This window comes from Dysgonomonas sp. 37-18 (genome assembly GCF_001899125.1).
Classification (GTDB): Bacteria; Bacteroidota; Bacteroidia; order Bacteroidales; family Dysgonomonadaceae; genus Dysgonomonas.
On sequence record NZ_MKVC01000040.1, the window covers coordinates 230,687 to 288,357 of the forward strand.

Below are 57,671 nucleotides of genomic sequence, written 5' to 3' on the forward strand. Positions count from 1 at the left end.
ATAACCAAACCCTATAACTAACTGTATCTTGCCTTTTACAGTTTCTTTAAACCTTTTATATCGTTCTTCCCTGCTTCAACAATGCTTATCGCATACCCTCCGGCCGGAGCACAGAATTGAGACAGTTTGGACTTATTAGAAATCACTACTTTTCGAATTGTATATGCCTGCGGATTGGTCTTATAATGAGCATCTTTGGCATCGCTATATATTGTAGCAATATATGTTTTTGCCGGATCGAGATAATCAAATGTAATATTTGATGTACGTCCGTTTTCATCACATACACTTCCTATAAACCAATTATTTGAACCTTTTGCCTTACGTGCTATTGTGATATATTCTCCCGGCTCTGCTTCAAGTATCTTACTTTCGTCCCAATCGATAGCTACATCTTTTATAAACTGGAAAGCATCAAGGTGTTGTTTATAATTTTCTATCAAGTCGGCAGCCATTTGCAACGGACTATACATAGTCACATACAGTGCCAATTGATTTGCTAACGTGCTATTCACATGCGAATGATTATCAGGATTAATTTTACTCACATCCATCTGGAAAATACCAGGAGTATAGTCCATCGGTCCACCAATCAAACGGGTAAAAGGTAGTATGGTAACATGATTCGGTTTGCTACCTCCAAATGCCTGATATTCTGTACCACGAGCTGACTCATTACCTATTAGATTTGGATATGTACGACATAACCCTGTAGGACGAACCGCTTCATGAGCATTCAACATTATTTTATAATCGGCTGCTTTTTCCAGTGCATATTGATAATGATTTACCATCCATTGTCCGTAATGATATTCTCCACGAGGGATGATATCTCCTACATATCCGCTTTTTACAGAGTTATAACCATTATCCACCATAAACTTATATGCCTGATCCATATGGCGCTCATAATTACGAACCGAAGCCGATGTTTCGTGATGCATCATCATTTTAACGCCCTTCCTCTTCGCATAATCATGTAATCCTTTTACATCAAAGTCTGGATATGGAGTAACAAAATCAAATACATAATCTTTAGACTTTCCAAACCAATCTTCCCAGCCTACATTCCAGCCTTCAACCAATACAGCATCAAACCCATGTTCTGCTGCAAAATCTATATATTCTTTCACATGAGCGGTATTTGCACCATGCTTACCATTTGGCTTTGTCTTAGAATAGTCTGTCACTCCTAACTGTACGCTGTACACATCATCGGTATAAGCCCATGTGCTTTTACCGGTAATCATCTCCCACCATACACCTACATATTTTACAGGTTTGATCCACGATGTATCTTCAATCTTACACGGATCATTCAAGTTCAGTGTAATATGAGATGCCAATACATCACGTGCATCATCACTTACTATTACAGTACGCCACGGCGTGTTACATGGAGCTTGCATATATCCTTTGTTGCCTTGTGCATCAGGTGTCAACCAAGATTCGAATACCATGTTCTTATCATCCAAATTTAGATGCATACATGCATAGTTTATCAAAGCAGCCTCATGCAGATTGATATACAACCCGTCATTTGTTTTCATCATCAATGCAGTTTGTACCCCTGTTGGAGAAAACGGCGTCTGAGATGAGTTAGGAGTAATAGCCTTACTCATCAACCCTCTTATCTCTGATAACTTCGATGTTGTATAATCATATTCTTGTGTATCATAATCGCCCGGAATCCAGAATGCTTTATGATCGCCGGCCATAGCAAACTGAGTTCGCTCTTCTTTTATAACAAAGTATATAAGATTCTTTTGCTCGGGAAATTCATAGCGAAAACCTAAGCCATCATCAAAGAGGCGAAAACGGATAAGGATATGCCTGTCTGTTGATTTCTGATTTAGCGTCACAGCTAATTCATTATAATGATTGCGTATTTCTTTTACTTCACCCCATACAGGCTGCCATGTTTCATCAAAAGATGAGGTCTTGCTATCTGTAAGCTGAAATCCGTCGAGTAAAGAAACCTTGTCTTCTTTTTGTGAGTCTGTATTTCCTTTTATAGAAAAGTCATTGAAATCGGTATGAGAGTCACTATTGTCTTTCAACTCCAAACCCAGCTTACTAGGCTTAATTACGTCTTTTCCCTTATACGTTAAAGTATAAGTTGGCACACCATTACCTTGCAAATAAAACTTTAATGTAAGATTTCCATTTGGTGATTTGAGTTCTTGCGCTTTCACTGTTCCAAAGATTAAATAAAAGCCAATAAAAATAGAAATACTGATGATTTTTTTCATGATTCTTAAAAAAATATTTTCCTATATACAAAGAAACTACATTTGGAGTTCAATGATAGAATCCTTTTCTCGTAAACCAAACAAAATAATCTGCAAACGTTTGCAGATTATAACAAAAAGAAGAGGTGACCAAATCAGCCACCTCTTCTAATCAGTATTTCTATCAATCTAATTTATTCTATTGTACCTGTACCGGCATTGAAATCAAGAGTAACTTTTTTGCCTGCAGCAACAGAAACTCTATCTTGGTCACCACCTTTACCTCTATATTCTATTTTTCCGTTAAGAATAATAAATTCCATTTTCCACCAATCGCCACCAACTGCAGGATAACCAGCATACATTCTTAATTCACCTGCACCTGTAGTTGTTATAGACATTTTGTTGCCAGATGCGGTAAATGGATATGTAGCAGTACTCCATCCACCAAAACAGTCTCCCATTCCATAGACTTCTGCCGCTTTTATTGTAATCTTTTTATTAGGCATATCCATATAAACAATATAAAAGCCATCGGCAGGAACAAATGCATTGCCTCCATTCGTTGTATATCCTTCCTTAGAATCCAATTCATAAAAGTCTGAACCATCCCACGCTTTAGAAGTATTCCATTTGAAGCCATTTGCTGCTTTAAAATATCGTATCGCCCAGAAAGTCCCGTCAAGTCCCCAAACAGGAGTCATATCTACAATACCTGCATCACTCCAGTTCCATCCGCCAAAATCAGCTCCTATCATATATACATTCTTAGGATATGATAAATAGGTAGTAATTTTAGAGGTTACTACATTTGTATACAAAGGAGTTATAACATCACCAATAGTTGCAGATATACGTATATCATAAGTAGCTTCTGTTCTTGGGGGAATATTATATATAGAATCAAGGCTTAATAACACATTATTCAATTCTTTATGAGTTATAGCAGCTTGAGTCTTTCCTATAAGGGAAGAAATAGTTTTCTTATTAGCAAAATCTTTACCAGCCACATCAACTTCCAATTTATAGATAATAGCAGCGTCATAACCAAATGAAGCTTTCGTCCATTTAAACGTATCGACTACCTCATCAGCCTTTTTATCATCAAGGACATAAGATGATGCAATTGGATTTAAAGCCCCTATTTTTGCATCTTCTTCATGATATGTTACTTTATCCAAATCACTATCGCACGAAGCAAAAGTTATTAGAGAAAGAAAAACAACAGGTATATATTTTAATAGTTTCATATCTATTTTATATTTATAAGACAATTATTACTTAATATCCTGGATTTTGAGTCAGATTTCCATTTACAGAAAGATCTGTTACCGGAATAGGGAAAATGTTACGAGTATTATCTACTCCTACACCTTCCAATACTCCTCCCTTGAATGGCCAGCGATAAGATCCAGATGTATATAATCCATAGCGAATGAGGTCTGTACGTCGAGTTCCTTCCCAATACAATTCACGAGAACGCTCATCCAATATAAAGTCTGTTGTAAGTTCAGTAGATGTAATAGCACCTGAGTCGTCTCCATATCCACGTTTGCGAAGCTCGTTTACATATCCCAGAGCAGTATTTTTATCACCTCCTGCTCCTCCACGAAGAACCGCTTCAGCATACATCAGATATACATCTCCTAAGCGCAACATAGGAAAATCTGTATCAGGGAATTGAGTATCCGAAGCCAAACTTCCATTTGATTTTACATTCTTAAATTTGTATACAGCCCAACCCTCACTGGTAAATGTTCCTAGAGGTGTAGTTTTTATTTCCACAGAACGGCCTTCAGAGTAGAATATGCCTCGCTTATCTATAATATTTGCTGCAGTTTTATTATTACTTGAGAATGCAAACTTATTCACTAAGTTTTGTGTTGAACGAGTTCCATCCCATCCTGAACTAACCCCGTCAGTAGCTAATACATATTCAGCACCACCACGAGAAGAACAAATAAGGAATGTCATACCTCCCCAAGTTTTAGTTGCTGCCCCATCAAAACAAATAGGGAAGATTATTTCATTTTTAGCAACCACGTTATTATCTGCTTTAAATATGTTTGAATAATCTGCAGTCAATGCATATCCGCCGGCAATAACTTTATTACATGCTGTTATACATTCTGTATACATCGCTTTTCCTGTATATACTTCTGCATTCAGGTAGGCACGTGCAAGTAAAGCATTTACAGCACCTTGATCAGCACGCCCATATATACCCTGACGTGCAGCCGGAAGATCTTTTTCTATCTCTGTTAATTCTTTTACTATCCAGCCAAAGAGCTCTTCTCTACTTAATGGGGACGGAGATACTGAATAATTACTCTCTGTGATAAAAGGAGGTCTAGCATATTGATCCATCAACACATAGTAAGCCAATGCTCTACAAAAACGAGCTTCTGCACGCAATTGAGTAGGATTAGCATCCGTTGGGGCATTTCCTACCTGTTTCAGATATTCGTTAGCCAATGCTACAATAAACATACATCTTTGGTAAACGCCTTCTATAGATTCATTCTTAGAATTAGACCAAGTCATGTTGTTGATTTCTGGAACCCATGAGTCGTTTGCCCATGCTACTTTACACTCATCGGTAGACACTTCTTGCAGGTTCCACCATGAACGCAACAACTGAGCATTCCCCGGATCGAGATTTTCAATATCGGAACTTCCTTCACCATCTTGTCCACTAATAGCCCATACTGAATATATTTTCATTAATCCTTTGGTATAACTGGCAGCATCAGAATAAGCTATTTCGCCAGTCACTACATTCTCATCCAACGGCTGTACATCTAAGTCTCCCAAACAAGAGCTTAAAGTCAACGCTAATCCGCTAAATAATGTCAATAAATATTTTGCTTTCATTTTCATGTCAATTAAAAGTTAAGATTTAAACCAAATGTATAGGTTCTTGGACGTGGCCATATATTCCTATCAATGCCAAGATAATCTTTATTATTAGAGCTTTCAGGATCAATTCCACTATAATTGGTGATAGTAAATACATTCTGAACAGAAAAACTTACACGTCCGGATAGTTTATTAAACAATATATTTTTGAAACTATAGCCAAATGTCAGATTATCCAATTTTAGGAACGATGCATTCTCTAGGAAGTAATCAGACAGCTGCTGCTCTGTTCCATTCTTATGAGTAAATCCGGTTTCATACACTCCTGTATAAATATTAGAAAGGAATCCTTGATTGTTGAAAGTCAATGGCGTTGAATTTTGTGCAGCAAAAGCATTATATACATAATTACCTAAATTAGCACGTAAATTAAACCCTAAATCAAAATCTTTATATCTGAATGTTGAGCTAAATCCCATAAATACTTTTGGCATAGGACTCTTTCCTGTCAGGTAACGATCGGCCTCTGTAATTTGTCCATCTTTATTACGATCTACAAATACATTTTGAAGAGGCTTTCCATCTTCCCCATAAACCTGCTGATATAACCAGAAAGTATTAGGAGCATATCCTGTTTGATGTTTTTGTGTGCGAAGTCCTGTTCCATAACCAGGGTCTCCGATTTGTATACCCGGATAATCAGGGTTGTAAGATGCTGTCAACTTAGTAATCTCACTCTTATTCCACGTAATATTATAACCTAGATCCCATGAAAAATCGTTAGTTTCTATAGCTACAGCATTGATATTAAACTCAACTCCATTATTTTTCATTGTACCAACGTTAGCTACAATTACATTAGAGAAGTTAGTTCCTGCAGGAGAATCTATTGTATTAAGCAAATCTTTTGTCTTCTTTTGATAATATTCGATGCTACCATTAATACGATTATTCAAAAATCCAAAATCAATACCAAAGTTTGTCGTAGCAGTTTGCTCCCATTTTAGATTTGGATTATATCCATCAGGTTTCAGTAGACCCGACCCTAAATATGTTCCATTCGGATTTGTTCCAAAAATATAAGATGGGATATAAGCATAATCCTTACCTATATCTTGTTGACCTGTAACTCCATATCCTACACGCAATTTCAAATTAGATAATGCATCAATTTTACCGTGCATAAATGGTTCCTTGGAAATTGTCCAAGCAAATGCTGCAGATGGGAATAAACCCCAACGATTATCTTTACTGAAACGAGAAGAACCATCATCACGCAAAGTTGCTGTCAATAAATAGCGATCCATGAAGTTATAGTTCAACCTACCGAAGAATGATATCAAATAGTTTTCAGAAGGAATTTTTCGACTAGCTGTCCAAACATATTGACTAGTAGATTCATTGTATTCAAATCCATTTATAGTTCCAATAGATTTTGTTGAATTAGAGAACGTTTTATCAAAATCTGATTTATAAAAATGTTGATAAGAATAACCACCCATTATATCAACATTACTCTTTATCGACTCAAAATACTTATTATAGTTCAGATAAAAGTCTAACAATTGATTTCGGCGCAAGTTATCCCAAGATGTATATCTTCCTATATTCGGCAGATCCGAATCTTTCGCTGCTTGGTATGACCCTGCTGAAGGTCCGTTATTACCTGTAGAAGTAGCAATATCATAACCCAGATTTAAATTAGCACGTAGTTCAGGTAAGAAGTGGAATTTATAATCAAGCTGAATATTTCCTAAACTGCGTTTAGTTTTTCCAGAGTTGTCGACATCATATAACAATGCCAATGGATTGACAGGAGCTAACTTGTTCGGTTCAGTTCCTTGCATGTGATTCCAATAGCCATGATATCCATTTTCATCATAAATTGGTTTTGTCGGATCATAAAAAGCTGCAGCACCTACTGCTCCGGAATCTGCATATCTATTATTATTTATTGTTCCTTTAACATTAATATTTACACTCAAATGATCATTAAGAAACTTCGGACTCAAGCTAACACTTCCCGTAAAACGCTCATAATTTGAAGTTTGCAACGTTCCATCTTCATTTGTATAACCCACTGACACCCGGTATGGCAATATTCCTGCTTTTCCGCTAAATCCCAAGTTATGGTCTGTACTAAAGGCTGTACGGAAGATTTCATCTTGCCAGTTTGTCGATTGATCTGGATATTTATTCAACAGTTCTTGAGCATTATCTCCTGCATCTGTTCCTTTAGGATAATAAGTAGAAATTACATCACGGAATTCTTGAGCATTCATCGTTTTAATTTTCTTATAAGGGTCATTAAAACTATATGTGCTACTATAAGAGATTTTCACTCCTTTAGATTGGCTTCCTTTTTTTGTTGTAATAATAATTACACCGTTTGATGCCCTTGAACCAAAGATCGCTGTAGCAGAAGCATCTTTCAACACTGTGAATGATTCAATATCATTCGGATTGATTGTAGCTAAAGCATTTGGAGTTCCCGGAGCAGCATCATTCGATGTAGGAATACCATCAATAACGATCAAAGGATCATTACTTGCACTTAAAGATGCACCACTACGAATACGGATTGTAGAACCCGAACCCGGAGCACCATTCCCCGGCTGCACAAACAAACCGGAAACCTTACCTTGTAGCATTTGCTGCGGTGATGTTATTGCTCCTTTGTTTATCTCTTCTGCCTTGATTGCAACGATTGACCCACTAAGGTCTTCTTTCTTCACACTACCATATCCGATTACTACAACCTCTTTCAACATTTCGGTATCTTCCTCCAATGTGACATTAATTGTAGATTTTCCGGCTACAGAAACTTCTTGTGATTTGAATCCTACATAAGTGAACACTAACGTACCGTTAGAAGGTACATTGATTGCATAATTACCATCAACATCAGTTACAGTACCTATGGTTGTACCCTTAACAACAACACTACCACTAATGATAGGTTCGCCGTTATTGTCCTTCACATTACCCTTAACTGTGATATTTCCGCCTTGCGCAAAAATATTTGATGTTGACACCAATATTCCTAACATAAATAGTAGGAATACATTTAAACATCTGTTCTTAATCTTTCTTTTCATGCGAAATAATATTAAGATTAACATTAATATTGATTAGTTTATTACTTATTTCTATATAATCGGTTTATATATTCTATCGTGCATAACATACTATTCGTATTCAATAAAATTCTGATCAACCCTGAATTTTGAATAGAGGACAGAAGAGACAAATGTTATATTTTGTATATTTTTAAATAAATCTTGGCTTAGATTTAACATTAGAAACACTTGTATTTTCATGACATTTTAGGATTATAGTACAAATATGAGAAGACCTATTTTGTTTTGTATCAAAAGATTTTATAAAAAGCTGCTTTTTGTTATGCAAACGATTGCAATCGGATTGTAACATATATTTTGTTTATCAACCTTTTATAATCTTTAATATAACCATTATACACAATATATTAAATGAATGTGTACATTTGCGATTATATGCTGGACATTTGCAATTAGCAAAACTTATTTCGAAACGAAGACAATTTCTATACGATATATATATACAATTATAGAAGACTCTAAATTGCCGTCCCCTGTACACTAAAAGAAATAATATAAACTCAATATATGTTAAACAAAAAAGCTGAATGGGTTGTTTAAGATTTGACTACAATTAATTATTTATGAATAACATAAGAAGTATTTTATCTATCACCTTACTTAGTACATTACTACTATGCGCCTGTAAAAAAACTCAAGTCGAGGCTCCAATTGTTGAAGTTGAAACTGTAACAACAGATAATTTCGAAATATACGGAGAATACGTAGGTCTTATTAAAGCATCACGCAATGTGGAAATTCATGCACGTGTAGAGGGATTCCTCGAAAAGATGACCTTTAATGAAGGAAAAGGAGTGAAGGCGGGAGAACCTTTATTTTACATTAACGACAGAACTTACAAAGCTAAAGTTGAAAAAGCAAAAGCAAAGCTCAAAAGAGATGAAGCGCAAGCTCTAAAAGCAGAAAGTGATCTCAAAAGGATAGAACCTTTATATAATCAAAATGCTGCCAGCAGGCTAGACCTTGACAATGCAGTAGCTGCACTGAATATGTCAAAAGCTGATGTGGCTATGAGTAAAGCCGATTTGGAACAAGCCGAATTGGAATTAAGTTATACAGTGGTACGGTCTCCCCTATCCGGCTATATTAGTGAGCGGTATGTAGACATAGGCACTTTGGTAGGAAATTCGAAGTCGTTATTGGCTACAGTAGTTAAAAGAGATACCGTATTGGTCGATTTCAAACTTACTTCTCTCGACTATCTAAGAAGTCAACGCAGGAATGTGCATCTTGGGGAACTCGATACAACTCGGTCGTGGCAGCCAACTGTTACTGTTACGCTTGCAGACAACTCTGTATACAGCGAAAAAGGAATTGTAGACTTTGCATCCCCCCTTGTTGACCCTAAAACAGGAACTTTTGGCGTTCGTGCCGTATTGCCTAATCCCAATCAGGTTCTTCTACCGGGACAATTCACGCGTGTAAAACTATTACTAAATGTATTGGAGAATGTTGTTGTTATCCCCCGCAAAGCTATTTCGATAGAAAAAGGAGGAGCTCATATATTCGTTATACGTCCGGACAATATAGTGGAAAAACGCTATGTAGAGACGGGCCCCGAACATGATAATAAGATAGTAGTTATCCGTGGATTGAGCCCGAATGAACACATTGTTGTAGAAGGATATCAAAAGCTTACTCACGGACAAAAGGTTATATCGAGGAGTACTAAAGAGGAAGCAAAAATAGAGGCTCTCGAGAAAGCGGATGAAAAAAAGAAGGAGGATAAAAAATGAAGCCGGGATTATTTATAGACAGGCCTGTACTTTCTACCGTTTTATCCTTACTTATTGTTATTATAGGTATCATTGGGCTGGTACTATTGCCTATCGAACAGTATCCGCAAATAACACCTCCCGTTGTAAAAATAGGAGCTTCTTACCCGGGAGCAAATGCCACAACAGTTTCTCAAGCAGTGGCAACACCCATCGAACAAGAGTTGAACGGTACGCCGGGTATGATATATATGGAATCAAGCAGTTCCAACTCGGGAGGACTATCCATCACCGTTACGTTTGATGTAAACACCAATGCTGACCTCGCCGCTGTAGAGATACAAAACAGGGTAAAGTTAGCCGAAAGTCGTCTACCGGCTGAAGTTCTACAAGGTGGGATTTCTGTTGAAAAGCAAGCACCCGGACAATTGATGACTATTGCTTTGACATCTGACGATCCTAAATATGACGAGATATACTTAAGCAACTATGCAACTATAAATATACTGGACGTTATCAGGCGTATACCCGGAGTGGGACGTGTTTCGAATGTCGGTAGCCGATATTATGGCATGCAAATATGGGTATATCCCGACAGGCTCGCCAGTTTTGGACTAACAATCAAAGATTTGCAAGATGCTCTTAAAGATCAGAATAGAGAATCTGCTGCCGGCGAACTCGGTAAACAACCGATAGTCCACGTAGATGTGACTATGCCTATCACAGCACAAGGACGTTTGTCTACAGTGAGTGAATTCGAAGATATTGTAGTAAAAGCCAACAACGATGGCTCTTTTATCCGTATGAGAGACGTAGCAAGAGTGTCTCTGGAGGCATCATCATATAGTACCGAGAGTGGATTGAACGGTAAATATGCAACCATGTTGAGCATCTATCTCCTTCCTGGTGCTAATGCGATGGAAGTAGCGGATGAAATAAAGGCAGCCATGGGAAATATAAAACAAGATTTTCCCGAAGGCTTAGATTATCTGATCCCGTTCGACATGACAGAATACATCGGAGAATCTATTCATGAAGTTTATAAAACATTGTTCGAAGCTCTGACGCTTGTTATTATAGTAGTATTCCTTTCACTACAAAACTGGCGTGCGGCTATTATCCCGATAGTTGCCGTGCCTATTTCCTTGATCGGCACATTCGGATTTATGCTTATGATGGGATTCTCCCTTAATATGCTAACTCTTCTAGGATTGGTTTTGGCGATCGGTATTGTTGTGGATGATGCGATTGTGGTCGTCGAGAACGTAGAACGTATTATGGAGCAGAAGGGGGTAAACGCACGGGAAGCCACACACAGAGCAATGAAGGAATTGACAGGCGCTTTGATTGCCACATCGTTAGTATTGGCTGCTGTATTCGTTCCGGTAAGCTTCCTTGATGGAATAACAGGAGCACTCTACAGGCAATTTTCTGTAACGATTGTAGTATCGGTACTTATATCTGCAGTAGTAGCCCTAACCCTTAGCCCTGCCATGTGTGCTATAATATTAAAGCCATCGAAAAAGAAAAAGCACTTCATCTTCCGCAAAATAAATATCTGGCTAGGGAATGGCAATAAGAAATATGCCAATATCTTACTAAAGGTTATAAACAACCCTAGACGTACGATGGCAGCATTTGGTATGGTGCTTGTATTTATTTTCGTATTGAATAAAATAGTCCCTACCAGTTTTATTCCCCAAGAAGACCAAGGTTATTTTACCGTAGAGCTTGAAATGCCCGAAGGAACAACACTCGAGCGTATGCGAACAGTTACAGATAGAGCAGTAGCCTATCTTGACAATCACGAAGCGGTAGAATATGTACAAAATGTAACAGGATCAAGCCCTCGTGTAGGAACCAATCAGGGACGCACAACGTTGACGGTTATCCTTAAACCGTGGAAAGAAAGAAGTACGGGTGTGGATCAGGTAATGCGTGATGCACAAAAAGAATTTTATAATTACCCCGAAATAAGAGCATTTGTGAGTCGCCCTCCCGTCATTCCGGGACTCGGATCGGCTGGAGGTGTAGAGATGAAGCTTCAAGCCCGCTCCGATGCTCAGTGGGACGATCTGGTGGCTGCGTCTGATACGTTTATGTATTATGTCAATAAGTCTAAGATCATTTCAAATGTTTCTTCCTCTCTACAATCAGAAATACCTCAACTATATTTTGACGTGGATCGAGACCAGGCAATGCTGCTCGGAGTGCCAATGTCTGATATTTTTTCAACGATGAAAGCCTATCTGGGGTCAGTATATGTAAATGACTTTAATATGTTTAACCGCATATACAAAGTATACATTCAGGCCGATCAATCATACAGGGCAACAGCCAGCGATATTAACCTGTTTTTCGTAAAAACGAAAAGCGGCGACATGGTTCCGCTTACAGCTTTGGGTAAAACAAGCTATACTACAGGACCGGGGAATATCTCACGCTTCAATATGTACACATCGGCATCTATGCAGGTTACCCCTTCGGCAGGACATAGCTCGGGGCAAGCGATGAGCGAAATTGTAAACATCGCAAAAGAACACCTCCCCGCCAATATCGGGGTAGCGTGGAGCGGTCTCTCTTTTCAGGAACAAAAGGCCAGCGGGCAAACAGGTACAGTCTTGGTACTGGTTCTAATATTTGTATTCTTGTTTTTGGCAGCATTATACGAAAGTTGGACTGTACCAATTTCCGTTATATTATCCTTACCTATTGCTGCGTTAGGGGCATTTATCGGTATTTGGATATTAGGACTGGATAATGATGTATATTTTCAGATCGGACTAGTAACCTTAATAGGATTAGCAGCTAAAAATGCTATCCTGATCGTAGAATTTGCCAAAATACAGGTCGATGCAGGTATGCAACCGATATTTGCGGCGATGCAAGCAGCAAAATTACGTTTCCGACCGATATTGATGACATCTTTAGCATTCGTACTCGGTATGCTACCGATGGTAATAGCTTCCGGACCGGGATCAGCCAGTAGGCATTCGATAGGAACAGGTGTATTTTTCGGTATGATTGTAGCTATTACATTAGGAATAATACTTGTCCCATTCTTCTTTGTGATAGTATATAAAGTAAAGGATAAGTTTAAGATTCCGGAACTTAAGTTTCCTAAATTCCAAAAAATAAAGAAACTTATAAAAAGAGATAACAATGAATAAACTTACATATATACTACTCATTTCCACAGTATTATTCTCATCTTGTAAAATAGGTCAGAAATATGAACAGCCGGAAATGAATATACCTCAGGCATTTGATGCAAAAATAACGAATGAGGGAAATGCTTCTGACATCGGATGGAGCGCCCTATATAAGGATTCTGTATTACAAGGACTCATCACAAAAGCTCTCGACCACAACAAAGACATGCTCATAGCGGCTGCCCGTATAAAAGAAATGGCTGCAAACAAACGGATATCATTTGCAAACCTATTCCCTGAAGTAGGGGCTGAAGTCGCAGGACAAAAGGAATATCTGAACTATGGAGGCGATTCGAAGAAATATTCACCTGAGCTTAGAGCCAATCTTAATGTATCGTGGGAGTTGGATATATGGGGCAAACTGAGATGGGCCAACGAAGCCGGAGTTGCTGCATATCTGCAAACGGTAGAAGCGCAAAAAGCTATGCACTTAACCATTGTGGCACAGGTTGCTCAGGCATATTTTGAATTAAAAGCATTAGATAAAGAACTTACAATAGTGAAACAGACTCTGGATGCCAGACGTGAAGGAGTTCGTTTTGCCAAATTGCGCTACGAAGGTGGTTTGACATCTGAAATACCATACAGGCAAAGCCTTGTTGAACTTGCCCGTACCGAAACGCTGATTCCAAATCTCGAAAATGAGATAAAGCTGAAAGAGAATGACCTTTTTGTACTCGTTGGAGAATTTCCCATCGGAAACATTCCCAGAGGGAAAGATGACATTAGCCACCTGCAAGTTCCAGCCAGCCTACCTATCGACTTACCGTCGTCGCTACTGAAACGCCGTCCGGATATGATACAGGCAGAGCAAAAGCTGATAGAGGCTAATGCTAAAGTAGGGATGGCCTACACGGATATGTTTCCTTCGTTAAGACTTACAGGGCGTTTAGGTGGAGAAAATACCGAACTGACAGACTTTCTTAAAAGTCCGACATGGTTTATCTCGGGAGTACTTACCGGCCCTATATTCAATATGGGCAAAAACAAAGCAAGACATAATGCGGCAAAGGCTGCATACGAGCAAGAAGTATATAGCTACGAAAAATCTGTATTGAATGTATTTAAGGAAGTAAACAACTCTATCATTACGTTCAATAAAATGAAAGAGGTATATCTGTCACAAGAAGCTTTATACAATTCAGCTAACTCTTATCACGAGCTGGCTAAGTTACAATATGTAAACGGAGCTGTTAAGTATATCGATGTCCTGGATGCACAACGTCAGTTGTTCGATGCCGAGATAGCTTTGAATAATGCTACGTTAAACGAACTCTATTCGTTAGTTGCTCTCTACAAAGCATTGGGCGGAGGGCTTAATAGGGACTAAAAAAACTGTCTGAAAAGAAGACTCAGAATGACAATAGACAATACAAATCTTCTTTTCAGACAGTTTTAATTATATTATTTATCAGTTACCGGTGCCTTCTACTTTCTTTATTTGTTCTTCGGCTTTATCTCTCAAGTTCTGACCTTGCTTTTTAGCTTCTTCTACAAGCTTCTTTCCTGCCGCCTTAGCTGCGGCTTTTGCAAGAGGATTACTTCCTGCCTTTTCTTCCAAAGCCTGTGATTGTTTCTCAGCCTCAGCCACCAACTTTGTTGCCGTCGCATCCGCTTCCGATCTAATCCTTTCTATTTGTTTCGCTTTTTCTTCAGACACCTTCGCTGAAACATCAGCTCCTTTCTCTCCACCCAAAAGCTCATTTACGGCAGACGAAGCAGCTCCGGCAACCAACGCCTTGGTGTCTATTCCAATTTTGGGATTTGTAAATGTACCGCCTATTGTAATCGGCACAGACGACACGTAATGGTTTGCCAACGATTTAGGAAGCGTAACAGTGCCTTTGTAGTCGATGCTTTGATCAAGACCTGTTGCCCCCTCTAATTTCATAATGCCACCATTGCCAAAGTTTACATTGAAAGGCTTTGTATTCAGTTTTCCATTATTTATAGTAAACGGCAAATTCAAATCTTTTGTGGAGAATGACTTCAAAGCATCAGTCTTCAATGAAGAAGACAAAGCGGTCAAAGCCTCAACACCTTCTATCTTTACATCATTGGTTTGTAATGCACCACTACCAGTAAGACTTGCTAAAGTCTGCATAATTGTCTCACCTAAAGATGTATTAAATTTGAAGTTCATAGAATATGTTCCTCCTAATTTTTCGAATATAGGAGCAAATTTTTGCACTGATTCGACCGACTTGAATGTTTCAGCAAACGATACTTTCGATAAAGCCAGATCAAAGTTAACCTTCGGAGTTTTAGGGCTTGATGTATCATACGTTCCGCTAACCTTACAAGAACCACCCAAAGCATTAGCTCCAACATTATTAAGAGTAAGCACTCCATTTTTAACAGTCATATTGCCAACCATATTTGTAATGTTCATTTTTCCATATACAATTTGGTTGAGAGCGGCGTTCAATACAAAATCTATATTTTTAGGAATAATAATGTCTTCTGTTGTTGATGATGCTGTTTCTTCTGTTCCGGCAGTTTCGCTACTGATAAAATCATTCGCATTCAGATAGTTTGATTTTATATTCAACTGACCTTTCAGTGTTTGATCTTTCAATGCATATGCAATAAAATTCTCGAGACGTCCTGTAGCTGACAGATCATTTTTGCCAATCTTCAGGTTCAGTGACGATAGATTTACATAGCGTGGCGAAAATTCCAATCCGGCATCGTTAATCACCACATCTTGCATGTCTTGAGACTTATAAGTCATATTGCTCAATTTCAAACTGCCTGCTGCCGACACATTCTCATATTGTTCTTTTTCGATTGCAGACATCCGAGCTGCAACATTCAGATTAGCAATCATCTTACCATTTAAAGCTGTTCCTTTTTCTAACGGATATACATCTTTAATCATACCTAAATCAATCGTACCATTTGCCTGAGCTTTCAGATTGGGATCGCTCATCGGAGTGGACACATTCAGGCTTCCCGAGAAAGGATTACCTCCCAAATTGAAACTAAACTTGCTGATATCAATAATCATATTATCTAACGAGCCTCCTTTACTGTTTATCGCCATAGCAACATTTATATTATTGACAGCTTTGGGTAAAGAAGGGTATTGGAACATCGCATCGTTCACTATTATCTTTACATCAAACGCTGGATAACTATCACCATGCATAAGACCTTTGATATATGCCTCCAACTTTGCAGTTCCTGACGTTTTCACATCTTTAAAATCGGCTGTATACATAGCCGGAACAAGAGATAAGATATCTTTAAATTGGGTATCCGGCGCATTCAGCTTAAGATCGAACTCCATATCTTCATAATCCTTGCCCACCATAGCAAAAGTACCGTCAATAGATGCTTTAAGATCATTTAGTTGTAGGTTACTTTCTTTAAAGGAGAATTGCATCTTATCAAGATTAGCATTGATGGTAGCATCGGCCACACCTTGTATTTTATTCAAATATGGAATGCCATCCATAACAAATGTAACTTCGCCGATAGTAGAATTCGTATTTAATGTTGTTTCGCTAGCCGAAAAATCGCCATGCAGGTCTCCATTCCATTTATTAAGTGTCACTTTCATCTTTGTAGAATCGTTCTGATAAACAAAACTACAATCGTTGACCGTAATTTTTTTCAAATTGAGTTTGAACGCAGATTCACTTTCGGTTGAAGCAGATGCAGTAGAGTCAACCTTCATTATATCCCAGTTGGCACGTCCGTCTTCAAGCACTTTTGTATATATAGAAGCCTTATCCAGATTGATTTTGGATATATTATATTCGCTGCCAAAAAGGCTCATCAAGTCGATAGTAACACTTGCCGATTTAGCACTCAATAGTGTATCTTTCTGAAAGTCTCCGACACCTACTACCGAAGCATCGTTTAGGGAGAGTGTTGCATTAGGGAAATTGGAAAACAAGTTTAGTCCAAAATCCTTAATATCCACTGTAGCGTTTAGTTTTTCGTTTGCGGCATTCAATACGGCAGTTTTGATTTTATCTTTAAACAAGAAAGGAATTGCTATCATAGCCACTATAAGTACAACGACAACAACACCCGCAATAGTTAGAGCTTTTTTCATACTTTTCTCTTCGATTTTTATACTATGTATTTGTGTTTGTTTATTTTATTAACGGTTTATTCGCAATTTTGGTATAAGTCATGTTATGAAATATATTATGTTCGTATATAGTTATATCATGAAAGATTATTCTTGAAAGTTATCATATATTATGAGTAAATGTAATAAAAGAAACATCTCAAAAGTTACAAATAAAAACATACGAACAACTGTCACTTTTGTCACCTTTTGTTCACAAAAACCCACATAACACTATATATACAAGCCGCTTACACAAGAAATGCAAATATACAGAAAGTGACACTATTTTCTGATAAAACGGATATAAATACTCAGTGGTAAATTTTTACCGGATTTTTCAGGAACAATCAGTTCTCCGTAGGTGCGATCTTTGACATCTGGAAAATAATCCTTTATAAGGTTATCGGCTATCACAGCCGAAAAGCCCATAGAGTATAGATTTAGTATAAGAAATGAATTGGAATCCTCCAGCAATTGCGAACAAAGAGACATTATTTCGGCTATATTCTCTTCCAATATCCACTTCTCGCCATCAGGACCACGACCATATGCAGGAGGGTCTAGTATTATCCCATTATATTTCTTACCTCTTTTTACTTCGCGGCGACAAAACTTAAGTGCGTCTTCTACAATCCAGCGTATATCATGCAGATCAGAAGCATCCATATTTTCACGTGACCACGTGATTACTTGCTTCACAGAATCTACATGTGTCACATCAGCTCCTGCACTTTTAGCAGCAATTGAAGCCCCACCTGTATATGCAAAAAGATTCAATACTTTTGGTTCAGAAACATTGAGGCTTTGAACTGTATCGTATATGAAATCCCAGTTCTCCGATTGTTCAGGAAACACCCCTACATGCTTGAAAGATGTAAGACCCAAACGAAACCGAAGCTTCATTTCCTTATATTGATAGTTGATGAACCATTGGTCGGGCATTCCATTTTTTTGTACCCAAACTCCTTTGTCGTTGCCATCTTGAGAAGTCTTCCCTTTCTCCTTCTTGAAAGTGGCATCGGCTGCGTCCTCCCACTCTTTATCGGGCAGAGACTTACGCCATACGGCCTGTGGTTCGGGACGTCGGATAATGTATTTACCAAAACGTTCTAATTTTTCATAATCGCCCGAGTCGATCAGTTCATAATCTTTCCAATGCTGCGGTCTGAGTAATTGCATCTTTATTTCCTTTTATTCAGTCTGAATTTGAAAGCGAAATCAATGCTCAACAAATGTTCGTATTTGAAGATTTTATTGTTTTCTGGGTTCAAGACTACAAAGGTAGGACGATAAATTAATCCGACAGTAAATTTTGAAAAAAAATAAACAAAGATTGTATCTATAAAGAAAACAGCCGAATGGTTGATTCCAGTCGACTGTCTTTCTATAATTTACACATATCAGGTTCTATCTTTTCTTTGATGAGCTTTTGAAAAATGCATTCAACATCTGTTTGGCAATAGGGACAAGCACTGTCGTTGCCATTCTACTCCAAAATCGTTTGTTTTCTACAGCATTCTTTTGGTCAATCTTAGCCTGTTCACGCTGTGCCCTTTCGGCTTCTTTCTGAGCTTTTGCCGTTGCTTTATCCTGCACCGCTTGTTCTTTCTCACTTAAAGTACCTTGCAAACGCTCCGTTAAAATTTCGTAAGCTGATTCTCGATCTACTACTTGTGCATAATGGCGATACAATATAGAACCCTGCGTCATCTGATTACGGGCAGTAGTATCCAATGGTCCGATTTGCCCTTCAGGGGGTAGAATAAAAGCTCTTTCGACCATATTTGGACGTCCTTTTTCATCCAAAAGTGAAACTAAGGCCTCTCCCGTAGCCAGTTCCGAGATTGCCTGTTCTGTATCAAATTTAGGATTCGCTCTGAAAGTTTGCGCCGCAACCTTGACGGCTTTCTGATCTTTCGGCGTATAGGCTCTCAAAGCATGTTGCACACGATTCCCTAGCTGACCTAATACAGAGTCGGGAATGTCTGCAGGAGTCTGTGATATAAAATAGACGCCTATCCCTTTAGAACGAATGAGACGAACCACCTGCTCTATCTTTTCCAATAATGCCTTCGGTGCATCACTAAACAGTAAATGAGCTTCATCGAAAAAGAATACCAGTTTCGGTTTGTCCGGATCACCAACTTCGGGCATTACATCAAACAGTTTGATCATCAGCCACATCAAGAAAGTAGTATATACACGTGGAGAATTCATCAGCTTATCTGCTGCCAATATATTTATAACGCCCTTCTCTCCTACTGTTTGTATCAGATCGTCGATATTCAGATTCGGCTCTCCAAAGAATTTATCAGCACCTTCTTGCTCTAACGCAATTAATCCACGCTGTATAGCTCCAACACTTGCGGTAGAGATATTGCCATAACTCGTTGTAAAACGATTGGCATTGTTTCCTACATATTCCAATAGCTTTTGTAAGTCTTTTAAGTCGATGATATCTAAAGACTCATCTTTCGCCAATTTAAATATAATAGTAAGAACTGCCGATTGAGTGTCATTGAGAGATAAAAGCCTGCTTAATAGAAGCGGCCCCATATCTGCAACGGTGGCTCTGATAGGTGCTCCTTGATCTCCAAAGACATCCCAAAACTGAACAGGGAAATCTTGAAATTTAAATCCTTTGTCTGCCAATTTGTATGATTCTACACGTTGGGTAACGCTCTCCTTATTTCCTCCAACGGCGGCTACACCGGATAAATCGCCCTTCACATCTGCAGCAAATACAGGAACTCCCATTTTACTGAATGTCTCAGCTAAGGTCTGTAACGTCACTGTTTTTCCTGTACCTGTGGCTCCGGTGATAAGTCCGTGTCGATTAGCCATTTTAGGAACCATACAGACTTCCTGTTCGGGAGAAATAGCTATAAAAGCTCTTTTTTCATTATCATACATTGGATTATATTTTTTAAGTTTGTTTTCTTATTATATAAAATCAAAAAGGAGTATAAAAAGTTCGCTAATGGTATTACAAAAATAATTATTTATTGCAATACACATCACCAATCGATATAAAGCTTAATTTTATCAAAAAGAATTTATTGAACACATTCGCTAAAATAAGAAAATGGGTAACAGATAATCCGATAAAAAGCATCATTATTGTCGGTACTTTAGTTCGCTTAGTTGTTGCCTTTTTATATCAGTATATAACCCTCTATCCTGATAGTGAAGGGTATGTAGAGTTAGCTAAGAGAATCCTAATCTTTGATTTTTCAGGCTATGAAGGTCAACGTTCTCCGGGATATCCTATTTTACTTGCGTTGAGTAATATCTCTTATTCTACAACAGGTGCACTACAGTTTATTATAGGAATAGTTACTCTTATTTACTTCTACAAAACATGCCTATCGATGAGGCTGGACAAAAAGATATCTTTTTACTTAACGATTATATTAAGTTGCTACTTACCAACTATTTTTTTCGAGGTTACTATTCTTACCGAAACACTAACATTACTAGTTATAATACTTATATTTTATCTGTTTTTTAGAATTCGAAGCGGACAGTCGAATCAATACATAGGACTAAGTATATTGTGTGGATACCTTGTTTTGATAAAGCCTTTTTATATATTCTTACCCGTAATTCTCTTTTTTATATTATTAAATGGAAGTTCATTTAAGTACCTATTAACCAGACTATCCTTTATCTTAATAATTCCTCTTTTTGTTTTTCTAGGTTGGTCTTATGAAAACAAAAAGAACACTGGATATTTCACTTCTACTACTTTCTACGGATTCAATCTTGCTCAGAACTGTGTCAACTTTGCAGAAAAAACAACACCCGAATATGCTACAATAGGCAATATATATGCCAAGTATAGAGACAATAGAATTTCGGACAAGGAAATAGCAATGACTATCTGGGAAGCATACCCTGAATTGAAATCGGAAACAGGCTTATCGTTCCCTGACTTATCCAAGAGGCTCTATGATTATAGTATCGTTACAATTAAAGAGAACCCGATAGCGTATTTGCAGCAGGTTTTTATCTCGTGGCGTGACTTTTGGAAAACATCACTGTATTGGGAATATGATAAATTTGCTATTCCTCATGCCAATGAAATACTATTGTATATATGTTACTTAGAAAGAATTCTGTTACAATTAATAAAGATTGCGTTTATAATCCTCATCCCTTACAATATATTCAGAGGTATAAAGCAAAAGAAGATTACTCCTCAACTTACAATATCTATAATAGTATTCACTGCCTCGATACTACAAGCTTTTGTTACATACGGAACAAATTCACGATTTAGCTTTCCATTCGAAATGCTTATTGTATTATCTGTCATATTAAATGTTTTAGACATAAGATATAAAAAACTCGAAAGATCTGATATACAATTCGAGTCGGAATAGGCTTGAACGCTGAAAATAAAGATCAAAAATAGCCAGATGCAGTAAAATTGACTATTTTTGTACGTTTTATAAACTTAATTGATGTGATTTCAGTAGAAGGACTAACGGTAGAATTTGGAGGTTTCAGCCTCTTTGACGATATATCTTTTGTTATCAACAAGAAGGAGAGAATAGCCCTTGTTGGTAAAAATGGAGCAGGTAAATCAACCATGCTTAAAATATTTGCGGGGCTGCAAGCTCCTACACGAGGAAATCTTTCCGTACCCAAAGACATAACGATCGGTTATCTGCCGCAGCACATGACCCTAAAAGAAGGTAATACTGTTTTTGAAGAGGCTTCTTTAGCATTTTCTCACATACAGAAGATAGAAACCGAATTAGAGTATGTAAATAAGCAGTTGGCTGAAAGAACCGACTATGAGTCGGAAGCCTATCACAACCTGATTGAGAAATCATCTTATCTCAACGAGGAGTTTATGATGTCGGGGGGCGGTAACTTTCAGGCAGAAATAGAAAAAACACTGACTGGTCTCGGCTTTAAACGTACAGACTTTGAACGTCCGACAAGTGAATTTAGTGGAGGATGGCGCATGCGTATCGAATTAGCGAAACTGCTTCTTCAACGTCCAGACGTACTTTTACTCGACGAACCGACTAACCACCTTGATATAGAGTCGATCCAGTGGCTCGAAACATTTCTTTCGACCCGTGCCAATGCCGTCTTACTTGTATCGCATGACCGTGCTTTTCTGGATGCTGTAACCCAACGCACAATAGAAATATCTCTCGGACGTATTTACGATTATAAAGTACCCTATACCAAATATGTGGAACTGAGGCAGGAGCACCGCGAGCATCAAATACGTGCTTTTGAAAATCAGCAAAAGCAAATACAGAAAACCGAAGAGTTTATAGAGCGTTTCCGCTACAAAGCGACAAAATCGGTACAAGTACAATCACGCATAAAGCAATTGGATAAGCTAGAACGGCTGGAGGTAGACGATGAAGATAATGCTATGCTGAATCTTAAATTTCCTCCTGCACCACGCTCAGGTTCTTATCCTGTAATTGTAGAAAATGTAGAAAAAAGCTATGGAGATCATCTGATCTTCAAAGATGTAACATTTACGATACATAGAGGAGATAAAGTAGCTTTTGTTGGGAAGAATGGAGAAGGGAAATCTACCTTAGTGAAATGCATTATGAACGAGATTGACTTCAAAGGCAAACTCGAACTAGGACATAATGTAAAAATAGGCTACTTCGCACAGAATCAAGCACAGTTATTAAACGGGGATCACACCGTGTTCGAAACAATAGACTATGTGGCTGTAGGTGATATACGAACTAAGATCAGAGACATATTGGGAGCCTTTATGTTTGGGGGAGAAGCTTCTGACAAAAAAGTAAAAGTATTGTCCGGTGGAGAACGTAGCCGCTTGGCAATGATACGCTTATTACTCGAACCCGTCAATCTGCTTATTCTCGATGAGCCGACCAATCACCTCGATATGCGTTCGAAGGATGTTTTGAAGAAGGCGATTAAAGAATTTGACGGAACAGTTATCGTAGTATCCCATGATCGAGATTTCTTAAACGGGCTTGTAGAAAAAGTTTATGAATTTGGTAACCAACAAGTAATAGAGCACTTAGGCGGAATCTATGAATTTCTTGAAAAGAAAAAAATGGATAGCCTCAAAGAACTTGAAGTCTCTACATCTCCGCTTAATGAATCAGACAAGACTACAGATCAAGAATCTGTAAATAAGTTATCTTACGAAGAGCGAAAAGAATTAGCTCGTCAAATAAAAAGAGTAGAAAAACAAATTTCGGATATAGAAAAAAGTATAGAAAGTAAAGAGAACGAAATAGCCGAAATAGAACTTAAACTAACAACACCGGAAGGTGCGGCCGACGCTTCTCTATTCGAAAGACATGGACTATTATCAAAAGAGTTGGAAGACGATATGCTCAAATGGGAAGAATTGACTGTTGAACTTCAAAATATTTCGAAAGACTAAATTTGCATTCTATGAGAACTATATTGTCTATTTTAATGTTATTTTGTACTATGATTTTATCGGCACAAGAAATACAAGAAAATATCCTTGAAAATAAAACCTATCTCGAAAGAATGGCTTACTTCAAGGCAACCCCTCTGACTAATGGGCAAATAATATTTTTAGGGAATAGTTTGACACAAGGCGGTAAATGGAATGAATACTTCCCTACTCAAAAACCTGTAAACAGAGGCATAGCGGGTGACAATACATTGGGGATGCTCAATCGGTTAAACGAAATTATAATTGCTAAGCCAAAGAAAGTATTCCTCATGGCAGGAATCAATGATATATCTCTCAGCAGATCGAATGAGAAAATAATGATAGGCATCAAGTCTATCATCTACCAAATAGAAACAGGCTCGCCTTATACAAAAATCTATGTTCAAAGTCTATTGCCAATCAACAACAATAGAAATGTATATCAACGAATGTTGAATAAAGAGTGGCAGATAGAACAGTTGAATAAAGAGTTAAAAGCTTTCTGTGAAAAGGAGAATATAACCTTTATCAATATTTATCCTGCATTTTTGAGCGAAGACAGAACCTTAGATGCCAGATACACAACGGACGGATTGCATCTGAACGATAACGGATACACAGTTTGGGTAGACCAAATACGAAAATATGTAGAGGAGTAACTAATTTAATTTATATGAACAAAATCTATTTCTATTTACCGATTGCCGCTCTCGCTCTAACGCAAGTGAGCTGTAAACAAAAGGCAAGCGCACAGGACTCGGATGCTGATATTATGAATATCGCACAGAAATTTGATACTGCCAATTTGGATATTACAGCTATCCCCGGCAATAACTTTTACCAATACGCTACAGGCGGTTGGGCAAAGGCAAACCCTATGAAAGACGAATATGCACGCTATGGTTCATTCGATCAATTAGCTGAACGAAATCAAGAGCAAGTAAAAGGTCTTATTGAAGAATTGGGTAAAACAAAACATGATCAAGGTTCTATCGCTCAGAAGATTGGAGACCTGTTTGCGTTGGGAATGGATAGTACGAAGCTCAATGCCGACGGAGCAAAACCAATAAAAGCTCAGTTGGATAATATAAACAAAGCTTCTACAACAGCTGATATAGTAAAACTAACGGGAGAACTAAGAAAATATGCGAACTCTCCATTCTTTGGTCTATATGTAGGTGCCGACGACAAGAATAGTTCTATGAATATTGTTCAACTATACCAGGGAGGTCTCGGATTAGGAGAACGCGATTATTACGTAGCACAAGACTCTACATCGGTTGCTATCCGTAAAGGATATCTCAACTTGATAAAGACTCAATTTGTAAATGCGGGCTACAGCGAAGCTGATGCACAAAAATCAGCTGACGTAGTTCTAAAAATAGAAACAGCTTTAGCAAAAGATCACTTCAAAAAAGAAGACACCAGAATTCCAGAATTGAATTATCACAAAATGAATGTTACCGATTTGAATAAATCAGTAGCTAATTTTGACTGGAAAGCCTTCTTCGATGCAGCCGATGCTAAAGATTTTACAGAAATTAATGTAGCTCAGGTAAAACCGATTGCAACAGCCGTAAATTTGATACATACACTGCCTATTGATGAATCGAAAGCTTATCTTTCATGGTGCTTGATCAATTCTGCAGCCGGGTATCTTAGCGACAATTTTGTAAATGCAAACTTTGACTTCTACGGAAGACAACTTAGTGGTCGCAAAGTATTACAACCTCGTTGGAAGCGTGCTGTAGGAGTTGTGGATGGAGCTCTTAGTGAAGCTGTAGGTCAAATGTATGTAGAAAAATACTTCCCAGCTGAAGCTAAAGAAAGAATGCTGAAGTTGGTGAAGAATCTGCAGGTAACATTGGGCGAACGCATCAACAACTTGACATGGATGAGCGATGCAACGAAAGCTAAAGCTCAGGAAAAACTGAACTCTTTTACTGTTAAGATTGGTTATCCGGACAAATGGAAAGACTATTCAACGCTTAATATAAAGAAAGACTCTTATTGGGAAAATGTAGTACGGGCAAGTGAGTTCGATCATAACGAAATGATCAAAAAGATCAACAAGCCTGTAGATAAGAGCGAATGGCATATGCCTCCGCAAATGGTGAATGCATACTATAATCCAACAACGAATGAAATTTGTTTCCCGGCGGGAATTTTACAACCACCATTCTTCTATCTAAACGAAGATGATGCGGTTAACTATGGAGCTATCGGTGTTGTTATCGGTCATGAAATGTCTCACGGATTTGACGATCAAGGATCTAAATATGACAAAGAGGGTAACCTGTCGGACTGGTGGACAAAAGAAGACTCTAAGAAATTTAACGAAAGAGCTCAGGTACTTGTTCAACACTTCAACAAAATAGAGGTTCTTCCGGGTGTATTTGCTAATGGAACATTTACTTTGGGAGAAAACATCGGAGACTTTGGTGGACTTCAAATTTCATACAATGCATTCGAAAAAACAGATGAAGCTAAAAAAGGCGATAAAATAGACGGCTTTACTCCGGCTCAACGTTTCTTCTTATCTTATGCAGGAGTATGGGCAGGTAATATTCGTGATGCAGAAATCCTACGTCGTACAAAAACAGACCCGCATTCTTTAGGTAAATGGCGTGTAAATGGCACATTACCTCATATCGATGCATGGTATAAAGCATTTAATATCACAGAAAAAGATTCTCTATATATTCCAAAAGAAAAGAGAGCTGATATCTGGTAATATAAATAGGTTTTAAAAGAAATGGGTTCGTTTTCTACGAACCCATTTTTATTTTATAGCCTTATTATCAATCTTTCTTTATCAGTTGATCAAATTCCTCTCTAGTTCCAGCAAATGCGTTCAGGTCAACATCCGTTTTTATACCTTCTATTTTCCCTTTATTCGTATATTGCCAAAACAACCATTTACGCCCATCAGGCAGCTTTGGCTTAGAAACTATATCTCTTATCCAAATGGGATTATCAACGAACTGTCCGATCATGTAGTTTTTATAGAACTCATTTGTAGTGTAGATAAGCACCTTCCGTTGATAATGATTTTCCAGAATCTCTATAAACTTGGCAATTTCTGCGATAATATCTTCTTTACGATTTTCCTGCTGACAATTTCCGCCATACTCCAAGTCGATAATAGGCGGAAGGTCTATACTATCTTTAGGTACATAATGAATATAATTTCGGGCCTGTGCATCTCCATCTTTACAAAATGTAAAAAAATGATAAGCACCTACCGGTACATTATGATGAATGGCTAGTCTCCAGTTTTCCTGAAAAAGAGAATCTTTATGATTACCTCCTTCTGTAGCTTTTATAAAAGCAAATTGAACGGATTGCTTGTCTAATTTTCCCCAATCAATTGTTTGTTGATGATGAGAAACATCTATGCCTTGTACCGAATACTCTTCAAAAGAAGGGTAGTTCATTCGTATATACCCTTTGGTATAAGCAAAATACAATCCGGTTATAACAACAGCTATAATCAGTATTGCACCAAGGGAAGAATATATGATGAGTTTCTTTTTCATACAGATATTAAAGTTAACACGATAATATTATTTTTAGTGAAGATAATAATTACTATTTTCTTTTAATATGTAGAAATTATATTTATTTTTGATAAAAATTATTAATCTTAAAAATCAGATAGTTATGTCAGAATTTAATACAGAAAATCAAGATTACCAATCTTCTCCCTATCAGGCTAATAATTTAGATGATTTTGCTAAACCTGTTAAACCCGATAATAACTTGGTCTTATCAATTGTAGGTACAGTACTAGGACTATGCTCTCCATGCTGTATAGGACTGATATTAGGTGTTATTGCAATCGTATTTTCTACACAAGTAGATTCAAAATATAATGCAGGAGAATATGAGGCAGCACAGGGAAATGCACAAAAGGCTAAGATTTTTGCTCTGATTGCCATCGGATTATTCGCTCTCAATTTAATCTATGGTATTATTATGTTTATCACAGGCGGAATGGATGCTGTACTTGAACAATACAAAGAGGTTCTAAAATATGCTGAATAAATAAATACTAAATTATTAATATATTTGGAAAGGTAATCGTAGCAATTACCTTTCCTTTTTTATATGAGAAAATATATAGGATATATCATTATCATAGCTATTCCTTTAATCATAGCATTTGTCTATTACAATTATTATGCAACAACAGGGAATATATGGAGCAAACAGTGTAGTTTTCACGAGCTAACAGGACTTCAGTGCCCCGGATGTGGCGGTCAACGATCTTTTTACCATCTGCTACACGGAAATATATTGCAAGCATTACGGTATAATGCTCTATTAATAATTATACTCCCCTTCTTGCTATATATATATTTCCTCTTAGCTCAGGTTTACATATTAAAGAATAAGAACTATCTGAAATACTTTAACTTTTCGGGGAAGCTGGGATATATCTTTATCGCCGTATTAGTCATATTCTTTATTCTACGAAACATACCCATATCTCCTTTTATTTACTTATCTCCTCCTCGGTAAAAGAAAAAAAGTGGCTTTCGCCACTTTTCATTATATTACTTTCTTAAATCTTTCGAGGAATATATTTGCCTGATCGATAGTCAAACAAAGAGGAGGCAATAAGCGGAACACATGAGTTCCTGTAGCTCCTGTAAATACTTTCTCTTCGAAAAGAAGCTTCGAACGTTTCTCTTTAATAGGTTCGTTAAATTCCATCCCAATCATCAATCCTCGTCCACGAACTTCTTTTATCTGAGGAATCTTTTTCAACTCTTGCATCAGGTATTCACCAACATTGTAAGCATTCTCGACCAGCCTCTCTTCTTTCATAATATCCAATACTGCAATAGCAGCAGCACAAGCCAAATGATTTCCACCAAAGGTAGTACCAAGCTGACCATATACAGCCTTAAACATCGGATTGATGAGCACGCCTGCCATAGGGAAACCATTACCGATACCTTTAGCTACAGTTATAATATCAGCTTGTATATCTGCATACTGGTGAGCGAAAAACTTACCACTACGCCCATATCCCGATTGTATTTCGTCCAATATAAGGATCGTTCCTGTCTCGGTACAAACATCACGAAGCTGCTTTAAAAAGCTGTCCTCAGGAACTTGTATTCCTGCAACACCCTGAATACCTTCAATCAAAACAGATGAATATTCTTTAGTAGCAAGCTCTTTCTTTATAAATTCAATATCATTAAATGGAGCAAACACATAGTTCGGATTCATATTCACAGGAGCTGAATATGCCGGAATATCTGTAGCCGCAACTGTAGCTGAAGTGCGCCCATGAAACGCTTTCGCAAAAGCTAACACCTTTTTTCGTCCATTATGGAAGGAAGCAAGCTTTATGGCATTTTCATTTGCTTCTGCACCCGAATTTATCAGAAATAAAAAATAATCGGGATAACCACATTGTTCTCCAAGTTTTTGAGCAACCTCCTGTTGTAATTTGTTTATAACAGAGTTTGAATAAAACCCAAGCTTATTCAATTGATCTGTTAGCTTTTCTACATAGTACGGATGAGTATGTCCTACGGATATCACAGCATGCCCGCCATACAAATCCAAGTATTCATTTCCCTTGTCATCATATACATAGCATCCATTACCTTTCACTATGTTAATATCAAACAGTGGGAACACATCAAATAATTTCATTTTGTATATATTAATTAGTTATATTATTTATCAAATCTATCACACCCTCTTTATTTATTATATACATCCCAAGTCTTACATCCGATACCCCCTCTTTCAATTTATATGTATAAACCGGATGCCCGTCTTCTTCCTTTATATCAAAGTAACTGAACTGAATATTAGCTTTTGATTCCAACTCTCTTGCCGCTTCTACAATATGGGTTGAGATAACAAAAAACGAGGTTCTAATTTTAGCAAAGGCAGAAACAACCGCTACTGTTCCATCGTAAGCATCTTTCACATTTGTTCCTCTGAACAGCTCGTCGAATAGAACCAATATTCTGTTATTTGCTTCCAGCCTATGAGCCACATCCTTGATCCTCATTACCTCTGCATAGAAATGGCTATAACCTGTACTCAGATTATCCGAAATATTTATAGTTGTACTCAATCCAGACAAAATACCGATTTTCATTTTACCGGCAGGAACAGGAAAACCTGCGTGTGCCAAGTATACAGCCACACCTAGCGCTTTTAGGAATGTTGATTTACCCGCCATATTAGGTCCCGATATGAATAATAGATTCGACTGGTTGTCGAAATGCACATCATTCGAGATAGCATTCTCTACAAAAGGATGGAATAGCCCTTCCAAATCAAGCACAGTCTCTGTTTCAGATAATATTTCAGGGTATTGTAAATGATATTTAGCAGCCGCTTTGGCCACCGCAAACAAGGCATCATATTCATGTACAAGGTCTAGGAAGAAATGTATATGTTTCTTATCGGTGTAACGAAACATATAATCGAGCCTCATTATATCATAAGACTTGTATTTCTTCATATCCTTTATCTCTTTGTATGCCTCTTTTTGGAAAAGCTCCAGAACAATATCGTTATTCTTCACTAAGAATACAGGAGCATCTCCTTCTTTAAGTTTGTCAGCCAAGATAATAGAAAATTCATATATATTCTTTAGGAGGTCTACTGTCGAAGTAACCCCTTTTTCGGCAAGGTAGTATTCATTACTGCTTGTACTTATCTTGTCCGCAATCATTTTCTCTATAGCCGTAAACCAAGAAGGCATCCGTGTCGGATAATCGGGCTGCCGTAGATAGTATTCAGTAAAATCCAAAGCATCCTTATCAAGATTCAGACCATCCGGGAAATGCTTATGAAAAAAGGCAATCGTCTCCTTTCTTTCCGTGATCTGCTTATAGTCAGCCAAAGGATTAGCAAGATACTCGTATAACTTTTTCTTACCTCCAATGCACTGTGTATGATTAAATAAACCAACAACAGACAATCCTTCTTTGACTGTTTCAAAGATTTCAAGGTCCTTCTTCGTCTGACTGTCTACTTCAAATTTCATATATTTCATGATTATAAGATTTTATCGGTTCTATACAAAATAGATATACTGTAGAACCTTTTTCCATAAACCTTATAGTTTTTTATTTTAAGAACTCTGACTTTCTATTAAAAGGTGGCAACCAACGGTCACAGGAGCGAAGCGTATGTAAAAGTAACACTTATCAGTATACTCTTTATTGTTACTTTATCCTTAAAAAACTTCTATAATAGATAATCTTATAAGCGGAATATAATCCTTACAATTCTTTCATATAACCTATAATGGTCTTCATTGCTGTATCCCAATTCAATCGGGATTCGAAGTCATGGTAAGCCGACAGAGCCAACTCATTATAATAGTCTTTGTCTTCGAATGTTTTATATATCTGTTGCGCATACTCTTTAGGTTCTACTTGGGAACTAAGGATTATTCCATTCGTATCATTCACGATAGAAGGAATTCCTCCTGTTGCAGCCGATACACACGGAACTGCATACGACATAGCTTCAGAAAAAACAATCGGTGTACAGTCTGCCCGTGAGGGAATAAAAAGAAAATGGCTTTGCAAAATCAAATCTTCTACCTTTTTCATGCCTTCGGGAGTGGCTTTACTTATACGCCCATGATTGATTATATAAGGTGGTAAGTTTTCTACCGGCAAATCATCGATACCTACAATATGTAATTCAGCTGGTTGACGTAGTTCTTCATTCAAATACCTAACAGCATCGATGGCAATATCTCCACCTTTGCGAAACCAGTCAACACCTAGGAAAAGAATCTTACAAACATCTGTACTTCTTTTTTTAAGTATACCTTTTATCTCCTCTAAAGATATTTTCTGAGTAGAGATATTTGCACCAAAGGGTACAATCCTTACTTTATCACTATCAGCATCATAATCTTTGATTGCACTATCTGCAGCCCACTGAGAACTATAAATAGCCAAACTACTTGAGTCTAATGATAATTGCTCCATCTGATTTCCTTCTTTAATATACTGCTGACTAAGATTTGAAAAATAGTCATAGTAATTTATCATCGAAGCAAATGTAGCATCAGTATATATGACCTTATGCTTATTTGTTTTCAGATAAGACATAAGAGTAGAGCTGTGAGAAAATAATATATCTGTAGTCGGATTCAGATGTGCTGATATCTGTTTTGCATAACTTTTTCCGAATTCGGGTGACCGGTCTGCACGATATATTTTGTTTTGCCCATATAACTTATTCTTCACCTTCAGAGAGAATGTCCAATCTTCCTGCAAACCTGTTATATAATCCACATTGGAGTATTTAGCCAGATTTGTTGCCATAAAATGCACAGTGCCGGACCAATGCTTTATGTCTGTGGATGGAAAGTTTGTTACATAGGTTATGTTCATAATGATTGTTATTTACATCTTCTGACTACAAAATAATGAATTATTTTATGGGAGAAAAATATATATATTAACAATAATCCTATTAATATTATAATTAACAGTGAAAAACCAAAAGGAACTGCTATATCTACACTAAAAAACACTTTTCTAAAAGACCACAATAGTAAAAGACCCGCCAGTGTATAAGCATAAGGTGAGATAATCCATTCCGTATTATGAACTATCCATTTTTGATAAAACTCTTTATACTCATCTAACTTGAGCAATTCTTTAAATATTCTATTAGATGCCCTATACTTTTTTAATCTCCCTAAATTAATCGCAATCCATTTTTTACTTGCGATATACAGAGTATTATACTCATAGTAGTTTTTATCCAATTTGCCTATTAGAACCTCTAGTTGATCAGCTACTATTTTCCCTTTCTTATACTCTCCTTTATCATCAAGGATCCTTATGTACATTATTTTCAGATAGATAAACTTTGAAGTTGTAATATTTGTATTCGCATTCTCTAAATCATCAAAAAAACTTAGATTACGCTTATAAAAATTTAAGAAAAGTTCATCTCTTTTCTCCTTTTGCACATCTTTCTTTAGAATACCATCCAGTTCAATAAGGATAGGATGCTTAGATTTCTCTGAATTGTTAGGTGGCGTATACATAATTATTTCTTTCAAAAAGCAGATGCTTTCAAATTCAACCCTATAGTTTCTTCCAAACCAAAAATCAGATTCATATTATGCACTGCCTGACCGGAAGCTCCTTTTACTAAATTGTCGATACATGAAAGAATAAGCAGTTTATTACCATGTTTCTCAAGATGTAAAACACATTTATTTGTATTTACAACTTGTTTTAAATCGATATTCTTATCCGATATAATCGTAAACGGGCTATCCTTGTAATAATCTTTATACAATTTCTCTGCATCCTCTATTGTACCGTCGTAATTGATATAGGTAGATACAAAAATACCTCTCGTGAAGTTTCCACGCACAGGGATAAAATTAATATCTTCACCAAAATTTACCTGTAACTGATTTAGCGACTGTTTGATTTCCGTCAGATGCTGATGTTCGAAAGCTTTATAAACTGATATATTGTTTTCACGCCAACTGAAATGAGATGTAGCAGAAGGCTTCACCCCTGCCCCGGTAGATCCTGTAATAGCATTCACATGAATCTCAGCAGTCAGCTTATTTGCTTTTGCCAAAGGTAACAATCCTAACTGTATAGCTGTTGCAAAACATCCCGGATTAGCCACATAGGAAGACTGCTTGATTTCTTCTTTATTCAACTCAGGAAGACCATAAATAAACTTATTTCCTACTGCTTTATGTCGATAATCTGTAGAAAGGTCAATTATTTTCAGGTGATCGGGGATATCATTCGCATCCAAGAACTTCTTAGTATCGCCATGTGCTGTGCAGAAGAATAAAACATCAATCTTGTTATAGGGTAATTGATCGGTGAAACTCATATCTGTTTCTCCCAAGAGGCCTCCATGTACATCTGTCAGCTTATTCCCTGCATTACTTGTACTATTTACGAATACAAGTTCTACCTGTGGATGATTGAGTAATATCCTTATCAGTTCTCCGGCTGTATAGCCTGCTCCACCTATTATTCCTGCTTTTATCATTTATTTTTATATTTACCACAGAGTGAACGGTGTGGTTGATCTTAAATATTATTTTCCGTTTTTCTTCTGCACACTATGATATATCTTATTTGTCATAGCATATATCTTGGTAAATCCTTTGGCATCGTCGGAAGTCCAAGCTTTGTTCATTTCGCCATATTCACCAAAGTCTGCTTTCATCAAGTCGAAATCACTTTCAACCCCTACAAGAGTATAATGATAAGGTTTCAGTTCTATGATAACACGACCTGAGACATTGCGCTGCGAACTTTCGAGCATCGCTTCTATATCTCGCATCACAGGCTCTAGGTATTGCGCTTCATGTAAAAACATGCCATACCAGTTACCTACCTGATCTTTCCAATATTGTTGCCATTTGGTAAGTGTATGTTTTTCCAACATTTTATGAGCATTGATGATAACAATAGGTGCAGCGGCTTCAAAACCTACACGTCCTTTAATACCAATAATAGTATCACCTATATGCATATCTCGACCTATAGCGTAAGCGGAAGCAATTTCTTCAATTTTCTGTATCGCCTTTACTTTATCAGTATATTTTTCACCGTTAACAGCAGCTATTTCACCTTCTTCAAAATCAATAGTCAGCATTTCTGAGTCTTGTTTTTTCAATTGAGAAGGGTATGCTTCCTCTGGAAGAGTTTGATTCGATTTCAATGTTTCTTTTCCACCGATACTTGTACCCCAAAGACCCTTGTTGATAGAATACTCCATTTTTGTGAAATCTGCTTCATACCCATGCTCTTTCAGATAATTGATTTCATATTCACGAGTGAGCAGCAAGTCACGTGTTGGAGTAATTATTTCGATGCCCGGTGCAAGCACATCAAAAGTCAGGTCGAAACGAACCTGATCATTTCCGGCACCAGTGCTTCCATGCGCTACAGCGTCAGCACCTATTTCTTTTGCATAGTTGATAATAGCAATTGCCTGAAAAATACGCTCCGAACTAACAGATATAGGGTATGTGCCGTTGCGAAGCACATTGCCAAAGATCATATATTTGATACTTTTCTCATAATACTCTTGTGTTATATCAAGACTAACATGTTTTGCAGCACCCAGTTTATATGCCTTTTGCTCTATAACCTTAAGTTCGTCAGCAGTAAATCCACCCGTGTTTGCAATTGCTGTATATACCTCATAACCAAGGTCAGCAGATAAATATTTAGCGCAAAACGATGTATCTAATCCCCCACTGAATGCTAAAACGACTTTCTTTTTCATTTCTTCAATTGCTTTTTTAGGTCTTTTATGATTGTTTTTATTTCTTTCTTGTCTTTTTGCTTCTCCGGATCGAAAAGCATCGCTGTACAAATACAGTATTTACGCTCGGTACGAGTAAGCACATCGTAATTTACACAACCTTGACAACCACGCCAGAAAGCGTCATCATCCGTCAGCTGAGCAAATGACACAGGCACATAACCAAGTTCGGTATTTATTTTCATTACAGCTGCTCCCGAAGTCAGACCAAATACCTTTGCATCAGGAAACATCGCTCTGGCCAGCGAAAAAGCATGTTGCTTGATTTTTTTCGCTAAGCCATGTTGTCTAAACTTCTCGACAACAATAAGTCCCGAGTTAGCAACATATTGTTTGTTTCCCCACGATTCGATATAGCAAAAACCAGCAAACTCTTCCCCGATAAGGGCTATAATTGCTTTGCCTTCTTTTATTTTAAGTTCCAAATATTCAGGTGAACGTTTTGCAATCCCTGTACCCCGAACTTTTGCAGCAGCTTCTATAGTATCTAATATTGTTTGTACATAGCCAAGATGCTCTTCTCCGGCTATTTGTATGGTGAGTTGTTGTTGCGCCTCCATTTTTTTGTCTAACACAAGTTCTTCTATATTGTTCATTTTAGTTGATCTATTCAATGTTTGGAATAAAGGTAGATAGTGAAGCTATCACTTCCTCTCGGCTCACATTTTCTTTTGGTATAATCAGTATCGTATCATCACCGGCCACTGTACCCAAAATATATTTTGAAGCTTTATTGTCTATTTCACCCGCTATCGCCATTGCATATCCCGGACGGGTTTTGATTATAGCCAGTTGTCCTGAGAATTCTATCCCTACAAACCCAAAGGATGAAAGCGGGGATTCTTCCGTAGTCGTAACCTTCGCTTCTGATAACTGATATGTATATGTACCTTTCGATGTCGGTGCTTTAACTATTTTCAATTCTTTGATATCGCGCGACAGCGTAGCCTGAGTAAGCTCAAAACCCTTTTCTGTAAGTATCTTAAGCAGCATATCCTGACTATTTATTTCATTAGTCTGAAGCACTTCTTTTATTATTTTGTGTCTGAATCTTTTAGTCATACATGTATAAATATACAAACAAGATGCAAAAATATACATTATATTGCATATTTGAAATTTTTAATGTATAAAATATATAAATAAAAAAGACTGTAGCAATATACTACAGTCTTCATCAAATTTGATTTGCTATGCTTTATCTCTTACAAACTTATCTTTATAATGATATTTTCTCTTGTAATTTAATATTATCAGAAGAACTACCTACCATAAAAGTAAAGTCTCCGTTCGGCTCAACAACTCTATTCATTTTCTTATCTATAATAGAAAAGTCGTCCTTTGTCAGTAGAAGCTTAATCGTTTTGGTCTCACCTTTCTTCAAATTGACTCTTTCAAAGGCTTTCAACTGCATAATGGGCTGCACAACAGAAGCCCTATTATTTCTGAGGTATAGCTGAACAACTTCGTCTCCATCAAGATTTCCAGAATTTCGAAGTTCTACAGCAACCTCAACATCTGAATTGCTCTTATTAATCTTCAGATTACTGTATTCGAAACTGGTAAAGCTAAGCCCATAACCGAAACTATACAATGGCTTGCTAGTCATCTCCACATAATCATGGCTTGCCGGGTTCCTGTGATTATAATATACAGGCAATTGCCCTACCGATTTGGCTACTGACATTGGTAAACGTCCCGCAGGGTTATATTCACCAAACAGAACATCAGCTATCGCATTGCCGCCTTCTTGTCCCGGATACCAAGCTGACAGTAGTGCATCTGCATTCTCTGCTGCCCAGTTCATATTCAGCGGACGACCTTGAATATACACCACGACAAAAGGTTTGCCGGTGGCTTTTATAGCCTTCAATAGCTCTAATTGTTTTCCCATAAGATCTAAACTAACTCTATCAAAGCCTTCGCCGCTCTCCATATCGCTTATACTATGCTCATCAATAACAGCAGCACCTGTTTCTATATATTTTGTTTTAAAATCACGTGCACTGGAACCTCCAATCACAACGACAGCCACATCTGATCTCAGGGCGGCCTGCACAGCCTTATCTATATCAGTGTTTAGGGTATCTCTGATAGCACAGCCTTTTACATATTCTATTTGCGATTGTTTAAGTTTAGATCTGATACCATCCAAAACAGTCTTAACATTACTATCATCCTGTGGTGCAGTATAATCACCTAACTGATTGTATACATTATCAGCATTAGGACCTATCACAGCAATTTTCTTTATCCTACTCTTATTAAGAGGTAAGACATTATTTTTGTTTTCGAGTAATACAATCGACTCTCTTGCTACTTGTCTTGCCAATGCCTTGTTTTCTTGTGTTCTAACAACCTGTTGTGCATTGTTTTCATCGACATATGGATTTTCGAAAAGTCCCATATCGAATTTCAATTTAAGTATTTTATATACAGCCGAGTCAATCTGAGTTTCACTAACCATGCCTTTTTTTACAGCGTCAGACAATGTAAAGAAAGCATTACCACCCAAGTCGCAATCAAGTCCTGACGTTAAGGATAATATAGCAGCTTCCTGTATTGTTGATACAACATAGTGACTTCCTCTCAATCCTTCGATACTACCCAAATCAGACACAGTAAAGCCTTTAAAACCCCAATCTTTGCATAGTACATCCTTTAGCAAATATTCGTTCGATGTACAAGGAATACCATCTACAGAGTTGTAAGCAGTCATCACAGACAAAGCCCCTGCTTTAACAGCTTTTTCGAATGGAGGTAAATAGTTTTCCTTCAAGTCGCGCATTCCCACACTATTGCTATTACCATTATGTCCACCATCGGGGATTCCATAAGCAACAAAATGCTTTAAAGTAGAAATCAAACTGTATGGTTTACTCAAATCTCCACTACCAAAACCTGTCACAAAGGCTTCTCCCATTTTAGAGATCAATACAGGATCTTCTCCATACGTTTCTTCCACACGAGACCATCTGGCTTCTCTTGCCAAATCTAAGACGGGACCATATCCGATATGCGAACCCTGAGAACGTGCTTCTTTGGATATTACCGCACTCATTTGTTGTATAAGACTAGGGTTCCATGTTGCCGCTTGCCCTATTGCTGTAGGGAAAACAGTAGTACCAATCGCCATATGCCCATGAGGACACTCTTCAGCTAGAAAAATAGGAATACCCAAGCGTGTATTCTCCATTATATAGCGCTGTAAAGCATTACCCGCTTTAGCTGCCAACTTCGGACTCAATCCGTTTTCTAATGTTTTTTTAGTCCATGGGTCTGCCCTAAAAGTAGCCCAGAGCATACCTATATGACGCTGTTGAACATACTCTTCAAACTTTTTAGAGTGTGTCACCTGATCTCCGTTCCGTTCATACATCTCCCAACCAAGAGGACAAAGCAACTGACCTACTTTTTCCTCCAAAGTCATGTGACTGATAAGATCGACAGTACGCTCTTCGCTTGACAGCTTTGGATTTTTGTACTTATACGCTTGTTGAGCACTTATTGTTTGAAATAGAAAGAGAGCAATAATGCTTAATTTAAAATAATTCATAAGTATATGTGTTCTTATATGATATATTTAACTTCTTTAAAGGCAAAATGTCTTTCTTCGCCTTCTTTCGTTTTTAAAATAAGGAGTCCCGAAGAATCAACATCTTGTATTCGGGCAAGGAAATCCGATATTCCATCATTGTATAGATGACAACCATCTTTCCTGAAAAGAGATTCTTTATATTGTTTTATCAGAGAATCGGCCTTTCCTATTTTTATTTGCTGGTAGTACACATTGATATTATCAACAACAGTCTTTAGTATTTCCTCAAGATTATAGTCTCTGTTAGTTATCTGTTTCAGAGATACAGGATTCGGAGCATCGCTTCTGAAATTTTCCTGATTGATATTAATGCCAATACCGGCAACAGAATGACCTATATTATCTTCGAGAATAGTGTTTTCTAATAGGATACCACATATTTTCTTTTCATTCCAATAGATATCGTTAGGCCATTTTATAGATATACTCTTTGTATATTCTTGCAGACAATTTGCTACGGCTAGAGATACAATCTGTGATAGTATAAATTGCTCTCCCGCTTTTATAAAGCCAGGGAACAAGACAATACTAAAAAGAATATTTTTTCCCGCTTCCGACTCCCAGCCATTCCCTCGCTGACCTTTCCCTGCCGACTGAAAATCTGCCCAAACGACAGTACCTTCATCAACATTCTGTGTCTGGAGTAGTTCTTTTAAATAATTATTAGTCGAGTTAGTCTCGCTAATGTGAATTATCTCAGGCACAGTCGTCAACTATTTGGTAAGTTATTATATTCTGTTTGCTTTACTTTGGGTAGTTTCTTTATAACTTCGTCTACTGAGTGAAGAATCAATTCTTTAATAAGTTTATCAGGCACATCGCTATCAAGAACAATTGTATTCCAATACTTTTTATTAGAATGAAATCCGGGTTTTATTCCCGTATATTCTTCACGCAGCTCGATAGCTTTCTCCGGATCACACTTGAGGTTAAGCCAAAATTCTCCATCTTTACTATCCAACGCCATATAAGCATACATCTTATCCATGATCTTGTAAACTAAGACATCCTCTCCAAAAGGAAATGTCTCTGTCGCTCCTTTTATAGCAATACAGGCTTCGCGCGCTTCTTCTATATTCATTTTCTGATTTATTAGATCTTTTTCTTCAAATAAGATTTTCTTAAATTTATACAGATGATCGCAAATAATGAGGTATCAGTTTATAGGCGCAAAAAATGCATCATCTATATGGTCTATTTCGAACTTTTGTCCTGTCCAAATTGCTGCAATAACATCAAAGCGGGCCGGTAAATCTATATTAAATTCTTTCAAATAGAAATCTGCCGCCTCTACAATCCTTTTTATTTTCCGTTTCGATACTGCGTCTTCCGGATGTCCCCAATAATTACTACTTCTTGTCTTTACTTCTACAAAAATAATAAACTCTTCGTTTCGAGCAATAATATCTATTTCGTATTTCTCATAAGTCCAATTTTGCTCAATGATCTTGTACCCCTTTTGTTTAAGAAGATTAACTGCTGCTTCCTCACCTTTTTTTCCAAGATCATTATGCTCAGCCATAGACTACTTAAAGCTTTAAAACCTTATTTACATTATCATACAAAGGAACGAGATTTGCAGTATCCACAGTTAAGCAGTATCCAACAGAATCTTGCAAGTTATTTGCTTCAAGCCGCTTGATATGTTCGGTACGATTAATATAGCCTCTTAAATCAGACTTTGCCTCTTGCCACATCGATAAAGCAACCTGAGTGGCATCTGAAGCAGACGCATATCCTTTTGCCACCAACCTATCAGCTAAAGCTCCGCCAAATAACGTATCTTCAATATTAAAACGATTGTTCCACCCCGCACAGAGTATCATTACATCTTTTTGCTTTTGTATGCAAAATTCAGTCAATGCACTTATATTCGAAAAAGCTCCGATAGTCAAAATATCTGCATTTGCAGCGGCTTCAATTGCCTGAGTTCCGTTTGTCGTTGTAAACACAATTTCTTTACTCTCTACCCTGTCCTCTGTATAGTCAAACGGTGAGTTTCCAAAGTCAGCAAAATCACAACGTTTCACATTCCGTTCTGCACCAACCAAGTATCCTTTAGGTTTATATTGTTGGGCTTCTTCGATAGAAGCTACCGGAATAATACACTTAGCTCCATTTTTCAGGGCAGCACACATGGTTGTAGTAGCCCTGAATATATCAACCACTACTACAATATAGTTATTGCTATCGGCATAGTAAGGATACAAAGCAGGAGAAAAACAAACATCAACTTTCATCTATAGCGCAGCTTTTATTCTTACTAATTTCTCCATAAGTCCTTCAAGCTGGTCTAGCGGAAGCATATTAGCTCCGTCCGACAATGCATTTGCTGTATCGAAGTGTGTTTCTATAAATAATCCATCTACCCCTGTAGCAATACCCGCTTTACACATCGTTTCTATCAATTTTGGTTGCCCCCCTGTTACACCCGAAGCCTGATTCGGCTTTTGCAGGCAGTGTGTTGCATCCAATACGACAGGAAAACCAAATTCTTTCATTTCAGGTATTCCTCGAAAGTCTACCACAAGATCAGAATAGCCAAAAGATGTACCACGGTCTGTAAGGATTACATTCTTATTTCCCGAATCCAATACTTTCTGCGCTGTAAACTGCATTCCACTCGGAGCCAGAAACTGACCTTTCTTTATGTTTACTATTTTACCTGTCTTAGCAGCTGCGATGAGCAAGTCAGTCTGACGGCAAAGAAATGCCGGAATCTGCAAAATATCAACATATTCTGCGGCCATTGCAGCCTCATGAGTTTCGTGAATATCCGTTACGGTAGGAATACCAAAAGTCTCACCTACCTTACGAAGTATCTTTAAAGCCTTTTCGTCTCCAATCCCGGTGAAAGAATCTACACGTGATCGATTTGCTTTCTTATAGGAACCCTTAAATACATAGGGAATATTTAGTCTATCTGTTATAGTTTTAACTTTTTCTGCAATACGAAGTACCATTTCTTCTCCCTCGATAACACATGGTCCTGCCAGCAAGAAAAAATTATCATTTTTTAAGTTCTCTATATTCATTTTTTATTTGTTTGATTACTAGATAAAATAGTGTTCAAAGGTACAAACATTCTGCCATTTTCAGAAATTTTAGGTTTGTCATTGATATTATTTATTAGCAATATTAAAGGAATTAAGCTATTTTTATTGTTATATAAAAAAACATGATAATTATGGGAAAAGCCAAAAAGAAAAACTTTGTATTGGATACAAATGTAATACTACATGATTTCAGGTGCTTAGATAATTTTGAAGAAAATGACATATATATTCCCATTGTAGTTTTGGAAGAACTGGACAAGTTCAAAAAAGGGAATGATCAGATTAACTATAATGCCCGCGAATTTCTCCGCCAGCTCGATGCAATAACAGACGACAACTTATTTACGAAAGGAATATCTTTAGGCAACGGTTTAGGCAATCTCTTTATTGATACAAGTATAAAATCTCAAGAAAGGATAACTGAGATATTTCCGGAGAGAATACCCGACCATCGTATATTATCATCTGTTCTTGACATCTCGGAGCGCGACAGCAAAACAAAAACCATACTGGTAACCAAAGATATAAACCTGCGAATGAAGGCTCGCGCAATCGGGCTTCTGGCAGAAGATTATATAAATGACAAAGTTCCTGATATCTTTTTATTTGAAAGACAGCACAAAACATTCAAGGATATGGAGTCTTCGGTTATCGATGAACTATATGCAAATCCGAACGGCGTTGATCTCGATCAGTTTAATCTGGAAACTTCGGTTAATGCCAATGAATGTTTCGTTATGAAGAATGGTAAAAAAAGTGTGCTCTCCAGATACAATCCGTTTACTAAAAAGATAAAAAAAATAGACAAGCAGATTTGTTACGGCATACAACCTCGAAATGCGGAACAAACATTTGCGATGGAGGTGCTGACCGATCCCGAAATAAAATTAGTAGCACTTACAGGAAAAGCCGGAACAGGAAAAACGTTACTAGCCTTAGCTTCAGCATTGAAACAAAGTGAAACCTTTGACCAGATACTCCTCGCCCGCCCGATCGTTGCATTAGGGAACAAAGAATTGGGATTCTTACCCGGTGACGAAAAACAAAAAATAGCACCTTATATGCAGCCTCTTTTCGACAATTTATCTGTAATAAAAAATCACATTCCTTACGGTGGTGCTGAGTACAAGAATATAGAAGCGATGCAGGCAAGTAAGAAGCTGGAAATAGAAGCATTAGCTTATATCCGTGGACGAAGTTTATCAGAGATGATCTGTATTATCGATGAAGCTCAAAACCTGACACCTCACGAAATAAAAACGATTATAACCCGTGCAGGTGAAGGTACGAAAATGATTTTTGCAGGAGATTTACAACAGATCGACTCTCCTTATCTTGATGCTCAGTCAAATGGGTTGGCTTACATGATAGATAAAATGACAGGACAAGATATTTTCGCACATGTCAATCTGATAAAAGGAGAAAGAAGTAAACTATCGGAGATAGCTAGTATATTATTGTAATAACAATCTAAAAACAATAACATTTCAAGAAATATAAATGGACAAATTCTATCTCAGAGCTTATAGTATACTGATCGCAACAATAAGTATACTCAGTATCCCTTGTTTAGCCCAAAGTGCAGATAATCATAAATGGAAAGAAGGTATCCTAGTGGATGAATTCATTTATGATTCTGCTGAATTCCCCTCGGTCCATGCAGCTACAATTGCTGAAAACCCGTCGGGTTTGATTACGGCATTTTTTGGCGGAAAATATGAAGGACACTCCGAAGTCAATATATATACTTCTCGTCATACTGCAACAGGATGGACTCCGCCGGTGAAGGTAGCGGATGGCATCGTGAGCGATACTTTAAGGAAGGCCTGCTATAACCCGGTCTTATTTCAATATCCCGATGGCGAATTGCTATTGTTTTATAAAATAGGAAAGAATGTGCAAGATTGGACAGCTTACTTAATCCGCTCATACGATGACGGACAAACATGGACAAAGCCCGAAGCACTGCCCGAAGGATTTCTGGGCCCAATAAAGAATAAACCGATTCTGATTGGTAACAAACTAATTTGCGCATCGAGTACCGAGAACGACGGATGGCAGGTTCACATGGAATTTACCGAAGACAGAGGGAAAACTTGGAGAAAAACATCTCCGATCAACAGCAAACCTTGGAATATTATTCAACCAAGTATATTAACATTAAACAATAATGTATTGCAAATAGTATGTCGCTCTCAGAACGAACATATCATATCCGCTTTTTCGAAAGATGCAGGAGAAACATGGAGCGATCCTATAGCTCTTTACTTACCCAATAACAACTCGGGGACGGATGCCGTAACACTCAAAGACGGACGCCAACTAATGGTGTACAATCATGTAGCAGCATCAGAGAGTGCATATAAGGATAAAGCTCGTACTCCACTGAATGTCGCTCTATCTGACGATGGAATTACCTGGAAAGCATCACTCATTCTGGAAGACTCGCCAATAAAGGAATATTCCTACCCATCGGTTATACAAGGGGAAGACGGTATGATACACATAGTATACACGTGGCGGAGAGAAAAAATTAAATATGTAAAAGTTGATCCGTCACTACTTAAAAGTGAAACAATCGTAAACGGAAAGTGGTAATAACAACTATAAATCCTCATTTTTACAATTTTCTGAATAAAAAAAGAATGAAATGCTTGCAATATTCAAAAAAATATTACTTTTGTAATCACATTTAAAACAACAAGCGTTAGAATGAATATTTTTTCTTATACATACTTTTTCTTTTTTTACTTTTACTTTAGAAAGTAGAACAGGATTTTGTATGAGAAATTTGGAGTGAATTAAAACAACAAGAATATATGGAATCCTGTCAAATATGACGGGATTTTTTTTTGATAACATTTTATGAAAAGAGTTGCGATACAAGGAGGATTAGGTGCATATCATGGGATAGCCGCAGAGAATTTTTTCGGAGAAGAAGTCGAAATTGTTCCATGCATTACTTTTCGTGATATTTTCACAACAATCAAAAAAGAACCGAATACAATCGGGATTATAGCCATAGAGAACACTATAGCTGGTAGCCTTTTGGGCAACTACGATCTGCTAAAAGAAAATAAACTCCCTATAGCAGGAGAATACAAACAACGCATCTCTCATTGTCTGGCGGCATTGCCCGGACAAACAATTCATGATATAAAAGAAGTGGAATCGCATCCAATTGCACTCATGCAATGTACAGAATTCCTGGATACACTACCGGGTGTTAGGATTATAGAGCATGAAGATACGGCTTTGGCTGCAAAAGATGTAGCAGAGAAACATCTATCGACCACTGCTGCGATATGCAGCACCAAAGCGGCAGAAATTTATGGACTAAACATCTTAGCGAGGGGAATTGAGACAAATAAGCACAATTTTACTCGCTTTCTTATTATAGCCAATCCGTGGGTGGTAGACGAACTACAAAAAGGAGAAGTGCTGAATAAATCTTCAATTGTATTCACAACTCCACATAGCGAAGGCAGCTTATCGAAAGTATTATCCGTATTTTCTTTCTACGGCATCAACTTGACTAAGATACAATCTCTACCAATAATAGGCAGAGAATGGGAATATCAGTTCTATGTAGACCTCACATTTTCTGATCTTACCCGATACAAGCAATCGCTACAAGCAATTCGCCCTTTAACAAGCGAACTAAAGCTTTTGGGAGAATATCCAAACGGAAAACAAAGCGAATTATAAAAACCACGATTTAACAATAGCAAACTGCTAATAACAATATGAGAACAATAGTACCGGCAGACCGCCTTAATACAGTAAGTGAATACTACTTTTCGAAAAAACTAAGAGAAGTAGCCGAAATGAACGCAATGGGAAAAAAGGTGATTAGTCTCGGAGTGGGAAGTCCTGATCTCCCTCCTTCCGAAGAAACCACAAAAGCCCTATGTGAATCTGTAATAAAAAAAGATGTACACGGCTATCAACCACATGTGGGTATTGACGAGTTGCGTAAGGCTTTTGCTGATTGGTATAAAAGAACTTATAATGTAAATCTGGACTTTGCAAATGAGATACAACCTTTGATAGGCTCGAAAGAAGGGATCTTACATATCTCTCTGGCATTTCTCAATCCGGGAGACGGAGTATTAGTACCTAATCCGGGGTATCCGACATATAGTTCTGTGAGCAAGCTTGTTGGGGCAAATATTATCTCTTACGACTTGGATGAGAATAATAATTGGCAACCGGATTTCGATGCATTGGAAAAGCTAGACTTATCGAATGTAAAGCTAATGTGGATTAATTATCCTAACATGCCTACAGGGGCAAATGCTACAATCGAATTATTTGAAAAAATAGTTGCTTTTGGAAAGAAACATGGCATAATCATAGCTCATGATAATCCTTACAGTCTTATTCTTAACGAAAAGCCGTTAAGCATACTGCAAGTAGAAGGAGCGAAAGATATATGTATCGAACTCAATTCGATGAGTAAATCGCACAATATGCCCGGATGGAGAATTGGGACATTGGCTTCAAATGCACAATTTATACAATGGGTGCTAAAGGTTCTGACCAACATCGAGAGTGGGATACTAAAACCTATACAGTTGGCAGCCATTGCCGCTCTGAACAATTCGGACGAATGGCACAAAGAAAACAATATCAAATTATACGCTAATCGCCGTCAATATGCAGAAGCTATTATGAAAGAGCTAGGTTGCACTTTTGATAAAAAACAATCGGGAATGTTTCTTTGGGGAAAGATTCCGGCAGAATACAAAAGCAGCGAAGAATTGGCTGACAAAATTTTATACGAAACGAATGTTTTCTTAACCCCGGGATTCATTTTCGGGAACAAAGGAGAAGGATATATACGTATCTCTTTGTGCTGCAATGAAGACATGCTGAAAGAGGCCTTGGAAAGAATAAAAAAGGTAACAAATTAATATATGTCTTCTAAACTTCCTCAACGGAGGAGTATCCGATTCGCAAATTATGATTACAGTCAGATAGGATTATATTTCGTGACGATATGTTGCGAGAATAGAATTTGTCGCTTTGGTAAAATACAAAACACTGATATCGTATTAAATGAGGCCGGTAGGATGATAAATACAGAGTGGAACAATTTAAAGAAACGTTTCTCGAATATAGAATTACATAATTATATTATTATGCCAAATCATTTTCATGGAATAATAGAAATTACAGATGTAGGGATACCCCTTGTGGGTATCCGAAAGACGAATGGGCAACCACAAGGGATTGCCCCTACTCTGGGCAAAATATTGGGAGCTTTTAAATCAATAACGACCGTCAAATATACCCATGGGGTTACTCAATTAGGTTGGGAACCCTACGATCAAAGAATATGGCAGCGTAATTATTATGAACATATCATCAGAGATGAAAAATCACACCAGAATATATCTGATTATATAACAAACAATCCATATAACTGGGAAAATGACGAGTATTATATTTAATGTTTCAGATTGGAGAACAGATAATCAGGATAGCCTAAATTTATCTATTATAGAGTATTAAATTATAGACAGTAAATAAAAGGTAACAGATAAAAACATAATAAAAGTTGTCACTTTTGTCACTTTTTAGCTAAAATATAGAATAATCAAAAAACAAATTAAAATAAATATGAAACTAGACTCAATTTTACTTCCGGGAGTTGACCCGAAACGTCCTCTTGTAATAGCCGGTCCATGCAGTGCCGAGACCGAAGAACAAGTAATGAATACTGCAAAGCAACTAGCAGCAGACGGTATAAAAATCCTTCGTGCCGGAATATGGAAACCTCGCACTAAACCGGGTGGATTTGAAGGAGTTGGCAGCGAAGGTCTTGCTTGGCTCAAAAAAGTGAAACAAGAAACTGGAATGTACGTTTCTACTGAAGTTGCAACACAGAAACACGTTTATGAAGCCCTTAAATATGGGATAGACATGTTATGGATCGGTGCCCGTACAACAGCAAATCCGTTCGCAGTTCAGGAAATAGCAGAAGCGCTACAGGGTGTTGATATCCCGGTATTGGTTAAGAACCCTGTTAATCCCGATTTAGAGTTATGGATCGGTGCTCTTGAACGCCTCAGCAATGTAGGTCTGACCAAGATAGGAGCAATACACCGTGGATTTAGTTCATACGATAAGAAAATATACAGAAACCTGCCTCAATGGCATATACCGATCGAACTGAAACGTCGTTTTCCTGATCTGCCTGTTATTTGTGACCCAAGTCATATCGGAGGAAAACGTGACCTTATACAGCCGCTATGCCAGCAAGCAATGGACTTAAACTATGACGGATTGATTATAGAAACTCATTGCGACCCTGAAAATGCTTGGAGTGATGCTTCTCAACAGGTAACACCGGTGAGACTAAAAGAAATACTGACAGCACTTATTATTCGTGATGGTAAGCAATCGACAGAAGACCTTTCTGACCTTCGCAGACAAATAGACGAACTGGACGATCAGTTGCTGGAATTACTTGCCAAACGTATGCGCATATCATGCGAAATAGGTACTTTCAAGAAAGAGCACAACTTAACCGTTGTTCAGACAGACCGTTATGACGAAATTCTACAGAAACGAATTGCTCAGGCTACATCTATGAGTATGAACCCTGACTTTATGCGTGTGGTTCTGGAAGCAATACACGAAGAATCTGTAAGACAACAGGTTGAGATATTAAACAAGTAACCGTATATGAAGATATTAATATTAGGAGCCGGAAAAATGGGCTCCTTCTTTACTGATGTATTAAGTTTCGATCACGAAGTTGCTATATTTGACATTGATCCCAAACGGCTACGATTTGTTTATAATGTAGTCAGAATGAGCAATCCCGAAGAGATAAGGGACTTTAAGCCTGAAATTGTTATTAATGCAGCAACAGTGAAATATACGATTCAGGCATTTGAAATGGTACTGCCATATCTGGATGAAGATTGTATATTGTCGGATATTGCATCTGTAAAGACGGGACTAAAAGAGTTTTACAAAAAAACAGGCAGACCGTTTGCATCTACCCATCCTATGTTTGGCCCTACATTTGCCAACTTAACAGATCTTAGTACACAGAGCGCAATTGTAATTTCGGAATCGAACCATTGGGGAAAAATATTTTTCAAAGACTTGTATAACAGTCTTAAGTTGAACGTTTTCGAGTATACATTCGAAGAACATGACGAAACGATTGCATATTCCCTTTCTATTCCGTTTGCGTCTACACTTGTATTTGCTTCGGTAATGAAGCATCAAGATGCTCCGGGAACAACATTTAAGCGTCACATGAATATTGCAAAAGGGCTTCTGTCGGAAGATGATTATTTGTTGACCGAGATTCTCTTCAACCCTTATACTCCTGCTCAGGTGGAGAGTATACGAGGTGAACTAAAGCATCTTTTAGAAATCATTGAGAAAAAAGACAGTGCAGCAATGCTAAGTTTCCTCACAAAAGTAAGAGCGAATATAGCTGACAAATAGAATATAAAAAGAGACTGCAAAAGTCATACAATACTAATGCAGTCTCTACTCCTTATAACACCAATTACCAACCATAGTTCGCCTAACACCAAACAAACCTTGAATTCAGCTTTTATTTTTTATGTTTAAACAGCCATGAGGCAAGTCCTTTTTCTCTAAAGGCATTGTCCCAGCTATTATGATTAACTCCTTCATATTCGGTATATTCCGCATCACACCCCAATTCTTTGAGACGCTTATATATATTTCTCGAATTTTCTACAGGAACGACAGAGTCGGCACTGCCATGAAAAACCCAAACAGCTGTATTGTGGGCATACAAAGGCAGCTTACTCAAATCAGCACCTCCACAAATAGGGAACGCGGCTGAGAAGGTATCAGGCAATCGCCACAACAATTCCAATGTACCCATACCCCCCATTGACAAACCACCTACATATACTTGGTTGGAGTCTACTTTCCCTGAGGTCAGCCAATTTTGCACCAAAGCAATCAGTGTACTCATTGGCTCTGTAATTCCATCAGAAAGACCGAATGTCAATGTCATTTTATCATCAATCTGGTGACGAACGACATTAGCCCAATAACTATCGGCTGGGCATTGAGGTGCTATAACGATAGCTGGATAAACAGACTGAAAATTATCAATAAGGAACTGCTTACCATGAGTCAATTGCTTCTGATTATCATTACCTCGCTCTCCTGCTCCATGAAGAAATACGACCAATGGATATTGCTTCGACTCATCATAGTTTTCAGGATACATTATCTGATATGGCAATGTATGCCCGTCAAACATGAATGAGGCATTCTTGAACTGAGCGAAACTGAATAAAGAACAAATTAGAAAAATGAAAGATAAAACACCTTTTTTCATAACCTTAATTTTAAAATAACTGACATTAAAGATAACGATAATACATCTTACTTCATGTGAGTTGTCATGCTATTTGCTTTTGATTCTATTACTCTTTAATTCAATGAAGGAGATTCAAAACCTAGTTTCTTAAGCCCCTTTTGAACATCAGGGTGACTCATAAATAGATTCCAAAGCAACTGCGAACGATAGTTCTCGATCATCACAGCTATTGTACCTTGGTCTATTGCTAAATAACGCTGTGGATACCAGTTATCTGTTTCACTAAATGCGTCATAAAAACCATATTGCCCCCAAACCTTATCGCCCATGCGATATAGCTTGCGCATTACTTTCATTGATTCCTCGGGAGTATACACAATAGAAGACAAAGCGGCCGTAGGAGTTATTACACCGAGGTCTCCTTCTTCTGTTGGCTCGTGAGCGCTATACCCTTTTACTGAATAACTAGCAGTCAAGCCCCAGCAATCTTCTCCATAACCTTTAAAACCTTTTGGGTTACGCAAGCAATACGCTCTATTTATCAGTGTATAATTTTTCATTTCCTGATAATAATCAGCATACTTATCTTTTAGCCCGGTAGGATTTAATCCTAAGAATGAGTAGTGAGCCCAGAATAAAGGGCCTGCTCCGCTATTGCTTTGATAACGCATATTTAGGTTATATCCTTCCAATTGATGAGGAGCAATAATCTTTCCGTTTTCTGCCCAACCTTCATGATAGACCTCAGCCGGAGTACCATGAGTAGGAGAACATGCAGCCAGTACATAAGTGATGAGACATTCATTATATCCACGAATAGGAAAATTCATTTCCCATGAATGGTTAGGGCTCCAATGCCAATACAACACATTTTGACCGTTGCGATGCCAGTTCCAGTCCACATTTTTCCAAAGGTTGTCAATACGGACAGCTAAAGCTTTTTCTGCATCAGACCCATTTATATAATACTGATGAAGGGTCAATAAACCTTGTAAAAGGAATGAAGTTTCAACTAAGTCTCCTCCATTATCCTTATCACTAAATCCTTTAACTTCACCTGTCTCACCATTCCACCAATGTGGAAATACACCATGAAAAGAATCTGCTTTTTCGAGAAAGTTTACAATCTTTGTAAACCGTTCTAAACCTTGTTCACGAGTTATATACCCTCTGTCTATTCCGGCAACAATAGCCATTATTCCAAAGCCACTACCTCCGGAGGTCACTACATTTTTATCATTCTGAGGATATACTCCATCTACATGAAAGCGTTCGCGAGCCATTCCACTCGTAGGTTCGGCTCCATCCCAAAAATAATTAAATGTCCTGCGCTGAACACTATCCAATAGAGCTTCATCTGTAATAGCAATTGGCTTTGTGGAGCTATCATCAGTATCTTTATTGGATTTATCCTTACAGCTAATAGCCACTAGAACAAGCATTATAGAAATGAATGGTATATATATTTTTTTCATATTATCTGTTTTAATAATAAACAAGAAAAAGAGACTAAGATTACATAGTCTCTTTTTCAAGACTCAGAGCATTTAATTCAATGTAAATCTCGCAGATTTAACATCACTACTATTACCTCCTATCATCACATCAAAATCACCTTTTTCAAATACATATTCGAGGTTGTAATTGTAGAATTTCAATAACTCAGGAGTTATCTTAAAACTAACATTTTTACTTTCCCCTGCTTTTATAAATGTTTTTTCAAAGCCTTTCAATTCTTTCACCGGACGTGTAACACTACCAACCAAGTCACGAATATAAAGTTGAACAACCTCAGCTCCATCATATTTTCCTGTATTTGTAACAGTGACGGAAGCTGTTAATTCTCCTTTTGCATCAAGTGTTGTAGAGCTCAATTTAACGTCGCTATAACTAAATGTAGTATAGCTTAATCCGTATCCAAACGGATATAACGGATCGTTACTTACATCTAAATAGTTGCTACGGAATTTCTCAAACCATCGTCCTTCGTGCAACGGACGACCTGTATTTTTATGATTGTAGAATAGCGGTATCTGTCCTACATTCTGAGGGAAAGTAGCTACAAGTTTTCCGCTAGGGTTGACATCTCCAAACAAAACATCTCCAATAGCATGTGCAGCCTCTGAACCACCAAACCAAACATTAAGAATGGCAGGTACGTTTTCATTTTCCCAAGTCAAAGTCAATGGACGACCTGTAAACAATACCAAGACGACAGGTTTTCCGGTTTTCAATAATTCTCTTAACAATTCTTTCTGTACATCAGGTATACCAATTTCGGTACGAGAACTAGATTCTCCACTCATCTCAGACGATTCACCCAATGCTGCAACGATTACATCTGCATCCTTTGATATTTGTAATGCTTCTTGTAGCATTTCTTCATTACTGCGAGTTTCCTGATCTCTATGTAATGTACGACCAAACATAGTTGCATTTTGTTCATATTTTGCATCATTTATCAGATGACTACCCTTTGCATACACAACCTTAGCATTGCTTCCGGCTACCTTCTGGATACCTTCAACTACGGTTGCGGGTTTAGTAAGGTCTACAGCAACACTCCATGTTCCGGGCATATTAGAGCGTGTGTTTGCCAAAGGGCCAACCACTGCTATAGTTCCACCTTTTTTCAAAGGCAATGTATTATTTGCATTTTTAAGCAAAACAAAACTTTCTGAAGCTATCTTACGAGCAACAGCACGATTTTCAGCTGTGTATATTTCTTTTTTTGCACGATTTACATCGCAATATTTATATGGATCTGCAAATAATCCCAATTTATATTTAGCTTCCAACACACGGCGACAAGCCTGATCTATTTCGGCTTGCGTAACTTTTCCTTCTTTAAGAGACTTACCAACTGTAGCCAAGCCTTCACTTACCATATCCATATCGATTCCGGCCTTTAAGGCACGAGCCGAAACGGTTTGCAAATCACCAATTCCGTGATCTATCATTTCACTTATTCCGGTATAATCTGTAACTACAAACCCGTTAAACCCCCATTGCTTACGCAATACATCTGTCATCAACCATTTGTTAGCTGTAGCCGGAACTCCGTCCACTTCATTAAACGAAGCCATTACGCTCCCCACACCTGCCTCTACTGCAGCCTGATAAGGGTACATATATTCATTAAACATACGTATACGACTCATATCTACCGTATTATAGTCGCGACCTGCTTCACCTGCACCATACAGCGCATAGTGTTTAACACAAGCCATAATATTGGAGTTAGATTTATACATGTTCTCTCCTACTCCCTGATATCCGCGAACCATCGCTTTTGCGATTTGTCCTCCAAGAAAAGGATCTTCTCCATTCCCTTCCGAAAAACGTCCCCAACGAGGATCTCTTGAAATATCAACCATTGGGCTGAATGTCCAGCAAATACCATCGGCACTTGCTTCTATTGCAGCGATACGAGCAGATTGCTCTACAGCAGCCATATCCCATGTAGCAGCCATCCCCAAAGGAATTGGAAATACAGTTTCGTATCCGTGAATTACGTCCATTCCAAATATTAACGGAATTTTTAGACGACTCTGTTCTACTGCAATGCGTTGAACTTCTTTAATTTTCTCAACACCTTTTATATTGAATAAACCACCTACTTGCCCTTTCTTAATTTTTTCAGCTATATTACTGCTTTTAGCCTGTCCGGTGGTTATATCTCCGGAACTAGGCAGATTAAGCTGTCCGATTTTCTCTTCCAGCGTCATCTTACTCATTAAATCATTGATAAACTTATCCATCTTTGGATCTTTCCCTTGTGCCAATATATTGCCCGAGATAGCAAAGAAGGCCAAGAAGACCAATAATAATTGTCTTACAGTCATTTTACCTTAAATTTCAGTTATACCTTAACTCTAATTATTTCTTGCCTAAAACTAGTAAAGGCTAATTGTCTAGCCCTTACTATTAAAAATGTGATAACCTAATAAACCTTATTGATAGTTGGGGTTTTGTTTTAAAACGCCATTTGATTTATCGATTTCCGATTGAGGAACCGGGAGTAATGCATGCTTATCTTGATAATTTGTTTTACCTGCTGCATGTAATACTTCTTTAGCAGTACCCCAACGTACTAAGTCATAAAAACGGTCTGGTTCTAAAGCTAATTCAACTCTTCTTTCACGCTGAATAGCTTTTCTCAATTCCACCTGATCTTCTGTAGTAACCTTTGGCAATATACTGGTGCTAGCTCCTCTCGCATGAGATCTTACCATTTCCAAATATTTCAAAGCATCTTCAGTCTGATCTAATTCATTTGCGGCTTCTGCAGCCATAAGAATAACATCCGGATAACGGATAATGCGTATATTAACCCAGAATCCTTCTCTTGTATATTTAGCTCTCATCGCAGGATTTGTGTATGCTTTTTTATTAAAGTATGCACCCATTGCAGATGATTCAGGAGACTCGCCATATGGCTTATTTGTATTTTCAGGAGTGATAGCTGCACCCGGTTTTCTGAAATACAGAAGTGTAGCATCTTTACGTGGATCTCCAGGCTCGAAAGCTGTACCTAACTCTTTTGTTGCCATATGCCAACCCCAGCCAAGATTCCATTGTCCTGCACCTCTCACACCTTGCACCTGACAAAACTGGCTACCGATAGCCGTACTTGCAGGCATTGCCGCAGTAGCAGTACATTGCAGTTCAAAAATTGATTCGCCACAGTTCTCTCCTGCATCAGTAAACACCTGATCAACAGATGTATTCAGATTATAGATTCCTGAATTGATAACTTCTTTAGATGCAGCAAGCATATTTCCCCAGTCGTTACGCATCATATACGTTCTGGCATGTAACGATTTGGCAGCACCCCATGTTAAACGGCCTGTATATTTAGCTTGCCAAGATTGAGGTAAATTTGCTTCAGCAAAAGTAAGGTCCGCATCAATTAATGCATAAATCTCAGCAGCAGAGCTTTTCGGGATATTAGCCTGTGATGCATCTTTTATTTTAAAGTCTATTTTAGGAACTTCTCCCCATGCTCTCACCAAGTTGAAATAGCAATAAGCTCTAAAGAATTTAGCTTCTGCTTCCAAGCTTCTAAGGTCACTATTATTCAATTTCTGTATAGTATCTATAGTAGAGTTACAGTCATGAATTATCGAATAATTATGATTCCAGTAAGTTCCTAATATACCATTAGATGCTGTGTATTCAAAATCATCCCAAAATCTGGCGTTATCTGGTCCATCATTCTCAGTACTTCCTTTTTCAGAATCTTCGGAACGGAACATGTGCACTGCAAATGCAGGAATCCCGGCAGTTATATTATAACTTCTCATTTTTGAGTAAACACCAAAGATTTTTGCTTCTACACCACCACTAGTATCGTCATCCTCAGTAAAACTTCCTTGAGGACTTTTGTCAAGAAAATCATTACAGCTGATAACCGATAATGCTAAAGCAGCAATTATAGCGGCATATATATATTTATTAAATATTCGTTTCATAATATATTGTTTTTATCTATTAAAATGTAAGATTTAAACCAAATGTATAAACCGCAGGCATTGGATACGGATTAGCATCGATACCAAATGCTGTTGCCGAACCTCCTATTTCTGGAGAATAGCCTGTATTATTTTTCCATGTTTTAGGATTTTGAGCATTTATATATACTCTCAAAGATCTCATTCTTAATTTCTTCAACATATCTGCTCCGAAAGTATAACCCAATTGAATATTTCTGATACGGAAGAAACTACCGTCTTCGACGAAATAATCAGATGGATAATCTTTACCATTTATCGCACGTTTTCTATTCAAAATAGGTTCTGTGTTAGATGTGCCTTCTCCATGCCATCTACCCATCTTCGATTCCAAATAGTTAAACTGAGACCATTCAAAAATATTCCATGTGCGATAAATTTCATTACCATATACACCCATCATGTCAACAGACAAGTCAAAATTCTTGTATCCTACATTTACAGAAAGTCCGTAAGTGAAATCAGGAGTAGGATTACCAATCATTGTTCTGTCTGCAGTAGTAATTTCACCATCTCCATTTACATCTTTAAACTTAAGGTCTCCCGGTAATACTTTTGTTAATTTATTTGTAGGAGAGTTATCTATTTCTGTCTGATTTTGATATACACCCTCTACTTTATATCCATAGAAATAACCAATTGGATAACCGGCTTGTGTATAAGACATCATTGGAAGACCTGATGTTCCATCAGTAATAGTATATCCGTTCTGCACCAATGACAATACTTTATTCTTTATTGTTGTCAAGTTTCCACTTACACTATATCTCCAATCAGAACCAATTTTATCATTCCATGAAAGTGATAATTCAACACCTTTATTTTCCAAAGCTCCAAGGTTTCCTAAACCGGGTCTGGTACCTGTTATTCCTGGTACTTCAGCCAAAAGATCTTTAGTTTTCTTCTTATAATAAACACCTTCGAAATTTAGTCTGTTCTTCAAGAAATAAGCTTCAAATCCAGCTTCCCAAGCTTCAATTTTTTCCCATCTCAAGTTTGGATTTGGAAGATATGCGATTTCATATCCCGGTATTATATTATCACCAAAAATAGCGTTAGAAGTGTTTAGAAGTACTGGTTCTGCAGGATAAACTCTATCCATATTTTGGTTTCCTAGAGTACCCCATGATCCTTTAAGCTTCAAGTAATCAAGAAAAGTGAAATCTTTCATAAAATCCTCTTCTGTTATTACCCAACCAGCACCTAAAGAGTAGAAATTTTGCCATTCGTTGCCAGTATAGAAGAATCCTGAAGATCCATCACGACGGAACGATCCGTTGAACAGGTATTTATTTTTATAATTATACAATCCCCTTGCCAAGAATGAAACAGTTGAGCGTTCCCATTGTGTACTTTCGGCAGATGCTGCATTTGCATCACCGATGCTTACAAACCATTTGTCAGGGTCATTCGCGATAGGAAGTCCGTTTCCTTCACCACGTTTTCCGGTAAGGCTGGACAAGTTGTTATAGTATGTTGTAAAACCGGCTGTAGCTGTAATATTATGATTGTTAAAGCTATTTGTATAAGTCAACAAATAATCACTTTGAACTTTTGTTTCATTTGTTTTTTGTTGCTGCACAGCAGTTTTCCCATCTCCCATAACCACAGGTTGTTGAGTATCAACATCGAATATAGTTCTCTTAGGTGTGTATAATCTGCTATCATAAGATTTGTAATCTAATGAATACATTACACGGAAATTGAAGTTCTTCAAGAAAGTAAGATCTCCATATACATTACCGGATGCTCTGTAATCAATTACTTTGTTCATATCCTTTTGTAATTCAACAATAGTCATCGGATTTGACACTTCATTTTTTTGGAAACTAGGCAATGTATTATACAAACCTTCTTTTTCATTATAAGGAGATCCGATAGGTGCTGCATATAAAGCTCTTTTCACAGCATCTGTATATAAGCTGGTAGAAGTATTAAGAGGAGTTGAACGAGCACCATTAAATTGGAATCCAACTTTAAATGCTTTAGTGATAGTGTAATCACTGCTCAGATTGATAGTTACCTTACTGAATTGTTCGTGTTTCAAAGTTCCTTCTTCTGAAGTATATCCAACACCCATATAGAACTTATTCCTTTCGCTAGAAGATGTTATACTAATATTGTTATTGGTAATAAATCCTGTTTGGAATATTTCATCTTGCCAATCTGT

Annotated in this window: 43 protein-coding genes (1 of these 43 cut by a window edge); 16 read left to right on the plus strand and 27 right to left on the minus strand. The window is 37.5% G+C overall.

What is annotated here, in order from left to right; all coding sequences use genetic code 11:
• Nucleotides 1-35: 35 nt before the first annotated feature.
• The 4 genes from BGO84_RS15255 to BGO84_RS15270 all read right to left on the minus strand — a co-directional run bounded on the left by BGO84_RS15255 (nucleotide 36) and on the right by BGO84_RS15270 (nucleotide 8,188).
• Complete coding sequence (locus BGO84_RS15255; protein ID WP_291030473.1) at nucleotides 36-2,252, minus strand: glycoside hydrolase family 97 protein; 2,217 nt, start codon at nucleotides 2,250-2,252, stop codon at nucleotides 36-38.
• Nucleotides 2,253-2,425: 173 nt separating this feature from the next.
• Nucleotides 2,426-3,481, minus strand: coding sequence for a SusE domain-containing protein (locus BGO84_RS15260; RefSeq protein WP_135103932.1), 1,056 nt, complete (start codon nucleotides 3,479-3,481; stop codon nucleotides 2,426-2,428).
• A gap of 31 nt (nucleotides 3,482-3,512) precedes the next feature.
• Nucleotides 3,513-5,105, minus strand: coding sequence for a RagB/SusD family nutrient uptake outer membrane protein (locus tag BGO84_RS15265; protein ID WP_135103931.1), 1,593 nt, complete (start codon nucleotides 5,103-5,105; stop codon nucleotides 3,513-3,515).
• 11 nt (nucleotides 5,106-5,116) lie between these two features.
• A complete protein-coding gene (locus BGO84_RS15270; protein ID WP_291030475.1) occupies nucleotides 5,117-8,188 on the minus strand; it encodes a TonB-dependent receptor in 3,072 nt (1,023 codons plus the stop codon).
• Between the two features lie 605 nt (nucleotides 8,189-8,793).
• On the opposite strand from BGO84_RS15270, the gene BGO84_RS15275 reads away from it, so the two are divergent.
• From BGO84_RS15275 to BGO84_RS15285, 3 genes are read left to right on the plus strand one after another with little or no spacing between them, the layout of a single operon-like run.
• The gene (locus BGO84_RS15275; protein ID WP_291030478.1) at nucleotides 8,794-9,966 is read left to right on the plus strand and encodes an efflux RND transporter periplasmic adaptor subunit; all 1,173 of its coding nucleotides are present in this window, start codon (nucleotides 8,794-8,796) and stop codon (nucleotides 9,964-9,966) included.
• Nucleotides 9,963-13,115, plus strand: a complete 3,153-nt coding sequence (locus BGO84_RS15280) for a multidrug efflux RND transporter permease subunit (protein WP_291030480.1) — start codon at nucleotides 9,963-9,965, stop codon at nucleotides 13,113-13,115. The genes BGO84_RS15275 and BGO84_RS15280 overlap by 4 nt, the downstream gene beginning before the upstream one ends.
• Entirely contained in the window at nucleotides 13,108-14,487 is a 1,380-nt protein-coding gene (locus BGO84_RS15285; RefSeq protein WP_135103927.1) for an efflux transporter outer membrane subunit, read from the plus strand. Before BGO84_RS15280 ends, BGO84_RS15285 begins: the two co-directional genes overlap by 8 nt.
• Before the next feature lie 81 nt (nucleotides 14,488-14,568).
• On the opposite strand, the gene BGO84_RS15290 is transcribed toward BGO84_RS15285, so the two are convergent.
• The 3 genes from BGO84_RS15290 to BGO84_RS15300 form a co-directional block, all read right to left on the minus strand.
• Nucleotides 14,569-17,223 (minus strand): AsmA-like C-terminal region-containing protein, encoded by a 2,655-nt coding sequence (locus BGO84_RS15290; RefSeq protein ID WP_291030482.1) that lies wholly within the window; start codon nucleotides 17,221-17,223, stop codon nucleotides 14,569-14,571.
• Nucleotides 17,224-17,526: 303 nt separating this feature from the next.
• Nucleotides 17,527-18,423, minus strand: coding sequence for a class I SAM-dependent methyltransferase (locus BGO84_RS15295; protein WP_291030484.1), 897 nt, complete (start codon nucleotides 18,421-18,423; stop codon nucleotides 17,527-17,529).
• Nucleotides 18,424-18,651: 228 nt separating this feature from the next.
• Nucleotides 18,652-20,157, minus strand: a complete 1,506-nt coding sequence (locus BGO84_RS15300; RefSeq protein ID WP_291030486.1) for a helicase HerA-like domain-containing protein — start codon at nucleotides 20,155-20,157, stop codon at nucleotides 18,652-18,654.
• Nucleotides 20,158-20,303: 146 nt separating this feature from the next.
• On the opposite strand from BGO84_RS15300, the gene BGO84_RS15305 reads away from it, so the two are divergent.
• The 4 genes from BGO84_RS15305 (at nucleotide 20,304) to BGO84_RS15320 (ending at nucleotide 26,405) form a co-directional block, all read left to right on the plus strand.
• Nucleotides 20,304-21,629, plus strand: coding sequence for a hypothetical protein (locus tag BGO84_RS15305; protein ID WP_291030488.1), 1,326 nt, complete (start codon nucleotides 20,304-20,306; stop codon nucleotides 21,627-21,629).
• A gap of 83 nt (nucleotides 21,630-21,712) precedes the next feature.
• The gene (locus tag BGO84_RS15310) at nucleotides 21,713-23,650 is read left to right on the plus strand and encodes an ABC-F family ATP-binding cassette domain-containing protein (RefSeq protein ID WP_291030490.1); all 1,938 of its coding nucleotides are present in this window, start codon (nucleotides 21,713-21,715) and stop codon (nucleotides 23,648-23,650) included.
• 11 nt (nucleotides 23,651-23,661) lie between these two features.
• Nucleotides 23,662-24,330: a GDSL-type esterase/lipase family protein gene (locus BGO84_RS15315; RefSeq protein WP_291030492.1), complete on the plus strand. Its 669-nt coding sequence runs from the start codon at nucleotides 23,662-23,664 to the stop codon at nucleotides 24,328-24,330.
• Nucleotides 24,331-24,344: 14 nt separating this feature from the next.
• Entirely contained in the window at nucleotides 24,345-26,405 is a 2,061-nt protein-coding gene (locus tag BGO84_RS15320) for a M13 family metallopeptidase (RefSeq protein ID WP_291030494.1), read from the plus strand.
• 67 nt (nucleotides 26,406-26,472) lie between these two features.
• On the opposite strand, the gene BGO84_RS15325 is transcribed toward BGO84_RS15320, so the two are convergent.
• A complete protein-coding gene (locus BGO84_RS15325) occupies nucleotides 26,473-27,210 on the minus strand; it encodes a GH25 family lysozyme (RefSeq protein WP_291030496.1) in 738 nt (245 codons plus the stop codon).
• A gap of 124 nt (nucleotides 27,211-27,334) precedes the next feature.
• Here BGO84_RS15325 and BGO84_RS15330 point away from each other — a divergent pair, with 124 nt between their 5' ends.
• Nucleotides 27,335-27,718 (plus strand): CD225/dispanin family protein, encoded by a 384-nt coding sequence (locus tag BGO84_RS15330; RefSeq protein ID WP_135103918.1) that lies wholly within the window; start codon nucleotides 27,335-27,337, stop codon nucleotides 27,716-27,718.
• A gap of 63 nt (nucleotides 27,719-27,781) precedes the next feature.
• On the plus strand, nucleotides 27,782-28,195 hold the full coding sequence (locus BGO84_RS15335) for a DUF2752 domain-containing protein (RefSeq protein WP_291030498.1): 414 nt from the start codon (nucleotides 27,782-27,784) through the stop codon (nucleotides 28,193-28,195).
• 30 nt (nucleotides 28,196-28,225) lie between these two features.
• Here BGO84_RS15335 and BGO84_RS15340 read toward each other — a convergent pair whose 3' ends face one another.
• The 14 genes from BGO84_RS15340 to kdsA all read right to left on the minus strand — a co-directional run bounded on the left by BGO84_RS15340 (nucleotide 28,226) and on the right by kdsA (nucleotide 41,635).
• A complete protein-coding gene (locus BGO84_RS15340; protein ID WP_291030500.1) occupies nucleotides 28,226-29,347 on the minus strand; it encodes an aspartate aminotransferase family protein in 1,122 nt (373 codons plus the stop codon).
• A gap of 10 nt (nucleotides 29,348-29,357) precedes the next feature.
• Nucleotides 29,358-30,710 (minus strand): hypothetical protein, encoded by a 1,353-nt coding sequence (locus BGO84_RS15345; RefSeq protein ID WP_291030502.1) that lies wholly within the window; start codon nucleotides 30,708-30,710, stop codon nucleotides 29,358-29,360.
• Nucleotides 30,711-30,939: 229 nt separating this feature from the next.
• Complete coding sequence (locus tag BGO84_RS15350) at nucleotides 30,940-32,070, minus strand: glycosyltransferase family 4 protein (RefSeq protein ID WP_291030504.1); 1,131 nt, start codon at nucleotides 32,068-32,070, stop codon at nucleotides 30,940-30,942.
• 8 nt (nucleotides 32,071-32,078) lie between these two features.
• Nucleotides 32,079-32,750: a hypothetical protein gene (locus BGO84_RS15355; protein ID WP_291030506.1), complete on the minus strand. Its 672-nt coding sequence runs from the start codon at nucleotides 32,748-32,750 to the stop codon at nucleotides 32,079-32,081.
• On the minus strand, nucleotides 32,747-33,715 hold the full coding sequence (argC, locus tag BGO84_RS15360) for an N-acetyl-gamma-glutamyl-phosphate reductase (protein WP_291030508.1): 969 nt from the start codon (nucleotides 33,713-33,715) through the stop codon (nucleotides 32,747-32,749). The genes BGO84_RS15355 and argC overlap by 4 nt, the downstream gene beginning before the upstream one ends.
• A 48-nt stretch (nucleotides 33,716-33,763) precedes the next feature.
• On the minus strand, nucleotides 33,764-34,963 hold the full coding sequence (locus tag BGO84_RS15365) for an argininosuccinate synthase domain-containing protein (protein ID WP_135103912.1): 1,200 nt from the start codon (nucleotides 34,961-34,963) through the stop codon (nucleotides 33,764-33,766).
• The gene (locus tag BGO84_RS15370) at nucleotides 34,960-35,562 is read right to left on the minus strand and encodes a GNAT family N-acetyltransferase (RefSeq protein ID WP_221411791.1); all 603 of its coding nucleotides are present in this window, start codon (nucleotides 35,560-35,562) and stop codon (nucleotides 34,960-34,962) included. Before BGO84_RS15370 ends, BGO84_RS15365 begins: the two co-directional genes overlap by 4 nt.
• 46 nt (nucleotides 35,563-35,608) lie before the next feature.
• Nucleotides 35,609-36,064, minus strand: a complete 456-nt coding sequence (gene argR, locus BGO84_RS15375; protein WP_291030510.1) for an arginine repressor — start codon at nucleotides 36,062-36,064, stop codon at nucleotides 35,609-35,611.
• A 157-nt stretch (nucleotides 36,065-36,221) separates the two neighbouring features.
• Nucleotides 36,222-38,558: a glycoside hydrolase family 3 N-terminal domain-containing protein gene (locus BGO84_RS15380; RefSeq protein ID WP_291030511.1), complete on the minus strand. Its 2,337-nt coding sequence runs from the start codon at nucleotides 38,556-38,558 to the stop codon at nucleotides 36,222-36,224.
• Between the two features lie 14 nt (nucleotides 38,559-38,572).
• Nucleotides 38,573-39,313, minus strand: a complete 741-nt coding sequence (locus BGO84_RS15385) for a biotin--[acetyl-CoA-carboxylase] ligase (RefSeq protein ID WP_291030513.1) — start codon at nucleotides 39,311-39,313, stop codon at nucleotides 38,573-38,575.
• Complete coding sequence (locus BGO84_RS15390; RefSeq protein ID WP_291030515.1) at nucleotides 39,310-39,681, minus strand: MmcQ/YjbR family DNA-binding protein; 372 nt, start codon at nucleotides 39,679-39,681, stop codon at nucleotides 39,310-39,312. Before BGO84_RS15390 ends, BGO84_RS15385 begins: the two co-directional genes overlap by 4 nt.
• Nucleotides 39,682-39,756: 75 nt before the next feature.
• Nucleotides 39,757-40,122, minus strand: coding sequence for a YraN family protein (locus tag BGO84_RS15395; protein WP_135103906.1), 366 nt, complete (start codon nucleotides 40,120-40,122; stop codon nucleotides 39,757-39,759).
• Nucleotides 40,123-40,129: 7 nt separating this feature from the next.
• Nucleotides 40,130-40,840, minus strand: coding sequence for a 2-phosphosulfolactate phosphatase (locus BGO84_RS15400; protein WP_291030517.1), 711 nt, complete (start codon nucleotides 40,838-40,840; stop codon nucleotides 40,130-40,132).
• On the minus strand, nucleotides 40,841-41,635 hold the full coding sequence (gene kdsA, locus BGO84_RS15405; RefSeq protein WP_291030519.1) for a 3-deoxy-8-phosphooctulonate synthase: 795 nt from the start codon (nucleotides 41,633-41,635) through the stop codon (nucleotides 40,841-40,843).
• A gap of 152 nt (nucleotides 41,636-41,787) precedes the next feature.
• Here kdsA and BGO84_RS15410 point away from each other — a divergent pair, with 152 nt between their 5' ends.
• The 7 genes from BGO84_RS15410 (at nucleotide 41,788) to BGO84_RS15440 (ending at nucleotide 49,129) form a co-directional block, all read left to right on the plus strand.
• Nucleotides 41,788-43,119 (plus strand): PhoH family protein, encoded by a 1,332-nt coding sequence (locus tag BGO84_RS15410; RefSeq protein WP_291030521.1) that lies wholly within the window; start codon nucleotides 41,788-41,790, stop codon nucleotides 43,117-43,119.
• Between the two features lie 37 nt (nucleotides 43,120-43,156).
• Nucleotides 43,157-44,254, plus strand: a complete 1,098-nt coding sequence (locus BGO84_RS15415; protein ID WP_291030523.1) for a sialidase family protein — start codon at nucleotides 43,157-43,159, stop codon at nucleotides 44,252-44,254.
• Between the two features lie 267 nt (nucleotides 44,255-44,521).
• Nucleotides 44,522-45,364 carry a prephenate dehydratase gene (locus BGO84_RS15420; RefSeq protein WP_135103901.1) on the plus strand — a complete coding sequence of 281 codons (843 nt, stop codon included), beginning with the start codon at nucleotides 44,522-44,524 and terminating at the stop codon, nucleotides 45,362-45,364.
• Between the two features lie 38 nt (nucleotides 45,365-45,402).
• A complete protein-coding gene (locus BGO84_RS15425) occupies nucleotides 45,403-46,572 on the plus strand; it encodes an aminotransferase class I/II-fold pyridoxal phosphate-dependent enzyme (RefSeq protein WP_291030525.1) in 1,170 nt (389 codons plus the stop codon).
• 3 nt (nucleotides 46,573-46,575) lie between these two features.
• On the plus strand, nucleotides 46,576-47,112 hold the full coding sequence (locus BGO84_RS15430; RefSeq protein ID WP_291030527.1) for a transposase: 537 nt from the start codon (nucleotides 46,576-46,578) through the stop codon (nucleotides 47,110-47,112).
• Nucleotides 47,113-47,281: 169 nt separating this feature from the next.
• Entirely contained in the window at nucleotides 47,282-48,343 is a 1,062-nt protein-coding gene (locus BGO84_RS15435) for a bifunctional 3-deoxy-7-phosphoheptulonate synthase/chorismate mutase type II (protein ID WP_006842522.1), read from the plus strand.
• A gap of 6 nt (nucleotides 48,344-48,349) precedes the next feature.
• Entirely contained in the window at nucleotides 48,350-49,129 is a 780-nt protein-coding gene (locus BGO84_RS15440; RefSeq protein ID WP_006842521.1) for a prephenate dehydrogenase/arogenate dehydrogenase family protein, read from the plus strand.
• Between the two features lie 112 nt (nucleotides 49,130-49,241).
• Here BGO84_RS15440 and BGO84_RS15445 read toward each other — a convergent pair whose 3' ends face one another.
• From BGO84_RS15445 to BGO84_RS15465, 5 genes are all read right to left on the minus strand, one after another.
• Complete coding sequence (locus tag BGO84_RS15445; protein WP_291030529.1) at nucleotides 49,242-50,006, minus strand: PHB depolymerase family esterase; 765 nt, start codon at nucleotides 50,004-50,006, stop codon at nucleotides 49,242-49,244.
• A 95-nt stretch (nucleotides 50,007-50,101) separates the two neighbouring features.
• Nucleotides 50,102-51,463 carry a glucoamylase family protein gene (locus tag BGO84_RS15450; protein WP_291030531.1) on the minus strand — a complete coding sequence of 454 codons (1,362 nt, stop codon included), beginning with the start codon at nucleotides 51,461-51,463 and terminating at the stop codon, nucleotides 50,102-50,104.
• Between the two features lie 72 nt (nucleotides 51,464-51,535).
• Nucleotides 51,536-53,833, minus strand: coding sequence for a beta-glucosidase BglX (gene bglX / locus BGO84_RS15455; RefSeq protein WP_291030533.1), 2,298 nt, complete (start codon nucleotides 53,831-53,833; stop codon nucleotides 51,536-51,538).
• A 108-nt stretch (nucleotides 53,834-53,941) separates the two neighbouring features.
• The gene (locus tag BGO84_RS15460; RefSeq protein ID WP_291030535.1) at nucleotides 53,942-55,462 is read right to left on the minus strand and encodes a RagB/SusD family nutrient uptake outer membrane protein; all 1,521 of its coding nucleotides are present in this window, start codon (nucleotides 55,460-55,462) and stop codon (nucleotides 53,942-53,944) included.
• Nucleotides 55,463-55,481: 19 nt separating this feature from the next.
• A protein-coding gene (locus tag BGO84_RS15465; RefSeq protein WP_252636623.1) for a TonB-dependent receptor crosses the window boundary here: on the minus strand, nucleotides 55,482-57,671 show its 3' portion. It continues 858 nt past the right edge of the window; 2,190 of the gene's 3,048 nt are visible here — the last part of the coding sequence; its start codon lies beyond the right edge, outside the window; it ends in the stop codon at nucleotides 55,482-55,484.

What these genes read in the sequence shown, in the direction of transcription:
- BGO84_RS15345 (WP_291030502.1), bottom strand. Translation starts at nt 30,710, where the DNA reads ATGAAATATATGAAATTTGAAGTAGACAGTCAGACGAAGAAGGACCTT.
- BGO84_RS15440 (WP_006842521.1), top strand. Translation starts at nt 48,350, where the DNA reads ATGAAGATATTAATATTAGGAGCCGGAAAAATGGGCTCCTTCTTTACT.
- BGO84_RS15370 (WP_221411791.1), bottom strand. Translation starts at nt 35,562, where the DNA reads ATGGAGGCGCAACAACAACTCACCATACAAATAGCCGGAGAAGAGCAT.
- BGO84_RS15275 (WP_291030478.1), top strand. Translation starts at nt 8,794, where the DNA reads ATGAATAACATAAGAAGTATTTTATCTATCACCTTACTTAGTACATTA.
- bglX (WP_291030533.1), bottom strand. Translation starts at nt 53,833, where the DNA reads ATGACTGTAAGACAATTATTATTGGTCTTCTTGGCCTTCTTTGCTATC.
- BGO84_RS15300 (WP_291030486.1), bottom strand. Translation starts at nt 20,157, where the DNA reads ATGTATGATAATGAAAAAAGAGCTTTTATAGCTATTTCTCCCGAACAG.
- BGO84_RS15265 (WP_135103931.1), bottom strand. Translation starts at nt 5,105, where the DNA reads ATGAAAGCAAAATATTTATTGACATTATTTAGCGGATTAGCGTTGACT.
- BGO84_RS15255 (WP_291030473.1), bottom strand. Translation starts at nt 2,252, where the DNA reads ATGAAAAAAATCATCAGTATTTCTATTTTTATTGGCTTTTATTTAATC.
- BGO84_RS15410 (WP_291030521.1), top strand. Translation starts at nt 41,788, where the DNA reads ATGGGAAAAGCCAAAAAGAAAAACTTTGTATTGGATACAAATGTAATA.
- argR (WP_291030510.1), bottom strand. Translation starts at nt 36,064, where the DNA reads ATGACTAAAAGATTCAGACACAAAATAATAAAAGAAGTGCTTCAGACT.
- BGO84_RS15390 (WP_291030515.1), bottom strand. Translation starts at nt 39,681, where the DNA reads ATGAATATAGAAGAAGCGCGCGAAGCCTGTATTGCTATAAAAGGAGCG.
- kdsA (WP_291030519.1), bottom strand. Translation starts at nt 41,635, where the DNA reads ATGAATATAGAGAACTTAAAAAATGATAATTTTTTCTTGCTGGCAGGA.
- BGO84_RS15330 (WP_135103918.1), top strand. Translation starts at nt 27,335, where the DNA reads ATGTCAGAATTTAATACAGAAAATCAAGATTACCAATCTTCTCCCTAT.
- BGO84_RS15335 (WP_291030498.1), top strand. Translation starts at nt 27,782, where the DNA reads ATGAGAAAATATATAGGATATATCATTATCATAGCTATTCCTTTAATC.
- BGO84_RS15415 (WP_291030523.1), top strand. Translation starts at nt 43,157, where the DNA reads ATGGACAAATTCTATCTCAGAGCTTATAGTATACTGATCGCAACAATA.
- BGO84_RS15380 (WP_291030511.1), bottom strand. Translation starts at nt 38,558, where the DNA reads ATGAATTATTTTAAATTAAGCATTATTGCTCTCTTTCTATTTCAAACA.
- BGO84_RS15280 (WP_291030480.1), top strand. Translation starts at nt 9,963, where the DNA reads ATGAAGCCGGGATTATTTATAGACAGGCCTGTACTTTCTACCGTTTTA.
- BGO84_RS15435 (WP_006842522.1), top strand. Translation starts at nt 47,282, where the DNA reads ATGAAACTAGACTCAATTTTACTTCCGGGAGTTGACCCGAAACGTCCT.
- argC (WP_291030508.1), bottom strand. Translation starts at nt 33,715, where the DNA reads ATGATAAAAGCAGGAATAATAGGTGGAGCAGGCTATACAGCCGGAGAA.
- BGO84_RS15325 (WP_291030496.1), bottom strand. Translation starts at nt 27,210, where the DNA reads ATGAAAAAGAAACTCATCATATATTCTTCCCTTGGTGCAATACTGATT.
- BGO84_RS15445 (WP_291030529.1), bottom strand. Translation starts at nt 50,006, where the DNA reads ATGAAAAAAGGTGTTTTATCTTTCATTTTTCTAATTTGTTCTTTATTC.
- BGO84_RS15425 (WP_291030525.1), top strand. Translation starts at nt 45,403, where the DNA reads ATGAGAACAATAGTACCGGCAGACCGCCTTAATACAGTAAGTGAATAC.
- BGO84_RS15350 (WP_291030504.1), bottom strand. Translation starts at nt 32,070, where the DNA reads ATGAACATAACCTATGTAACAAACTTTCCATCCACAGACATAAAGCAT.
- BGO84_RS15270 (WP_291030475.1), bottom strand. Translation starts at nt 8,188, where the DNA reads ATGAAAAGAAAGATTAAGAACAGATGTTTAAATGTATTCCTACTATTT.
- BGO84_RS15285 (WP_135103927.1), top strand. Translation starts at nt 13,108, where the DNA reads ATGAATAAACTTACATATATACTACTCATTTCCACAGTATTATTCTCA.
- BGO84_RS15420 (WP_135103901.1), top strand. Translation starts at nt 44,522, where the DNA reads ATGAAAAGAGTTGCGATACAAGGAGGATTAGGTGCATATCATGGGATA.
- BGO84_RS15295 (WP_291030484.1), bottom strand. Translation starts at nt 18,423, where the DNA reads ATGCAATTACTCAGACCGCAGCATTGGAAAGATTATGAACTGATCGAC.
- BGO84_RS15340 (WP_291030500.1), bottom strand. Translation starts at nt 29,347, where the DNA reads ATGAAATTATTTGATGTGTTCCCACTGTTTGATATTAACATAGTGAAA.
- BGO84_RS15460 (WP_291030535.1), bottom strand. Translation starts at nt 55,462, where the DNA reads ATGAAACGAATATTTAATAAATATATATATGCCGCTATAATTGCTGCT.
- BGO84_RS15320 (WP_291030494.1), top strand. Translation starts at nt 24,345, where the DNA reads ATGAACAAAATCTATTTCTATTTACCGATTGCCGCTCTCGCTCTAACG.
- BGO84_RS15400 (WP_291030517.1), bottom strand. Translation starts at nt 40,840, where the DNA reads ATGAAAGTTGATGTTTGTTTTTCTCCTGCTTTGTATCCTTACTATGCC.
- BGO84_RS15315 (WP_291030492.1), top strand. Translation starts at nt 23,662, where the DNA reads ATGAGAACTATATTGTCTATTTTAATGTTATTTTGTACTATGATTTTA.
- BGO84_RS15290 (WP_291030482.1), bottom strand. Translation starts at nt 17,223, where the DNA reads ATGAAAAAAGCTCTAACTATTGCGGGTGTTGTTGTCGTTGTACTTATA.
- BGO84_RS15260 (WP_135103932.1), bottom strand. Translation starts at nt 3,481, where the DNA reads ATGAAACTATTAAAATATATACCTGTTGTTTTTCTTTCTCTAATAACT.
- BGO84_RS15365 (WP_135103912.1), bottom strand. Translation starts at nt 34,963, where the DNA reads ATGAAAAAGAAAGTCGTTTTAGCATTCAGTGGGGGATTAGATACATCG.
- BGO84_RS15450 (WP_291030531.1), bottom strand. Translation starts at nt 51,463, where the DNA reads ATGAAAAAAATATATATACCATTCATTTCTATAATGCTTGTTCTAGTG.
- BGO84_RS15430 (WP_291030527.1), top strand. Translation starts at nt 46,576, where the DNA reads ATGTCTTCTAAACTTCCTCAACGGAGGAGTATCCGATTCGCAAATTAT.
- BGO84_RS15395 (WP_135103906.1), bottom strand. Translation starts at nt 40,122, where the DNA reads ATGGCTGAGCATAATGATCTTGGAAAAAAAGGTGAGGAAGCAGCAGTT.